Source organism: Nocardia aurantia (assembly GCF_009604425.1).
Classification (GTDB): Bacteria; Actinomycetota; Actinomycetes; order Mycobacteriales; family Mycobacteriaceae; genus Nocardia; species Nocardia aurantia.
In genome coordinates this window covers 115343-173013 of sequence record NZ_WEGI01000010.1, presented here as the reverse complement: position 1 = coordinate 173013, position 57671 = coordinate 115343, and the positions used below count along the sequence as shown (strand labels likewise).

The 57671-nt window shown below is 70.5% G+C and carries 48 protein-coding genes (2 of these 48 running past the window's edge); 13 read left to right on the top strand and 35 right to left on the bottom strand.

The window, feature by feature from the left end:
- The 4 genes in view from NRB56_RS22980 to NRB56_RS22965 are tightly spaced (at most 49 nt apart) and all read right to left on the bottom strand, a layout consistent with a single transcriptional unit that may run on beyond the window.
- A protein-coding gene (locus NRB56_RS22980; protein WP_153345535.1) for an endolytic transglycosylase MltG crosses the window boundary here: on the bottom strand, window positions 1-797 show its 5' portion. Its footprint begins 1441 nt before the window's first position; only the first 797 of its 2238 coding nucleotides appear in the window; the start codon lies at window positions 795-797; its stop codon lies beyond the left edge, outside the window.
- Complete coding sequence (gene ruvX / locus NRB56_RS22975; protein ID WP_153345534.1) at window positions 794-1384, bottom strand: Holliday junction resolvase RuvX; 591 nt, start codon at window positions 1382-1384, stop codon at window positions 794-796. Before ruvX ends, NRB56_RS22980 begins: the two co-directional genes overlap by 4 nt.
- Window positions 1384-4047, bottom strand: a complete 2664-nt coding sequence (gene alaS, locus NRB56_RS22970) for an alanine--tRNA ligase (RefSeq protein WP_319943387.1) — start codon at window positions 4045-4047, stop codon at window positions 1384-1386. The genes ruvX and alaS overlap by 1 nt, the downstream gene beginning before the upstream one ends.
- A 49-nt stretch (window positions 4048-4096) precedes the next feature.
- Window positions 4097-5455, bottom strand: a complete 1359-nt coding sequence (locus NRB56_RS22965; protein ID WP_406603518.1) for a replication-associated recombination protein A — start codon at window positions 5453-5455, stop codon at window positions 4097-4099.
- 106 nt (window positions 5456-5561) lie between these two features.
- On the opposite strand from NRB56_RS22965, the gene NRB56_RS22960 reads away from it, so the two are divergent.
- Window positions 5562-7223: a CocE/NonD family hydrolase gene (locus NRB56_RS22960; protein ID WP_153345532.1), complete on the top strand. Its 1662-nt coding sequence runs from the start codon at window positions 5562-5564 to the stop codon at window positions 7221-7223.
- Window positions 7224-7307: 84 nt separating this feature from the next.
- Here NRB56_RS22960 and NRB56_RS22955 read toward each other — a convergent pair whose 3' ends face one another.
- Window positions 7308-8477 carry a phosphotransferase family protein gene (locus NRB56_RS22955; RefSeq protein ID WP_153345531.1) on the bottom strand — a complete coding sequence of 390 codons (1170 nt, stop codon included), beginning with the start codon at window positions 8475-8477 and terminating at the stop codon, window positions 7308-7310.
- Window positions 8478-8841: 364 nt separating this feature from the next.
- On the opposite strand from NRB56_RS22955, the gene NRB56_RS22950 reads away from it, so the two are divergent.
- Window positions 8842-10005 (top strand): DUF2189 domain-containing protein, encoded by a 1164-nt coding sequence (locus NRB56_RS22950; protein WP_153345530.1) that lies wholly within the window; start codon window positions 8842-8844, stop codon window positions 10003-10005.
- 54 nt (window positions 10006-10059) lie between these two features.
- Here NRB56_RS22950 and aspS read toward each other — a convergent pair whose 3' ends face one another.
- Entirely contained in the window at window positions 10060-11886 is a 1827-nt protein-coding gene (aspS, locus tag NRB56_RS22945) for an aspartate--tRNA ligase (RefSeq protein ID WP_319943386.1), read from the bottom strand.
- 187 nt (window positions 11887-12073) lie between these two features.
- On the opposite strand from aspS, the gene ypfJ reads away from it, so the two are divergent.
- Entirely contained in the window at window positions 12074-12994 is a 921-nt protein-coding gene (gene ypfJ, locus NRB56_RS22940; protein ID WP_153345529.1) for a KPN_02809 family neutral zinc metallopeptidase, read from the top strand.
- Window positions 12995-13074: 80 nt separating this feature from the next.
- On the opposite strand, the gene NRB56_RS22935 is transcribed toward ypfJ, so the two are convergent.
- The 4 genes from NRB56_RS22935 to NRB56_RS22920 form a co-directional block, all read right to left on the bottom strand.
- Window positions 13075-14154, bottom strand: coding sequence for a 2-oxoacid:ferredoxin oxidoreductase subunit beta (locus NRB56_RS22935; protein ID WP_153345528.1), 1080 nt, complete (start codon window positions 14152-14154; stop codon window positions 13075-13077).
- Complete coding sequence (locus NRB56_RS22930; RefSeq protein ID WP_153345527.1) at window positions 14154-16076, bottom strand: 2-oxoacid:acceptor oxidoreductase subunit alpha; 1923 nt, start codon at window positions 16074-16076, stop codon at window positions 14154-14156. The genes NRB56_RS22935 and NRB56_RS22930 overlap by 1 nt, the downstream gene beginning before the upstream one ends.
- A gap of 110 nt (window positions 16077-16186) precedes the next feature.
- Window positions 16187-17206, bottom strand: a complete 1020-nt coding sequence (locus tag NRB56_RS22925; RefSeq protein WP_153345525.1) for an Rv2578c family radical SAM protein — start codon at window positions 17204-17206, stop codon at window positions 16187-16189.
- Between the two features lie 31 nt (window positions 17207-17237).
- Window positions 17238-18227: an NAD-dependent epimerase/dehydratase family protein gene (locus NRB56_RS22920; protein ID WP_153345524.1), complete on the bottom strand. Its 990-nt coding sequence runs from the start codon at window positions 18225-18227 to the stop codon at window positions 17238-17240.
- 230 nt (window positions 18228-18457) lie between these two features.
- On the opposite strand from NRB56_RS22920, the gene NRB56_RS22915 reads away from it, so the two are divergent.
- From NRB56_RS22915 to NRB56_RS22905, 3 genes are all read left to right on the top strand, one after another.
- On the top strand, window positions 18458-18781 hold the full coding sequence (locus NRB56_RS22915; protein WP_153345522.1) for a type VII secretion target: 324 nt from the start codon (window positions 18458-18460) through the stop codon (window positions 18779-18781).
- A gap of 3 nt (window positions 18782-18784) precedes the next feature.
- Window positions 18785-20734: a hypothetical protein gene (locus NRB56_RS22910; protein WP_153345519.1), complete on the top strand. Its 1950-nt coding sequence runs from the start codon at window positions 18785-18787 to the stop codon at window positions 20732-20734.
- A gap of 382 nt (window positions 20735-21116) precedes the next feature.
- Window positions 21117-21986 (top strand): TIGR03619 family F420-dependent LLM class oxidoreductase, encoded by an 870-nt coding sequence (locus NRB56_RS22905; protein ID WP_153345517.1) that lies wholly within the window; start codon window positions 21117-21119, stop codon window positions 21984-21986.
- A 727-nt stretch (window positions 21987-22713) separates the two neighbouring features.
- Here the strand turns inward: NRB56_RS22905 and NRB56_RS22900 are convergent.
- The 3 genes from NRB56_RS22900 to hisS form a co-directional block, all read right to left on the bottom strand.
- Entirely contained in the window at window positions 22714-23721 is a 1008-nt protein-coding gene (locus tag NRB56_RS22900) for a malate dehydrogenase (protein WP_319943385.1), read from the bottom strand.
- A 251-nt stretch (window positions 23722-23972) separates the two neighbouring features.
- Window positions 23973-24617 (bottom strand): hypothetical protein, encoded by a 645-nt coding sequence (locus tag NRB56_RS22895; RefSeq protein ID WP_319943384.1) that lies wholly within the window; start codon window positions 24615-24617, stop codon window positions 23973-23975.
- A gap of 98 nt (window positions 24618-24715) precedes the next feature.
- Window positions 24716-25993, bottom strand: coding sequence for a histidine--tRNA ligase (gene hisS, locus NRB56_RS22890; RefSeq protein WP_319943383.1), 1278 nt, complete (start codon window positions 25991-25993; stop codon window positions 24716-24718).
- Between the two features lie 172 nt (window positions 25994-26165).
- On the opposite strand from hisS, the gene NRB56_RS22885 reads away from it, so the two are divergent.
- Window positions 26166-27029 (top strand): peptidylprolyl isomerase, encoded by an 864-nt coding sequence (locus NRB56_RS22885; protein WP_319943382.1) that lies wholly within the window; start codon window positions 26166-26168, stop codon window positions 27027-27029.
- Window positions 27030-27329: 300 nt separating this feature from the next.
- Complete coding sequence (locus NRB56_RS22880) at window positions 27330-27893, top strand: hypothetical protein (RefSeq protein ID WP_153345511.1); 564 nt, start codon at window positions 27330-27332, stop codon at window positions 27891-27893.
- Between the two features lie 145 nt (window positions 27894-28038).
- Here the strand turns inward: NRB56_RS22880 and NRB56_RS39195 are convergent, their stop codons facing one another.
- The 14 genes from NRB56_RS39195 to NRB56_RS22810 all read right to left on the bottom strand — a co-directional run bounded on the left by NRB56_RS39195 (window position 28039) and on the right by NRB56_RS22810 (window position 43924).
- Window positions 28039-28839: a DUF4913 domain-containing protein gene (locus tag NRB56_RS39195; protein WP_319943381.1), complete on the bottom strand. Its 801-nt coding sequence runs from the start codon at window positions 28837-28839 to the stop codon at window positions 28039-28041.
- Complete coding sequence (locus NRB56_RS22870) at window positions 28836-30734, bottom strand: TraM recognition domain-containing protein (RefSeq protein ID WP_153345509.1); 1899 nt, start codon at window positions 30732-30734, stop codon at window positions 28836-28838. The genes NRB56_RS39195 and NRB56_RS22870 overlap by 4 nt, the downstream gene beginning before the upstream one ends.
- Window positions 30735-30776: 42 nt before the next feature.
- Window positions 30777-31319, bottom strand: coding sequence for a hypothetical protein (locus NRB56_RS22865; protein WP_319943380.1), 543 nt, complete (start codon window positions 31317-31319; stop codon window positions 30777-30779).
- Between the two features lie 29 nt (window positions 31320-31348).
- Window positions 31349-33028 (bottom strand): peptidoglycan DD-metalloendopeptidase family protein, encoded by a 1680-nt coding sequence (locus NRB56_RS22860; protein ID WP_319943379.1) that lies wholly within the window; start codon window positions 33026-33028, stop codon window positions 31349-31351.
- 208 nt (window positions 33029-33236) lie between these two features.
- The gene (locus NRB56_RS22855) at window positions 33237-33545 is read right to left on the bottom strand and encodes a transposase (RefSeq protein WP_153345507.1); all 309 of its coding nucleotides are present in this window, start codon (window positions 33543-33545) and stop codon (window positions 33237-33239) included.
- Window positions 33542-36973, bottom strand: a complete 3432-nt coding sequence (locus NRB56_RS39190; protein WP_227838219.1) for a hypothetical protein — start codon at window positions 36971-36973, stop codon at window positions 33542-33544. The genes NRB56_RS22855 and NRB56_RS39190 overlap by 4 nt, the downstream gene beginning before the upstream one ends.
- Before the next feature lie 6 nt (window positions 36974-36979).
- Window positions 36980-38470, bottom strand: a complete 1491-nt coding sequence (locus tag NRB56_RS22845) for an SCO6880 family protein (protein ID WP_153345505.1) — start codon at window positions 38468-38470, stop codon at window positions 36980-36982.
- A complete protein-coding gene (locus NRB56_RS22840) occupies window positions 38467-39948 on the bottom strand; it encodes a hypothetical protein (RefSeq protein ID WP_194290951.1) in 1482 nt (493 codons plus the stop codon). Before NRB56_RS22840 ends, NRB56_RS22845 begins: the two co-directional genes overlap by 4 nt.
- Before the next feature lie 11 nt (window positions 39949-39959).
- The gene (locus NRB56_RS22835) at window positions 39960-40796 is read right to left on the bottom strand and encodes a hypothetical protein (RefSeq protein ID WP_153345503.1); all 837 of its coding nucleotides are present in this window, start codon (window positions 40794-40796) and stop codon (window positions 39960-39962) included.
- A 19-nt stretch (window positions 40797-40815) separates the two neighbouring features.
- The gene (locus tag NRB56_RS22830) at window positions 40816-41064 is read right to left on the bottom strand and encodes a hypothetical protein (RefSeq protein WP_153345501.1); all 249 of its coding nucleotides are present in this window, start codon (window positions 41062-41064) and stop codon (window positions 40816-40818) included.
- Window positions 41065-41075: 11 nt separating this feature from the next.
- The gene (locus NRB56_RS22825; RefSeq protein WP_153345499.1) at window positions 41076-41372 is read right to left on the bottom strand and encodes a hypothetical protein; all 297 of its coding nucleotides are present in this window, start codon (window positions 41370-41372) and stop codon (window positions 41076-41078) included.
- Complete coding sequence (locus tag NRB56_RS22820) at window positions 41369-42019, bottom strand: P-loop NTPase family protein (RefSeq protein ID WP_406603517.1); 651 nt, start codon at window positions 42017-42019, stop codon at window positions 41369-41371. Before NRB56_RS22820 ends, NRB56_RS22825 begins: the two co-directional genes overlap by 4 nt.
- The gene (locus tag NRB56_RS22815) at window positions 42016-42876 is read right to left on the bottom strand and encodes a MinD/ParA family ATP-binding protein (RefSeq protein WP_153345497.1); all 861 of its coding nucleotides are present in this window, start codon (window positions 42874-42876) and stop codon (window positions 42016-42018) included. The genes NRB56_RS22820 and NRB56_RS22815 overlap by 4 nt, the downstream gene beginning before the upstream one ends.
- A 16-nt stretch (window positions 42877-42892) precedes the next feature.
- Complete coding sequence (locus tag NRB56_RS22810) at window positions 42893-43924, bottom strand: hypothetical protein (RefSeq protein ID WP_153345495.1); 1032 nt, start codon at window positions 43922-43924, stop codon at window positions 42893-42895.
- 723 nt (window positions 43925-44647) lie between these two features.
- Between NRB56_RS22810 and NRB56_RS22805 the strand changes: the two genes are divergently transcribed.
- On the top strand, window positions 44648-45526 hold the full coding sequence (locus NRB56_RS22805; protein ID WP_319943378.1) for a DMT family transporter: 879 nt from the start codon (window positions 44648-44650) through the stop codon (window positions 45524-45526).
- 3 nt (window positions 45527-45529) lie between these two features.
- Here the strand turns inward: NRB56_RS22805 and NRB56_RS22800 are convergent, their stop codons facing one another.
- Window positions 45530-47821: a RelA/SpoT family protein gene (locus tag NRB56_RS22800; RefSeq protein ID WP_406603524.1), complete on the bottom strand. Its 2292-nt coding sequence runs from the start codon at window positions 47819-47821 to the stop codon at window positions 45530-45532.
- A gap of 367 nt (window positions 47822-48188) precedes the next feature.
- On the opposite strand from NRB56_RS22800, the gene NRB56_RS22795 reads away from it, so the two are divergent.
- Window positions 48189-49973 carry a serine/threonine protein kinase PknE gene (locus tag NRB56_RS22795; RefSeq protein ID WP_194290950.1) on the top strand — a complete coding sequence of 595 codons (1785 nt, stop codon included), beginning with the start codon at window positions 48189-48191 and terminating at the stop codon, window positions 49971-49973.
- A gap of 8 nt (window positions 49974-49981) precedes the next feature.
- Here the strand turns inward: NRB56_RS22795 and NRB56_RS22790 are convergent, their stop codons facing one another.
- Window positions 49982-50749: an alpha/beta fold hydrolase gene (locus tag NRB56_RS22790; RefSeq protein WP_319943377.1), complete on the bottom strand. Its 768-nt coding sequence runs from the start codon at window positions 50747-50749 to the stop codon at window positions 49982-49984.
- Window positions 50750-50798: 49 nt separating this feature from the next.
- Window positions 50799-51659, bottom strand: a complete 861-nt coding sequence (locus tag NRB56_RS22785) for an SDR family NAD(P)-dependent oxidoreductase (protein WP_319943376.1) — start codon at window positions 51657-51659, stop codon at window positions 50799-50801.
- A gap of 141 nt (window positions 51660-51800) precedes the next feature.
- Here NRB56_RS22785 and NRB56_RS22780 point away from each other — a divergent pair, with 141 nt between their 5' ends.
- Together NRB56_RS22780 and NRB56_RS22775 are read left to right on the top strand one after the other, a co-directional pair.
- Window positions 51801-52454: a helix-turn-helix domain-containing protein gene (locus tag NRB56_RS22780; RefSeq protein ID WP_319943375.1), complete on the top strand. Its 654-nt coding sequence runs from the start codon at window positions 51801-51803 to the stop codon at window positions 52452-52454.
- 31 nt (window positions 52455-52485) lie between these two features.
- The gene (locus tag NRB56_RS22775) at window positions 52486-52809 is read left to right on the top strand and encodes a hypothetical protein (protein WP_153345485.1); all 324 of its coding nucleotides are present in this window, start codon (window positions 52486-52488) and stop codon (window positions 52807-52809) included.
- A gap of 3 nt (window positions 52810-52812) precedes the next feature.
- On the opposite strand, the gene NRB56_RS22770 is transcribed toward NRB56_RS22775, so the two are convergent.
- The gene (locus tag NRB56_RS22770; RefSeq protein ID WP_319943374.1) at window positions 52813-53844 is read right to left on the bottom strand and encodes a Gfo/Idh/MocA family protein; all 1032 of its coding nucleotides are present in this window, start codon (window positions 53842-53844) and stop codon (window positions 52813-52815) included.
- A 777-nt stretch (window positions 53845-54621) separates the two neighbouring features.
- On the bottom strand, window positions 54622-56040 hold the full coding sequence (locus tag NRB56_RS22765; RefSeq protein WP_319943373.1) for an FAD-dependent oxidoreductase: 1419 nt from the start codon (window positions 56038-56040) through the stop codon (window positions 54622-54624).
- Between the two features lie 76 nt (window positions 56041-56116).
- Between NRB56_RS22765 and NRB56_RS22760 the strand changes: the two genes are divergently transcribed.
- Window positions 56117-56449 carry a YnfA family protein gene (locus NRB56_RS22760; protein ID WP_153345479.1) on the top strand — a complete coding sequence of 111 codons (333 nt, stop codon included), beginning with the start codon at window positions 56117-56119 and terminating at the stop codon, window positions 56447-56449.
- A 15-nt stretch (window positions 56450-56464) separates the two neighbouring features.
- Here the strand turns inward: NRB56_RS22760 and NRB56_RS22755 are convergent, their stop codons facing one another.
- The 3 genes from NRB56_RS22755 to NRB56_RS22745 all read right to left on the bottom strand — a co-directional run.
- Window positions 56465-56953 (bottom strand): GNAT family N-acetyltransferase, encoded by a 489-nt coding sequence (locus tag NRB56_RS22755; RefSeq protein ID WP_153345477.1) that lies wholly within the window; start codon window positions 56951-56953, stop codon window positions 56465-56467.
- 52 nt (window positions 56954-57005) lie between these two features.
- Entirely contained in the window at window positions 57006-57455 is a 450-nt protein-coding gene (locus NRB56_RS22750; protein WP_153345475.1) for a nitroreductase/quinone reductase family protein, read from the bottom strand.
- A gap of 103 nt (window positions 57456-57558) precedes the next feature.
- Window positions 57559-57671, bottom strand: partial view of a TetR/AcrR family transcriptional regulator gene (locus NRB56_RS22745; RefSeq protein WP_153345473.1) — the final stretch only. It continues 457 nt past the right edge of the window; the window shows 113 of its 570 coding nt (coding positions 458-570); its start codon lies beyond the right edge, outside the window — the gene reads right to left on this strand; it ends in the stop codon at window positions 57559-57561.

The following is a 57671-nucleotide window of genomic DNA, read 5'->3' as shown; positions in this document are numbered from 1 at the left end:
GGCGACTCGCCGGTGCCCGGCGGCGGCGCGGCGGCCCGGCGCCCGCGCGACACCGGCGTCGTCGCGCGATGGGTCAGCGGGACGTCACGACCGGGAACCTCGTGGCCCGGCGCCTCGTAGTCGCCGTAATCGTTCTCGTAGTCGTCGTATTCGTCGTCCGGATCCGCATAGCCGGGCGCGGCGTGGCCCCCGTCGGGCCGGGCGGGCACGGCATACGCCGGATTCGCAACGGGATACGCCGGATCCGGGTGGCCCGGCGCGGTGTATCCGGGATCGGCGTGCGCCGGTGCGGCATGGCTCGGGTCCGCCGCTGCCGGGTACCCCGGACCCGCGGGTGTCGCATAGCCGGGATCCGAGTGGCGGACCGCCGGACGGTCGGCCTCGGCGTGGCGCGGTGCGGCGTAGTCGGCACGACGCGGCGCGGCATGGTCGGCACCGGAGCGACGCGGCGCGACGTAGCCGACATCGGCGCCACTCGGCGCTGAATAGCCGGGCTCCGGGTAGCCGGATGCGGCGGCACCCGGGTCCGGGTAGCCGGATGCGACGGCACCCGGGTCCGCGTAGCCGGATACCGCGGCACCAGGGTCCGCGTAGCCGAGGTCCGGATAGTCGCGGCTCGGGTAGCCGGACTCGTCGTAGAGGTAATCGTCGTCGTCGGACACCGCCGCGTGCCGCGCTCGGCGGCGGGTCGGCACCGGCGGGGCCTCGTCTCCCCAGTCCTGGTCCTCGCGCCGGTATCGGCGCGCCTCGGTCTCCTGGTGGATACGCTCTTCGGCCCGGCTCCAGCGGTCGCTCATTCGAGCACCTCGCCGCGTCCGTCACCGGCCGACCTCAACACCGCACTCCGTTCGTCCAACCAGCCCTGCAGGATCGCGACAGCGGCCGCCTGGTCGATCATCCGCCGCTGGCCACGTGTGCGAACGCCGCTCTCCCGCAACGCACGTGCAGCTGACACGGTAGTCAAACGTTCGTCGGAAAGTCGTATGGGCAGCTGGGGTAAAAGCTCTCGCAAACGCTTGGCGAAATCGACGGCGAACCGCGCTGACGTGCCGTTCTCACCCCGAAGCGTCCGAGGAAGGCCGACGACCACCTCGACGGCCTCATATTCCAGCACAATTTCAGCTATCCGCGCGAGATCGGGTGCGCTCGCGCCTTTTCCGCCGCCGGCCCGCCCGGCCCCGCCCTTACCGCCTCCCGGCCGCACCACGGTCTCCACCGGGGTCGCCAGGATCCCGTCCGGGTCACTGGCGGCGACACCGATGCGGACGGTGCCCACATCGATGCCGATCCGCCTGCCACGGCCGGGATCGGTTGCGGCACTGGGTCGGTCGCTACCCACTCGGGCAGGGTCGGACGACGACTCCGAGTGCTCGGAACTGTCCATCAGGCGGCGAGCTCGGCCACCCGTGCGCGCACCGCGGCCAGTCCGGCCGGTATCCCCGCGGGATCCGCACCCGCGCCCTGGGCCATCTCCGGTTTGCCGCCACCCCGTCCGGCGATACTGGGCCCGAAGCTGCCGACCAGATCGCCGGCCTTCAGCCCCAGCTCCTGCGCGGACTTGTTGACGGTGACGACGAACGGCACCTTGCCGTCGGCGTTGCCGAGCAACACCACCACGGCCGGCTCACTGCCGAACCGGCCCCGGATGTCGGTGGCCAGCGTCCGCAGATCGCCGGCGCCGACGCCCTCCGGCGCGGCCGCGGCGACCAGCAGCACCCGGCCGACCCGCTCCGCGTCGTCGACGTACTTCGCGGCCCGCGCGAGCACGGCCGCCACCTTGGTGCGCTCGAGTTCCTTCTCGGCGACCTTCAGCCGCTCCACGAGCTGCTCGACGCGGCCGGGCACCTCCTCCGAGGGCACCTTCAGCGCGGACGCGACACCGGCGAGCAGCGCGCGTTCCTTGGCCAGGTACTGGTACGAGTCCAGCCCGACGAACGCCTCGACGCGGCGCACACCCGAACCGACCGACGACTCGCCCAGCACCGTGATCGGGCCGATCTGCGAGGAGTGCCCGACGTGGGTGCCGCCGCACAGCTCCATCGAGAACGGGCCGCCGATCTCCACGACGCGGACCTCGTCGCCGTAGTTCTCGCCGAAGAGGGCCATCGCGCCCATCTTCTTGGCCTTGTCCAGATCGGTGACGAAGGTGTTGACCGGGAAGTCGGCGCCGACGGCGTCGTTGGACACCGCCTCGATGTCGGCCTTCTGCGCCTCCGACAGCTGGCCCTGCCAGTTGAAGTCGAAGCGCAGGTAGCCGGGCTTGTTCATGGAGCCGGCCTGCACCGCGTTCGGCCCGAGCACCTGCCGCAGCGCGGCGTGCACCATGTGGGTGCCGGAGTGGCCCTGGGTGGCGCCGCGCCGCCAGGCCGGATCCACCTGGGCGAGCACCGCGTCGCCCTCGGTGATCTGCCCCTGTTCGACGGTCGACTTGTGCACCCACAGCTGTTTGGCGATCTTCTGCACGTCGTTGACGCGCAGCTTCAGCCCACCGGCGGTGATGCTGCCGCGGTCGGCGATCTGGCCGCCGGCCTCGGCGTACAGCGGGCTGCGGTCGAGGATCACCTCGACGTCCTGGCCCGCCTGCGCGACGGGGACCCGCACGCCGTCGGCGATCAGGGCGAGCACCGTGGCCTCGGAGGTCAGCTCGTCGAAACCGGTGAACTCGGTCGGCCCGCGATCGACGAACTCCTTGTAGATGGTCAGGTCGGCGTGCGCGTGCTTGCGCGACTGCGCGTCCTCCTTGGCGCGCTGCCGCTGCTCGGCCATGAGTTCCCGGAAACCGGCCTCGTCGACCTCGAGACCGGCCTCGGCGGCCATCTCCAGGGTGAGGTCGATCGGGAAGCCGTAGGTGTCGTGCAGGGTGAACGCGTCGGTGCCGGAGATGCGCTTGCCGCCGGTGGTCCGGACCTCGTCGACGGTCTCGTCGAACAGCTTGGTACCGGTGGACAGCGTCTTCAGGAAGGCGGTCTCCTCGCCCACGGACACGTTCTCGATGCGCCGGAAGTCGGTGCCCAGCTCCGGGTACGACGGCGCCATCAAGTCGCTGACGATCTTCACGAACTCCGCCATGACCGGCCGTTCGGCGCCGAGCAGCCGGGCCGAGCGCACGATCCGGCGCAGCAGTCGGCGCAACACGTAGCCACGGCCGTCGTTGCCGGGGTTGACGCCGTCGGCGATCAGCATGGCCGCGCTGCGGGCGTGGTCGGCGATGACCCGGAAGCGCACGTCGTCGGCATGGTTCACGCCGTACGACTTACCGGTCAGCTCCTCGGCCTTGGTGATGATCGGGCGTAGCAGATCGGTCTCGTAGACGTTGTCGACGCCCTGCAGCAGGAAGGCGACGCGCTCGACGCCCATGCCGGTGTCGATGTTCTTCTTCGGCAGCGGGCCGAGGATCTCGAAATTGTCCTTGCCGCGGCCCTCGCCCCGCTCGTTCTGCATGAAGACGAGGTTCCAGATCTCCAGGTACCGATCCTCGTCGGCCTCCGGGCCACCGTCGCGGCCGTATTCGGGCCCGCGGTCGAAGTAGATCTCCGAACAGGGACCGCACGGTCCGGGAATGCCCATGGACCAGTAGTTGTCGGCCATGCCCCGGCGCTGGATGCGCTCGGACGGCACGCCGAGCGCCAGCCAGATCTGCTCGGCCTCGTCGTCGTCGAGATACACAGTGACCCACAGCTTTTCGGGATCGAACCCGTAACCGCCGTCCGCCACCGGCTTGGTCAGCAGCGACCAGGCCAGTTCGATGGCCCCGCGCTTGAAGTAGTCGCCGAAGCTGAAATTGCCGGCCATCTGGAAGAACGTGTTGTGCCGGGTGGTGATGCCGACGTTCTCGATGTCGAGGGTGCGCACGCACTTCTGGACGCTGGTCGCCGTGCTGAACGGCGGTGTCTGCTGACCGAGGAAGTACGGGACGAACTGGACCATGCCCGCGTTGACGAACAGCAGGTTCGGGTCGGCCAGGATCAGCGAAGCACTCGGTACCTCGGTGTGTCCGGCACGGACGAAATGGTCCAGGAAGCGCCGTCGAATCTCGTGGGTCTGCACGAACATCAAGCCTACCGGGCGCGGTCCACCCGGTTTTACGCGGCAGGAACTACTTTCCCCGTACGATGCGGCGCAGCTTGGTCACCCGCGGACCGACCTCCCTTTCGTAGCCGTGGTCGGTCGGACGGTAGTAATCGGTGCCCACCAACTCGTCGGGCGGGTACTGCTGGGGCAGCACGCCGTCGGGGTGATCGTGCGGGTATCGGTAGCCCTGGGCGTTGCCGAGCGCGGCCGCGCCGGCGTAATGCCCGTCACGGAGATGCGGCGGCACGGCCCCGGCCTTCCCCGCGCGGATGTCGGCGAGGGCCGCGCCGATGGCGGCCGGTACCGCACCCGATTTCGGGGCTGTGGCGATGTGGATGGTGGCGTGGGTGAGCGCGAGCTGCGCCTCGGGCATGCCGACGAGCTGGACCACCTGCGCGGCGGCCACAGCCGTCTGCAGCGCGGTGGGATCGGCCATGCCGACCTCCTCGCTGGCCTGGATCATCAACCGCCGGGCGATGAACCGGGGATCCTCGCCGGCGCTGATCATCCGGGCCAGGTAGTGCAGCGCGGCATCGACATCGGAGCCGCGCAGCGATTTGATGAACGCGCTGATCACGTCGTAGTGCTGGTCGCCCGCGCGGTCGTAGCGCACCGCCGCCTTGTCGACGCTGGCCTCCACCAGATCGACGTCGACCGTGCCGTCCAGGGACGATTCCGCGGACGCCTCCAGCGCCGTCAGCGAACGCCGGGCATCTCCCCCGGCGATGCGGACGATGTGGTCCAGCGCGGCCTCGGTGATCGTGTAAGCGCCGCCCAGACCCCGCGGGTCGGCGGTCGCGCGCCGCAGCACCTCGCGAATGTCGTTGTCGGACAACGATTGCAGTTGCAGCACCAGGGACCGGGACAGCAGCGGGGACACCACCGAGAAGGACGGGTTCTCGGTGGTCGCGCCGACCAGCAGCACCACCCGGTTCTCCACCGCGGCCAGCAGCGCGTCCTGCTGGGTCTTGGAGAACCGGTGCACCTCGTCGATGAACAGCACGGTCTGCTCCCCGGCGAGCAGGCGGCGGCGGGCCACGTCGATGACCGCGCGCACCTCCTTCACCCCGGCGGACAACGCCGACAACGCCTCGAACCGGCGGCCGGTGGCCTGCGAGATCAGCGAGGCCAGGGTGGTCTTGCCGGTGCCCGGCGGCCCGTACAGCAGCACCGACGCCGCGCCCGAACCGTCGATCAGCCGCCGCAGCGGCGAGCCCGGGCCGAGCAGGTGCCGCTGCCCGACCACCTCGTCGAGGCTGCGCGGCCGCATCCGCACCGCCAGCGGGGCGAGCCGGTCGGCGGATTCGCCCATCCGGAAATCGGCGCCACCGCCCTCGGTTCCCCCGGACGATTCGCCCGGAGTGTCGAAAAGACCCTCGCTCACGCGGTCGACGGTACCGCCGTTGTCCGACAACTCCGCCACGCACCGGCTATCTTTCCTTCGGAAACCGGGTCGCCACCGGGCGATCCTCAGGACGAAATCGCGGAGTATGACGGTCATCGACGACAGCATTCCCACCGGACGCGGCCTTCTCGACCGACTGGTCGACGATGCCGGTCGCAGGCTTCTGAAACTCCCCCAGGGCACCAACGACTACACGATCACCCGGGACCTGCGGATTCCCACCCGCGACGGGGTGGAACTGGCCGCCGATCTGTACCGGCCGCTGGACGATCCGATCGGGACGGTGCTGATGCGCGGACCCTACGGCCGCGGTCTCGCGATGACACTCGCCTCCGCCCGGCCGTACGCGGCGCACGGATATCAGGTGCTGTTCGTGTCCAGCCGCGGCACCTTCGGTTCGGGCGGCACCTTCCAGCCGGCCCGCACCGAGGCCGAGGACGGGCAGGACGTGCTGTTCTGGATGTACAAGCAGGACTGGTACACGGGCTCGTTCGCCACCGTCGGCGCGTCGTATCTGGGCTTCACGCAGTGGGCGCTGCTGTCGGACACGCCGGTGCAGCCGGCCGCCGCGGTGATCGTGATGGCGCCGCACGACTTCAGCCGGTACCACTGGGGTACCGGGGCGTTCAATCTGGACATGCTCACCTGGAGCGAGGTGATCGCGCATCAGGAGGAATCGGGCGCGCGCAATCCGCTGCGCCGGCTCCGCGCCCTCCGCGCGCTGCGCAAGGTGCAGAACGGGCTGCCGCTGGCCGACGTCGCGGAGCGGCACTTCCAGGGTGCGGCGCCGTGGTATCGCGACATCGTCACCCATCCCGACCTGTCGGATCCGTACTGGGCGCCCATCCAGCGTCGCGACGCGCTGGACAAGGTCACCGCGCCGGTGCTGCTGATCGGCGGCTGGCAGGACATCTTCCTGGAGCAGACGATCCGGCAGTACACCCGGCTGCAGGAACGCGACGTCGACGTGGCGCTGACCGTCGGGCCGTGGACCCACCTGGACATGGCGACCAAGGCCGCCGGCCTGATCGCCACCCAGACCCTGGAGTGGCTGGACGAACATCTCGCCGGCCGCGAGGAGCCGAACCGGAAGGCGCCGATCCAGGTGTACGCCACCGGCGTGGACGAGTGGCGCGAGGACCTGGAGGTCTGGCCGCCGGCCACCGAGGAGTTCGAGCTGTACCTCGGCCCGGCCCGCACCCTGATCGAGGAGCCGTCCCGGAATCCGGCGACGCCCGCGACCTTCACCTTCGATCCGTCGGCGCCGACACCCACCGTCGGCGGGCCGCTGATGCGCGGCGGCGGCTATCGCGACGACGCCAGACTGGCCGGCCGCCACGACGTCCTCGCCTTCACCGGCGATCTGCTCACCGAGGACGTGCAGGTGTTCGGCACGCCGGTCGTCGACCTCGACCACAGCACCGACAATCCGCACGCCGACCTGTTCGTCCGGCTCAGCGATGTGGACCGTCAGGGCCGCTCCACGAGTATCACCGAGGGTTACGTGCGGCTCGATCCGGAACGCGAGGAGGGCCCGGTCGTGGTCCGGATGCGCCCGACGGCCCATCGGTTCGAGGCCGGGCACCGGATCCGGCTGATCGTGGCGGGCGGTTCCCATCCGCAGTTCGCGCGCAACCTGGGCACGGGCGAGAATCCGGGTACCGGCTCCGAACTGCGGCCCTCGACGCACACCATCCAGTACGACGCGCAGCACCCGTCCTGCCTGGTGTTGCCGATCGTGAGCTGAAACGGCCCGGTGCCGGCCGGACGACCGGCACCGGGCCGCGGTGCTCGAAATGGGACGCGTGCTACGCCGGATCCGGCGGCACGGTCATTCTTCCCAGTACTCCTCCAGCGTCGCCGAGACGTGTTCGGCGAAGTCGCCCAGCGGGTCGTCGCCGGTGCAGCGGGCGTCCTCGGCGAGCGCGGCCCAGCGGTTGATCAGCGCGGCCGACCGCGGGATCGACAGCCCGTGCTCGCGGGCGGCGGCGATCCGGGCGTGATCGGCCGGCAGGAACCAGTAGGTGGTCAGCCAGACCCAGATCAGCCGGGCCTCGAGGATCCGCTCGGCCAGCATGTCGTCGTCCATGAGGGCGGGCCAGACGCCGACCACCTCGGAACGCCACGCCTCGATGATCTGGCGGCTGCGTTCGCGGGACAGCTCGAAATCGCACAGGCAGCCTGGGAACGACACCAGCGCGTACGCGATGTCCAGGGTGGCGTCGCGGAAACCGCCCCACTCGTAGTCGAGGAACCGCGCGCCCTCGTCGTTGAGGATCACATTGTCCGGGCACAGGTCGGACGGGCTGAAGGCCCGGAACCGACCGGCCGAGAAGAGCCGGTTGCCACGGACGATGCGCTCGGCGATCTCGCCGGGCACCTCGATGCCGAGTTCACGCTGCAACAACCGCGGCACCTCGGTGACGGCGGATTCCGCCTGCTCGGCGATGCCGTCGAGGCGCTGCACCACGGCGGCGCGGCGCAGCAGCGCGACGAAGTCCTCCTCGCGGCCCATCGTCGCCGCGTGCATGCGGCCCAGCGCCTGCGCGAACGCCATCAGGGCGTTGCGGCGGGTCGGATCCGAACCGGTCTGCAACACCTGGGTCAGGGACGTGTTCTCGCCCAGGTCGCTGAGGATGAGCAGGCGGTCGGGGCGGCTGTGTGCCAGCAGGTAGGCGCCGGGGCGATGTTCGCTCGACAGCGCGGTGGTGAACTGGTACGACACCGCCTCGCGTAGGAACGCCGAATCGAGGCTCGCCACGCCGGGAGCCAGGCCGCCGATTCGACGGTCGTCACCTGCCCCGCGGGCCTGCTTCACGATCAAGGTCCGGGGAAGTGAAAAGGAGTTCTCCGCTACACGCACGCGAAGTACGGTCGTTCTGCCACTGCCACTGAGCTCGATCGGATCACTCAGTTTTACCGGAGCACCCATTCGCTTTGTGAGCAACTGTTGTGCCGCGGACACGACTTCGGCGGCGCGTTCGGCCAATAGTGCGGTCATCGAGTCCCAAGGTACTCGCATGTGGTCACTTTCAGCGAGCGGTTACGCAACCTTTCGCGCGTCGCCCGGCGTGTCATTGTCACCGTCAGGCTACCGCCGCGGCAGGCTGATCGCAGCGGCTCCCGGGGTACGTCGACACCCGCGCGGCTTGCTTGACACAATCGGAAGGGTCCGGTTGTGTCGACCGCAACTGCTGTGCGCCACACCATAACCCGGGTGATCCGAAAGGCTCGCGACGATGACCGACAGCCCGCACTCCGCATCCGGCGATCAGCCCGCGGAGGGTGGTGAACACAGACACCCCGCACCGGCGGGAGGGCATCAGCAAACCGGTCCGTCGGAAAGCGGCCACACTCGGCCCGATTTGCCGGGTTCTGTCGAACATTCCCAGCTCAGCGGTACCGGAACCGGACAGTACGGCACCCTGCCCCCGGCCGGTGCCGCACCCGCGCATCCCGTGGGGCCGGCCGGGGGCGCGCCGATCCCGCCCGCTCCCGGCGGACGTGGGCAGATGCCGCCGGCCGGCGCCGGCGGCGCCCCGATCCCGGCCGCCGGGGCTCCGATCGGGAGTGCCGGTCCCGGTGGCGGCGCGCCGATACCCCCCGTCGGCGGCGCGCCGATCCACGGAACCGCCCAACCGGTGTACGGGCCGCCCGGTTCCGGCCCCGAACAGGGCGGATATCCGGGCGGGGAGTACCCGGGTTCCTATCCTCCGGCCGGTTCGTACCCGCCTGGTTCGTACCCGCCTGGTTCGTACCCGCCCGGGGGTCATCCGGCCGGGGGTTACCCGCAGGGCGGCTACCCGACCGGCGAGTATCCGCAGGGCGCGTACCCGGGCGACTACCAGCAGGGCGGCTGGGCCCCGGCGGGCGCGGGCGCCACCGCGCCGATGTACGGGCCGGCCTCGTACGGCACCGACTACGGCGCCGGCCGGGCACTCGGCTACGGCTGGGATCGCTTCCGCGCCAACGCGATTCCGTGGGTGGCGGTGACACTCGTCGGCTTCGCCACGTATCTGGCCGTGACACTGGTGATCCGGGTCGGCGACGTGCAGTCGCTGCCGGCGCTGTTGCTGCTCTTCCTGATCGCCGCCGTGGTGGTATGGCTGTTGCAGGCGGCCATGATTCGCGGTGCGCTACTCGAAACCGACGGCACACCACCGGATTTCCAGTCCTTCTTCGGATTCGTCAACGCGGGCAACGTCCTCCTGACGGCCCTGCTGGTCTTCGTGCTCGCGACCATCGCGGCGGCCCTGTGCATCCTGCCGGCGCTGATCGTCGGCTTCCTGTGCATGTTCTCGCTGCACTTCGTGATCGATCAGGATCTCGGCCCGTTCGACGCGATCAAGGCCAGCGCCCGCCTCGTGATCGCCCATGTCGGGCCACTGCTGCTGCTGGCGGTGTCGGTGGCGGCGCTCACGTTCCTCGCCTGCCTGCTCTGCGGCATCGGACTGCTGGTGGTCGGCCCGCTCACCGCCATCGGCGTCACCTACTCCTACCGGCTGCTCAGCGGCGGGCTGGTGGTGTAACGCGAACCGCCCGGATGCCGAGCGGCATCCGGGCGGTTCGCGAGGGTTGGACGGCTACTCGGCGTCCTTCGATCCGGGCGCCTTGCCGACCTTGTCGTCCTTGCGCAGCGGTTTCCCGTCCGGGCCGAGTACGACGTCCAGCCCGGCCTCCTTGCGCTGCTGCGCGGTGATCGGGGTGGGCGCATCGGTCAGCGGGTCGACGCCGCCACCGGACTTCGGGAAAGCGATCACCTCGCGGATCGAGTCCACCCCGGCCAGCAGCGCCACGATCCGGTCCCAGCCGAAGGCGATGCCGCCCATCGGCGGCGCGCCGTAGGAGAACGCGTCCAGCAGGAAGCCGAACTTGTCCTGCGCCTCGTCGTGGCCGATACCCATGACGGAGAACACACGTTCCTGCACGTCCCGGCGGTGGATACGGATCGAACCGCCGCCGATCTCGTTGCCGTTGCAGACGATGTCGTAGGCGTACGCGAGCGCCGAACCCGGATCGGTGTCGAAATTGTCCAGCGACTCCGGCTTCGGCGAGGTGAACGCGTGATGCACCGCCGTCCAGGCCGAATACCCAAGAGCCACATCGCCACTCGCGGTGGCGTCGGCGGCCGGCTCGAACATCGGGGCGTCCACGATCCACACGAACGCCCAGGCGTTCTCATCGATCAGGCCGCAGCGCCGGGCGATCTCGCCGCGCGCGGCGCCCAGCAACGCGCGACCGGTCTTGGCGTCGCCGGCGGCGAAGAAGACGCAGTCGCCCGGCTCGGCGCCGACGTACTTCGCCAGTCCCTCCCGCTCGGCGTCGCTGAGGTTCTTGGCGACCGGGCCGCCGAGCGTGCCGTCCTCGTTGATCAGGATGTACGCCAGGCCCTTGGCGCCGCGCTGCTTGGCCCACTCCTGCCAGGCGTCGAGCTGGCGCCGCGGCTGGCTCGCGCCGCCGGGCATCACGACCGCGCCCACGTACGGCGACTGGAACACCCGGAAGGGGGTGTCGGCGAAGTATTCCGCCATCTCGGTGATCTCGATGCCGAACCGCAGGTCCGGCTTGTCGGAGCCGTAGCGGCGCATCGCCTCCGCGTAGGTCATGTGCGGGATCGGCGCCGGGATCTCGTATCCGACCAGCTTCCACAGCCCGGCGAGGATGTCCTCGGCGAGCAGGATCACGTCCTCCTGCTCGACGAAGCTCATCTCGATGTCGAGCTGGGTGAACTCCGGCTGCCGGTCGGCGCGGAAGTCCTCGTCGCGGTAGCAGCGGGCGATCTGGTAGTACCGCTCGACGCCGCCGACCATCAGCAACTGCTTGAACAGCTGCGGCGACTGCGGCAGCGCGTAGAAGTTGCCCGGCTGCAGACGGGCGGGCACCAGGAAGTCGCGGGCGCCCTCGGGCGTGGACCTGGTCATGGTCGGGGTCTCGACCTCGACGAACGCGTGCCGGGCCAGCACCTCGCGAGCGGCGGCGTTGACCTTCGACCGCAGCCGGATCGCGTGCGCCGGGCCCTCCCGGCGCAGGTCCAGGTAGCGATACTTGAGGCGGGCCTCCTCGCCGGGCTGCTCGTCGAGCTGGAACGGCAGCGGGGCGCTCTCGTTGAGCACCTCCAGCGCGGTGACGTTCACCTCGATCGCACCGGTCGGCAGGTTCGGATTCTCGCTGCCCTCCGGCCGGGCCTCGACCACGCCGGTGACCTTCACGCAGTACTCGACCCGCAGCCGGTGCGCCTGCTCGGCGGGGGCGCCCTCCCGGAACACCGCCTGCGAGACCCCCGACGCATCGCGCAGATCGATGAAGATCACGCCACCGTGGTCTCGCCGCCGGGCCACCCAACCGGTGAGGGTGACGGTCGAACCGGCGTGCTCGCTGCGAAGCGAGCCGGCCAAGTGGGTGCGCAGCACGGGATTCCTTTCGACGGCTCGGTCGCGCCGGCGGACGGCGGCCGGCGCGCCTTCATCGTAGAGAGACACGTCCGGGGGATGGAAACCGATATCCGTCTCGCCGTGCCAAGCTGTAGAGGGCGAGGCCGGAGGCAGCGGTCCCGCCGGTACCTGATGGGCGACCGCCGGCCGTGGCGAGAGGGTAGCGATGACCTTCAACGAGGGAATGCAGATCGATCCGGATCGGGTCGGGAGCGGCGGTCCGGGCACCGGCGGCATGATCGCGCTCGGCGGTGGCGCCGGTGGCCTGATCCTGCTGGTCCTGGCGCTGTTGTTCGGTGGCGACCCCGGCTCGCTGCTGGGTCAGTTCACCGGCGCGCAGAACAAGCCGCCCGCCGCGATGAGCAACCTGCCATCGCACTGCAAGACGGGCGCGGACGCCAACAAGTACGTCGACTGCCGGGTGGCGCTCACCGCGCAGAGCCTGGACGCGGTCTGGGCCACCGAACTCCCGAAGCAGACCGGCCGCAACTACGTGAAGCCGGCCGTCACGCTGTTCAGCGGCTCGGTCGGCACCGGATGCGGTAACGCGTCGAGCGCGGTCGGGCCGTTCTACTGCCCGGCCGACCGCACCGCCTACTTCGACACCAGCTTCTTCCAGGAACTCGTCACCAAGTTCGGCGCCAGCGGCGGCCCGCTGGCGCAGGAGTATGTGGTGGCCCACGAGGTCGGCCACCACATCCAGAACCTGCTGGGCGACTCCGGCCGATCGCAGCGCGATCCGCGTGGGCCGCAATCGGGTTCGGTCCGCACCGAACTGCAGGCGGACTGCTATGCGGGCCTGTGGGCCTCCTACGCCGACAAGCTGCCCGCCCCGGGCAGCAACCAGCCGTTCCTGAAGCCGTTGACGGACAAGGACATTCAGGACGCGCTGTCGGCCGCCTCGGCCGTCGGCGACGACCGTATCCAGAAGGCGGCCACCGGCCGGGTCAATCCGGAGTCCTGGACGCACGGCGCTGCCAATCAGCGCCGGGCCTGGTTCCTGGCCGGATACCAGTCCGGTCAGGTCCGCGCCTGCGACACCTTCTCCGCGGCCGACCTGAACAATCCGCCGTCCGTGCGCAACTGAGCACGCCGACGCGGTACGTCGCCGAACTGCCGGCCCGGTGCGAAACCGGACAGTTCGGCCGCGCGCTGCGGCGGCCTCGTTCAGGCGACGGTCCAGGTCTCCTTGCCGGACAACAGGTTCTGCAGGGAGTTCGGACCGACCGGCTTGCGCTCCCGGGCGATTTCCGACTGCGCCCGCACCCCGTCGTCGTAGGTGGGTCGCGAGGCGCTGCGGAAGATGCCGACCGGCACGTGCGTCAGCTCCTGATCCGACAGCCGGGACAGCGCGTAGGCGTATTCCGGATCGTCGGTGTAGGCGTCGTGCACCACGATGTCGGCCTCGGCGACGGAGTCGGCGCGCACCACCTCGACCCCGAACCCGTTGCGCACCACCGCGAATTCACCGTCGGCGCCGAATCGGATCGGCCGGCCGTGGCTCAGGCGGATCAGATGCGATTCCGCGTTCTCGCGGCGCAGCACGTCGAACGAGCCGTCGTTGTAGATCGGGCAGTCCTGCAAAATTTCCACAAAGGCGGTGCCCCGGTGGGTCGCGGCGGCCTGGAGTACCTCCGTGAGTCCGGCGCGGTCGGAATCCAGGGCGCGGGCCGCGAAGGTGGCCTCGGCGCCCAGCGCCACCGAGAGCGTGTTGAACGGATGGTCGACCGAGCCCATCGGGGTCGACTTGGTGATCTTGCCGGGTTCCGACGTCGGCGAGTACTGCCCCTTGGTGAGTCCGTAGATCCGGTTGTTGAACAACAGGATCGTCATGTTCACGTTGCGGCGCAGGGCGTGGATCAGGTGGTTGCCGCCGATGGACAGCGCGTCGCCGTCACCGGTGACCACCCAGACCGACAGGTCGGGCCGGGTGACGGCGAGACCGGTCGCGATGGCCGGGGCGCGGCCGTGGATGGAGTGGACGCCGTACGCGTCGAGGTAGTACGGGAAGCGGCTGGAGCAGCCGATGCCCGAGACGAACATCAGATTCTCGCGGCGCAGACCGAGGTCCGCGAGGAAACTCCGCACGGTGGCGAGGATGACGTAATCGCCGCAGCCCGGGCACCACCGCACCTCCTGATCGGAGGTGTACTCCTTGACCTTCTGCGGACCCTCGGCGGCGGGTACCCCGGACAGCCCGGTGAGGCCGAGATCGGTTCCGACCAGCGAGGTTTCGATGATGGTCATCAGTTTCCCCCTGTCTGTGACACGGTGGTGCGATAGGTTGCCCGGGCCCGCGCGGCGAACGCCTTGTCCTGTTCCAGTTCCGCGATGGTGCCGTCGAGCGCGGCATCGATGACGCCGACGAGTTCCTGGGCCGAGAAGGCGGTGCCCGCGACCTTCGTCCAGGGCCGGACGTCGACCAGGTAGCGGGCCCGCAGCAGCATGGACAGCTGGCCGTTGTTCATCTCCGGCGCGACGACCACGCGATACCGCCGCAACACATCACCGGTGTTGGCGGGCAACGGATTCAGATGCCGCAGATGCGCCTGCGCGACCGGCACGCCCCGGCGGCGGGCCCGCCGGCAGGCCTCACCGATCGGCCCGTAGGAGCTGCCCCAGCCGATGATCAGCAGTTCGGCCGCGCCGGAGGGATCGTCGACCTCGAGGTCGGGCACGGTGATCCCGTCGATCTTGGCCTGCCGCAACCGGACCATGAGTTCGTGATTGGCCGGATCGTAGGAGATGTTGCCGCTGCCGTCGGCCTTCTCCAGCCCGCCGATGCGGTGCGCGAGCCCCTTGGTGCCGGGTACCGCCAGCGGGCGGGCCAGCGTCTCGGGATCGCGGGCGTAGGGCTGGAAGTCGACGGCCTCCCCCGGTTCGCCCTCGAAGGCCGGGTCGATGCGCGGCAGGTCGCCGACGACCGGAATCGCCCACGGCTCCGAACCGTTCGCGATCGCGCCGTCGGACAGCAGCAGCACCGGAGTGCGGTAGGTCAGCGCGATCCGGGCCGCCTCGACCGCCGCCGCGAAACAGTCCGCCGGCGAGCGTGGCGCCACCACGGCGACCGGCGACTCACCGTTGCGGCCGTAGAGCGCCTGCAGCAGATCGGCCTGCTCGGTCTTGGTCGGCAGGCCGGTGGACGGGCCGCCGCGCTGCACATCCACGACGATCAGCGGCAGTTCGGTCATCACCGCCAGGCCGATGGTCTCGCTCTTGAGCGCCAGGCCGGGGCCGGAGGTGCTGGTGACCCCGAGCGACCCGCCGAGCGAGGCACCCAGCGCCGCACCGATTCCGGCGATCTCGTCCTCCGCCTGGAAGGTCGTGACGCCGAAGTTCTTGTGCTTGCTCAGCTCGTGCAGGATGTCGGAGGCCGGGGTGATCGGGTACGTGCCCAGGAACACCGGCAGACCGGACAGCTGCCCCGCGGCGACCAGGCCGTAGGCCAGCGCGGTATTGCCGGTGATCTGCCGGTAGGTGCCGGGCGGCAGCGCGGCGGGCGCGATCTCGTAGGTGGTGGCGAACGCCTCGGTGGTCTCGCCGTAGTTCCAGCCGGCCCGGAAGGCCAGGATGTTCGCCTCCGCGATGGCCGGTGTGGCCGCGAACTTCTCGCGCATGAACTGCTCGGTGCCGCCGATCGGCCGCCCGTACATCCAGGACAGCAGCCCGAGTGCGAACATGTTCTTGGCGCGCTGGCCGTCCTTCTTGCCGACCCCGGTCGACTCGGTCGCGCCCAGCGTCAGCGAGGTCATCGGCACCTGGTGCACCACGAAATCCGCCAATGTGCCGTCGGCCAGCGGATCGGCGCCGTAACCGACCTTGGCGAGGGTGCGCTTGGTGAACTCGTCGGTGTTGACGATGATCGTCGCGCCGCGGGCCAGATCGGCCATATTGGCCTTCAGCGCAGCGGGATTCATCGCGACCAGCACATCCGGCTGGTCGCCCGCGGTGAGGATGTCGTAGTCCGCGATCTGGATCTGGAAGGACGACACGCCCGGCAGTGTGCCCTGTGGCGCGCGGATCTCGGCCGGGAAGTTGGGCTGCGTGGCGAGGTCGTTGCCGAATGCGGCCGCCTCGTGGGTGAACCGGTCACCGGTCAGCTGCATACCGTCACCGGAATCGCCGGCGAACCGGATGACGACCTTCTCCAGCTTCTCGATACTGCCCATGCGCCCGCATCACTTCCTCTGAGTCGGCCACTCGCCTGGTCTGCGATACCACACGCCAAGTTACTCCGCTCGCACCGGGACACACCCGAGTTGCCACGCTACGACGCGATTCAGACTGTGAATAACGACAATTGCGATTCGCCTTGCGCGACCGGTACCGGGCGTGCATCGGATTCCGTTGGACGCGTGGACCGTAGCGCGTACCGGTCCAGCAGCGGGTCGATGCGATCCCGCAGCCACCCGGAATACTCCGGTGTGACATACGCCCCACGACCGTACAACTGCCGATAACGCCGCAGCAGCGCCGGGTGCGCGGCGGTGAGCCACTCCAGGAACCAGCCGCGTGTACTGCCGCGCAGGTGCATCGGGATCGCGACGGCACTCGCCGCGCCGGCCGCCGCGATGGACCCGAACAATTCCTCCAGGTGCGCGGTGCCGTCGGTGAGATACGGAACGATCGGGGCCGCCATCACATTCACGGCGAATCCGGCGTCGGCCAGGGCCCGCACCAGCTCCAGCCGGGCCCGGGGGCTCGGCGTACCCGCCTCTAGGCCGCGGTGCAGGTCGAGGTCGAGGATCGCGATCGAGACCGCGAGCCGCACCGGCACCGCGGCGGCGGCCGCCCGCAACAACGGCAGATCGCGGCGCAACAGCGTGCCCTTGGTCAGGATGGAGAACGGCGTGCCGGAATCGGCCAGCGCCCGGATGATTCCGGGCATCAGCCGATAACGGCCCTCGGCCCGCTGATACGGATCGGTGTTCGTGCCCAGCGCGACCGGTTCCCGGCGCCAGGACCGCCGGGCCAGTTCGCGCCGCAGCACCGCGCCGACATTGGTCTTCACCACGATCTGGGAATCGAAATCGCGACCGGCGTCGAGATCCAGATATTCGTGGGTACTGCGGGCGAAACAGTATGTGCAGGCGTGCGAACAGCCGCGCATGGTGTTGACGGTCCAGTCGAACGGCACGCCGGAACTCGCCGGCACCTTGTTCAGCGCGCTCTTGCACAACACCTCGTGGAAGGTGACGCCCTCGAATTCCGGTGTGCGCACGGTGCGCACGAACCCGGCCCGCTCCAGGCCGGGTAGAGCGCCGTCGTCGGCGTTCAGGCTCTGCCGCTGCCACCGCATCCGACCATTCGAACAGGTGTTCTAAGCCCTGTCAAGCACTCGCACCCGCGCGGTCGGCGAGATCCCCGTTGTAGAAGGCGATCAGATCGCGCACGGTGTCGGCGGTCGGCCGGGGCCGGTAGCCCAGTTCGGCGCGGGCCTTGGCGCCGTCGACCACGGGCGCGGCCAGCAGCGCGCCCATCGCCGCGCGCGACACCCGATCGCTGCCGAACAGCTTGCCGATCGGCTCCAGCACCGGGATCGCGGCCGAGATCACCTTCGCCGGAATCGCGAACGCCGGGCCGCGCTTGCCGTTGCCGGCGGCCGCCAGCCTGGTCAGCTCCAGCATCGAGACCATCTCGCCGGTGAGCAGGTAGTTCTCGCCGGTGCGGCCGTGTTCGGCGGCCAGCAGCAGGCCGTCGGCGACATCCCGCACATCGACCAGGTCGAATCCGCCGCCGATCATCACCGGGATGAGCCCGCGGGCCGCGTCGCGCAGGGTGGTGTTGATCCGCGAGCCGGTGTGGTCGATCGGCCCGTACACGCCGGTCGGATTGCAGATCACCGCGTCGAGTCCGGCGTCGATCACGGTGCGCAGTTCGACCTCGCCCTGCCACTTCGAGCGGTCGTAGACCGGCAGATTCGCGGCTGTCGACCGCGCCGAGCTCTCATCGATCCGGCCGCCGCAGCTGTACTGGTCGAACGAGTGGATCGAGCTGGTGTGCACGAAGCGGCGCACGCCGACCTCGCGCGCGGCCTCCGCGACCACCCGCACCCCCTCGGTGTTCACCCGCCAGGCCAGATCGTGCCGATGGGCGAGAGTGATCACCGCGACCAGGTGATAGACCACCTCCGCACCCGCGAGCGCCGCGCGCATCGACACCGGATCCAGTACGTCAGCGGAGATCCAGTCGATGTTGGGGTCCACGGCGCCGGTGGGACGGACCCGGTCGATAGCGGTCACCTCGTGACCACGCTCCACCAATCGGTGGAGCAGGTTCGTACCCAGGAACCCGGCTGCGCCGGTGACTGCGACCTTCATGCAAACGAGAATATAGAACTTGTTCTAATTTGCAACAAGTTCTAATTTTGTTCTCAGGTGGGCGATTCGAAGGGTCGAAACCTGTCGGGCCCGTCGGTTATATTGAGGCCCAGCCACACCCGAGTGCCCCGGAGCAACACTGCCCGGTCCGGGTTGCTCGAGGTTATCGTTCGCGAATCCCGGCAGCCGGGCGGACAATGTCAGGACCGAGCACAGATGGGGGAACACCGATGGCCGATCTCTCGGTGGAAACCACGGCGGTGCGCGAATTCGCCGCCACCAACCAGGGTGTCGCCGCGGACATCGCGGGCACCGCGAATTACGACGCCACCCAGCACATCGTCGCCATGACTCCGGTCTTCGGCCTCATCGGCGCCGACTATCTCGCGATGTTCGCCGCCGCGCAGGTCCTGCACGCGCACGATGTCAACGATCTGTCCGCCAAGGTCGACCACATCGGCAAGGCGGCATTCGGCACCGCGGCGACCTTCGACGACGCGGACGGCTCGCTGGCCGGCGCACTCGGCGCCATCGGCGAGCAGATCGGGGGCTGAGCAATGGATTCCGGATACGACACCGGTGTGATCGGCGCGCAGGCCGAGCCCCTCCCGGTTCAGCAACTGATCACCGCGGGCGGCACCCTCGGCCCGATGCTCGAGCTGGAACTGCCGCAGTGGCCCGACGACATGCTCCCGCCTGATCCACCCGCATTCGCGGTGGCGCACAAGGAGTTCGAGGAGGCCGATACCTCGGCGCTCCTCGGCACGCACCCCGCCGGTCCCGGCGGATCCACACCGGCCGACATCGACGAATTCGACGATCCCCTGCTCGGCGCCACGCACCCGACCGGCCTCGGCGGGCCCACGCCGACGGACACCGTCGGACCCGGCGACCCGCACATCGCGCGCGGCGACACACCGGAGTTACTCGCCGATGCCCACGACACGATATTCCCCGCACTGAATCCACTTGCGGGAGCGACACATTCGACCGAACAACGCCGAACCGTGCCACACCCCCCCGGCGCGGCGCATGCGGCCGCCGCGGCCCTCGGTTCGGCCCAGCCGTTCGGTATGCCCGCCGCTCCCGGTGCGGCTGCGCCGTCGTTCGGATCCGTCCCGGGCGGCTCTGCCCAGCCGTTCGACATCACCTCGGCGACGATCGGCGCGGCGCAACAGTTCGGCACCATCCCGGCCTCCGTCGGCACGGCGGCGTACAACACCACCCCCGCCGGCCTCGATGCGGCACACGCGGCGACCACCTCCGCCGTCGGCGCGACCTCGTCTGCGGCTCCTGCGGTCGCCGCCTCACACAGCGCGGCCGGCGGCGCCTCGGCGGCCGCCGCGACCCCGGCGGTCGCTCCGGCGCTCCCGCCGGATCCGGTCGGCGCCCTGCTGCACGGGCTGGCGCTGCCCGCCGTGCCCGGCGCCGACGCCCTGCTCAAACCGTTCCTCGATCTGCTGAGCGGCTTCGGGACCGGCGTCCTCGGCGCGGTCAACCCGGCCTCGATCATCGGCCAGGGCTCCCAGGTCATCCAGGCCGCGATGCAGGTCGGCGCGGGCGCGTTCAAGACCGTCGACCAGGTGTGGCAGGGCAAGTCCGCACGCAGCGCCCAGGAGGCCGGTCAGCGGGCCCAGGCGCAGGGGCAGGACACGAGCCAGCGCGGCCTGGACATCTCGCAGCTGACCGAACAGGCCGCCGGCGTGATCCAGCGCGGCAACGTCCAGCTGACCGCGATCGCCCAGGCCTTCGCGGCCGAGGCCACCGCGCTCGCGCCCGTCGTGTTCACCCCGCCGGGGCAGGCCACGCTCATCACCACCGCCACCGAGTCGCTCGGCCAAGCGGTATCGATCGTCAATGCCACCCGCGCCGAATTGTCCGGCTACACAGCCCAATTGGCGGGCGTCGTGCAACAGCTGACCGGCGCCGACGCCGCCACTCTCAACGATGCGGCCCAGGCGGCCGCCCAGAACATCGGCCAGCCGATGCTGGACGAGGCGCAGCAGATCCTCTCCGGCGACAACGCCCGCACGGTCGGCCTCGGCAGCGACTCGCTCGGTTCCCGCCTCGGCACCGGAGACGCCACCGTCGCCGCGGGCTACGGCGGCTACAACGGAGCTCACCCCGGCTCTTACGGCGGCCTCGGATCCTACGGCGGCGGCGGATATTCCGGCGGCGTGGGCGGCGGCGGAGGCGGCGCTCACCCCGGCGGCCCCGGCGGCTCGGTCCCCGGCCTGCGTCCCGCCGCCGGTGTCTCCGCCGTCCCGTTCGGTCCGGGCATGCCCGGGGCACCGGGCCAGGGCGCGGGCGGCGGCGGTTTCCTCGGCGCGCCCGGCGCGGCCGCCCAGCGCGACAACGAGGACCAGAAGTCCCGCACGGTGCAGCCGTATCACAGCGCCACCGGCAACAGCGACCTCACCGGCTCCCTCGGCGAGACCACCCCCGAGGTGATCGGCCAGACCCACCAGGACGAGATCATCTACGAATACGAGAACGACCGGCTCTGACCACGAGCCGAATCGCTCGCCGAGTCGGCCGGGGGGTATCGTCCGCCGGTTTCCAGTTTCCGGTCGGCAGCCGGTTTCCGGTCGGCAGCCGCGGTCGGCCCGCGGCCTCCTCGGACGAGCCACCGCCCTTCAGGTTCGTCGCGATCTCGACTTCGCCCGGACGCGGTCGCCGCGGCCGTTGCAGATGTCGTACCGAGGCCGATGGCGTCGTCCTCGAGCGCTGCCCGACATCCTCCCTCAGAACCCCGTTCCGCGCGGACCCGCGGCAGATCCACGTGTCTCGGTCGGGGGAAACTGTGCCGGGGTGGTGGGGTGGCCGCTAGCATCGCGGAGAGAACTAGAATCTGTTCTAGTTTTTCGCGATTTCGAGAGGACTGCACCGATGCGCTTCACCTACGCAGAGGCGATGACTGATCCCGCGCACTACATTCCGCTGGCGCAGGCCGCCGAGGCGGCCGGGTTCCACAGCATGTCGATCGCCGACAGCATCGCCTATCCGGCCGAGTCGGATTCCACGTATCCGTACACGCCGGACGGGTCGCGGGAGTTCCTCGACGGCAAGCCGTTCATCGAGGCGTTCGTGCTGTCCGCGGCGCTGGCCGCCGCGACGACCCGGTTGCGGTTCACGCCGTTCGTGATCAAGCTGCCGATCCGGCCGCCGGTGCTGGTGGCGAAGCAGACCGCGTCGCTGGCGTATCTGAGCGGCAACCGGTTCGGGCTCGGGGTGGGGATCAGCCCGTGGCCGGAGGATTTCGACATCATGGGCGTGCCGTTCGCCAAGCGCGGCAAGCGGATGGACGAGTGCATCGAGGTGGTGCGCGGGCTGTGCGGCGGCGAGTATTTCGAGTACCACGGCGAGTTCTACGACTTCCCGAAGATCAAGATCACGCCGGCGCCCACGCAGCCGGTGCCGATCCTGATCGGCGGGCACAGCGAGGCGGCGCTGCGGCGCGCGGCCCGGCTCGGCGACGGCTGGATGCACGCCGGCGGCGATCCCGCCGACCTCGATCGGATGCTCGCCCGGCTCACGGAACTGCTGCCCGAGCGGGAGAGCACCCTCCCGTTCGAGATCCACGTCGCCTCCGTGGACGCCTACACCACCGACGGCATCAAGCGGCTGGAGGACAAGGGCGTCACCGACGTGATCGTCGGCTTCCGCTACCCGTACGTAGCGGGCGAGGACACCGAGCCGCTGGCCAAGAAGATCGCGCACCTCGAACGCTACGGGAATTCCGTCATCGCGAAGTGCTGACGGTTGCTCGCCGCACGGGAGAGCCGCGCCGTTCGGCCGACCACGCTGTCGATGATCGGACGAACGGCGCGATGATCGGGCGGAACCGGTACCCCGCCCCTTGGCCACCTGACACTCCGGCCATGTTGGCACCCCGGCACCCGGGCACCCCGGCCACGTTGGCACCCCGGCCACGTTGGCACCCCGGCCACTTGGCATCCCGGCACGCCGACACCCCGGCCACCTTGGCACCCGGGCACCCCGGCCACCTTGGCATCCCGGCACCCCGGCCACCTTGGCATCCCGGCACCCCGGCCACCCCGGCACCCCGGCCACGTCGGCATCCCGGCACCCCGGCCACGTCGGCATCCCGGCACCCCGGCCACGTCGGCATCCCGGCACCCCGGCCACGTCGGCATCCCGGCACCCCGGCCACGTCGGCACCCCGGCCACCCCGGCCACCTTGGCACCCCGGCACCCCGACCACCTTGGCACCCCGGCACCCCGGCCACCTTGGCACCCGAGCACCCGGGTACCCCCGGCCCCTTGGCCACCTGACACTCCGGCCCACCTTGGCACCCGGGCACCCAGGCCACCCCCGGCACTCCGGCACCCGGCCAACTTGGCACCCGGCCATCCCCGGCACCCCGGGCCATCCCGGCCATCCCTGGCACCCCGGGCCATCCCGGCCATCCCTGGCACCCCGGCTGCCGCCGGAGGCCGTGTCCCGGTCCGCTCGGGCCGCCCCTCAGGGATGCTTGGCGAAGCCCAGGCCGATGACCGCCTCGCGCTCGGATTCCAGTTCCGCGACGCTGGCGTCGATGCGCTCGCGGGAGAATTCGTCGATCTCCAGGCCGGGCACGATGGTGTACTCCCCCGCCGCGCAGGTGACCGGGAACGAGCTGATCAGGCCCTCCGGCACGCCGTAGGAGCCGTCGGACGGCACGGCCATCGACACCCAGTCGCCGGGAGCGGTGCCCAGGGTCCAGTCGCGGATGTGATCGATCGCGGCCGCCGCGGCGCTCGCCGCCGACGACGCGCCGCGCGCCTCGATGATCGCGGTACCGCGGCGCTGGACGGTGGGGATGAACTCGTCACGCACCCAGGCCGGATCGCCGACCGCCCCGGCGGCCGGACGGCCCGCGACGGTGGCGTGTCCCAGATCGGGATACTGGGTGGCGGAGTGGTTGCCCCACACCGTGATTCGCGCGATGTCCGCGGCCGCGGCGCCGGTGCGGCGGGCCAGCTGTGCGATGGCGCGGTTGTGGTCGAGGCGGGTCAGCGCGGTGAAGCGTTCCGCCGGCACCTCGGGCGCGTTGCTCATCGCGATGAAGGCGTTCGTGTTGGCCGGGTTGCCGACGACCAGGACCCGCACGTCGTCGGCGGCGCTGGCGCTGATCGCGGCGCCCTGATCGGTGAAGATCGGGCCGTTGGCGGCCAGCAGGTCGGCGCGCTCCATCCGGGCGGTGCGGGGGCGGGCGCCCACCAGCACCGCGACGTTCGCGCCGGAGAAGCCGTCCCACGGATCGTCGCTGATGTCGACCGACTCCAGCAGCGGGAAGGCGCAGTCCTCCAGTTCCATCGCCACACCCTCCAGCGCCTGGACCGCGGCCGGAATCTCCAATAGCCGCAATCGAACCGGGGTGTCGGGTCCGAGCATGTCTCCGGCGGCGATCCGGAAGAGCAGCCCGTAGGCGATCTGGCCGGCACCACCGGTCACGGTGACGGTGACGGGAGTCCGGGCGACAACACTCACGAAAACTCCTAGCGATCCGAGTACGTTGCGGGCTCGCGCCGGCCGGACCACGGTCGCGCCGCGGCGGCCCGGGCTCGTCCCGAGGGCCTGTCGACCTCACCCTAATCCTGTTCACCGCCGTGGACGCCGGCCAGTGAGGAAGACGACACCCGGCCCGCGCGACAATGCCGCAAATCGGGCGAAATTCGACGAAAACTGTTGACCCGTACCGGTTTTCGCGTTACCGAAGCGTTATCCGGGACCGCCCCGGGTCAGCCCAGCGCGGCGATGTCGCGATCGCTGAGCACCACCGGCTGCACGCTGTCGCGGGAGCGGACCGACCGCACCGCCCGGTACAGCGGGCGTTCCTCGAGCACCGCGTCGCGGGCCTCGGCCCGCAACTGGCCGACCAGCACGTCCGACACCGCCAGCGCGGCGGCCAGCGGACTAGCGGCCAGCGCGTCCGCCAGCCGGCGCAGGCCGAGGATATGCAGTTCGCGGCCGCTGCCGGCATCGGTGTACATCGCCAGCGGCACCACCTGCCGGGCACCGCCCGCGGTGACGCGCAACACGATCCGCGACAACCGGCCGGGGAAGATCAGGATCTCGACCCCGGTGGCCTCGGCGACGTCCAGCCGCCGGCTGCCGAAGATCGTACGGGCCCGGATGACGGTGCCCGCCAGCCAGATTCGGCGCCGCTGCACCGCCAGCGCGTACAGGGCGGTGGGTGCGCCGAGCACCACACCGGCGACGACCGCGATCGGCCACGGCACCGCGAGCGCCAGCAACAGGCCCATCACGATGCCGATCCCGATCGCGGCCAGCGACAATCGCCGCAGCATCGGCGTGTACATCTCGGGCGCGATGAGATCCAGGCCGATCGGTTGCGGCGGTTCGGGTTTCGGTTCGTCGGTCACGCGTCCCACTCGTCCGTTCCGGGTCGACAGCCGGGCAACCGCCGGGCCGCACTCGAATTGCGCAGTGCGACACGACAGTTGGTGGCCCAGTGACCGTACTACCGATCCGCCGCGAGCGCGGCCGAGACCGTGGTCACGGCCTCGTCGATCGGGATCTGCCGTTGCTCGCCGGTGGCCAGATCCTTCAGGCCGATCTCACCCTCGGTGAGGTCGCGGTCGCCGAGGACCAGCGCGTACGTGGCGCCCGAACGGTCGGCGGCCTTCATCGCGCCCTTCACGCCACGGCCGCCGTAGGCGAGGTCGACCCGGACACCCGCCGAGCGCAACTGCGCGGCCAGCACCACCAGGCGCTGTTTCGCCGCGTCGCCGAGCGGGACGCCGAAGACGTCCACCCGGGCCGGACCGGCCGCGGCCTTGCCCTCCGCGGCGAGGGCCAGGATCGTGCGGTCGACGCCGAGCCCGAAGCCGATCCCGGACAGCGGCTGCCCGCCGAGCTCGGCCATCAGCCCGTCGTAGCGCCCGCCGCCGCCGATCCCGGACTGCGCCCCCAGGCCGTCGTGCACGAATTCGAACGTGGTCTTGGTGTAGTAGTCCAGCCCGCGGACCATCCGCGGGTTGACCACGTACGGCACACCCAGCGCGTCCAGATATCCGAGCACCTGCTCGAAGTGCGTCTTCGCCGACTCGGACAGGTGGTCGATCATCAGCGGCGCGTCCGCGGTCATCTCCTTGACCTCGGGCCGCTTGTCGTCGAGTACCCGCAGCGGGTTGATCTCGGCGCGGCGCCGGGTCTCCTCGTCCAGCGGCAGGCGGAACAGGAACTCCTGCAACAGTTCCCGATACTGCGGCCGGCAGGTGTCGTCGCCCAGGGAGGTGACCTCGAGCCGGAACCCGGCCAGGCCCAGCGACCGGAACCCGGCATCGGCCACGGCGATGACCTCGGCGTCCAGCGCCGGATCGTCGACCCCGATGGCCTCGACGCCCACCTGCTGCAACTGCCGGTAGCGGCCCGCCTGCGGCCGCTCGTAGCGGAAGAACGGGCCCGCGTAGCAGAGCTTCACCGGCAGCTGGCCGCGATCGAGGCCGTGCTCGATGACCGCGCGCATGACGCCGGCCGTGCCCTCCGGCCGCAATGTGACGCTGCGTTCACCGCGATCGGCGAACGTGTACATCTCCTTGCTGACCACATCGGTGGACTCGCCGACGCCGCGGGCGAACAGCGCCGTGTCCTCGAAGATCGGCAGCTCCACATGTCCGTATCCGGCCAGTCGCGCGGTGCGCACCAGCCCGTCGCGCACGGCGACGAACTCGGCGGAGGCGGGCGGCAGATAGTCCGGGACACCCTTCGGGGCGGTGAAGCTGCTGGTCTTGGTCACGATCGTCCAGTCTCCCCTACCGCCGTACCTCGAGTCCAACCGGTTGTGAGCGCGCCGTCTCGGGCTCTCCTCAGGAAGTGATGGCAGACTCTTACGCCGGAGCTCGCGACCGCGATGCCGCAAGTGGTGCCACGACGGAGGGCGGCGCCACGACACAGAAAGGGATCTGGTAGTGCCGAGCAACGAGCAACGACGGGCGGCAGCGAAACGGAAGCTGGAACGGCGATTGGAGCGGCAGGCCGAACGGGCCCGCAAGCGCAAACAGCTCACCATCGCCGGATCGGTCGTCGGCGTCGTGGTCGTGATCGCGGCAGGTGTCGGGATCTATTTTCTGACCAAGGGCGACAGCGACAAGACCACCGCGGCGCCCGACGCGTCGCTGTCGAGCACGCCACAGGTCGCGCCCCCGGCGGCACCGAAGCCGAAGGCCGCGACGGTCGCCTGCACCTACACCGACGCCGGCCCGGCCGCCAAGCCGGCCACCAAGCCGGAGAAGACCGAGGTGTCCACCCAGGACTCGCCCAAGGTGAGCATCGACACCAGCCAGGGCCCCATCGGCATCACCCTGAACGCCGCCGCGTCGCCCTGCACGGCGAACAGCTTCGCGAGCCTCGTGCAGCAGGGCTTCTACAACGGCGCGCCCTGCCACCGGCTGAGCACGCAGGGCCTGAAGATGTTGCAGTGCGGCGATCCCTCGGGCACCGGAAAGGGCGGTCCCGGTTACCAGTTCGCCAACGAGTACCCGACCGACCAGTTCGCCCAAGGTGATCCGGCGCTGCAGAATCCGGTCAGCTATCAGCGCGGCGTCGTCGCGATGGCCAACGCGGGACCCGACACCAACGGCAGCCAGTTCTTCCTGATGTTCGGCGATTCCCAACTCCCGCCGCAGTACACGATTTTCGGCACCGTCGACGAGCCCGGCCTGGCCACCCTCGACAAGATCGCCGCGGGCGGCGACGACGAATCGATGGCAACCACCGCCGGCGGCGGCAAACCGAACCTGCCGGTCACCTTCGAATCGGCCCGAATCGGCTGACCCGGTACATCTTTCACGCGACCGGCCCGGTGCATCGCACCGGGCCGGTCGCGGCTTCCCGCCGTGTTCGCCCGACATGCCCGGTGGCACTGGCACAGGACGTCCGGTTGCGGCATCCTGTTTCCGGAGAAGATCCGGCGCTCCGCCCGGGACGCCGGAAATGTGAGTTATATGTATTCGTTGCACGGTTCGAGTAAGGATCGCCTCCGTTCCCGCTGTAACCTCGTAGAACGAGGTACAACGTCGCTCGGCGACCGGCACGATCATTCATAGCGTTCACTGCGACTCGGGGAGCAGGCAATGGCCGAGGAACTCGACGACATCGGCCGCGAAACCGCGGCGTTGATGAAGCAAATGTTGCAGCTCGCGACCTTGGTCGCGCTGCGTACCCGCGAGCGGGGCCAGAAGGAAGCCGAGGCCCGCGTCAAGGTCACCGAGCAGCGCATCAAGGACGCCAAGGAACTCGCCCTGCGCGAGGCGCGCGAGTCCAAGGCCAAGGATCCGCGCAACGTGGAGCTCACCCGGATGCTGGACCGTCCGCCGCTCGAGCGGCCGGGCGTGTCGCTGGAACGGGACCGGTTCGCCGCCGAGGCCAGCGCGGCCCGCGGTGAGGCACAGGCGGCAGCAGCCGCCGCACCGGCCGTCCGGTACGACTCTGCGGAGCGCCGTACGGCTCTCGCCGCCCACCTCACCAAGATCGGTGTCGCACCGGAACTCCGCCAGATCCGGATGCTGATGGAGGTCGGTCAGGCCCAGCCCGCCTCCGAGGCCGTGCGTTCCGTGCCCGACGACAACGAGCGACTGGCCAAGCGCCTGCGCGAACAGGAACTGGCCCGTCAGCGCGGGCTCGAGCGCAGCCGCTGAGAAACGGTGTCCCGGAGTGGGTTTCGCGGCGGAAACCCACTCGGCGCCACCCGCACCGAGCCGCCCACGGCCACCCGGTCCGAGTCACTCGCGGCTGTTGGCCCGAGCCGCCCAGGGCTATTCGATCCGAGCCGGCCGCGGCTGTTCAGTCCGAGCCGCCCGCGACTGTCCGGTCCGGACCGCCCCGCCGCTGTGAGGCGTCCCGGTCGACGACGTACTTGTCCCGATCGTCCAGATCCGCGAACATCTCCGGTTGCGCGATAGTGGTCGGCAGCGGCCCCAGCAGCGACTTGTGCCCTTGCCGCACACTGCAATACCGGAACGGCCCACGCGGATCCAGGAGGACGGCCATGTGCGGATCGGCGTGCTCGTTGAACCATTCGCTCAAACCGGTCTCCGCCACCTGGCGGTAGCGCTCCCAGGCCCGCCAGGTGGCGTCGAGTCGCGCGACCGCCTCGGTGTGCTCCCACCACGACGGGCACCACACACTGTCCGTGGTGTCGCTGACCTGCCGCTGATACAGCAGGCTGAGGTAGTTCTCGACGAACTCGACCGCGGACTTGTATGCCGTGCCGGCGCCCTCGATGTCCTGGAACATCCCTTTCGGTGGCTGCGTCAGGATGAGCGGCGACAACAGCTCCTGATGCCCCTTGCGCACACCGCAGTACTTGAACGGCCCGTTCGCGTCGAACAGCTTGGCCATGTGCCGATCGGCGTGGTCCAGGAACCAGATACTCAGCCCCGTACGCGGATTGCGGCGGTAGTGTTCCCACGCCCGCCACAGGGCCTCCATCCGGATGACCGCCTCGGTGTGTTTCCACCACTCCGGGCACCAGACCGCATCGGTCGTGTCGGTGACCTGGCGCTGATAGATCTGGACCAGATACCCCTCGACGAACGCGGCGACATTCGGGTAGTACGTGGGCAATTGCTCCGGCTCGGTCACAGGGGCCGGACCTCCTCGGGCTGTCCGTGCTGCTGGGGCTGACCATAGTAGGGCTCGGCCGGAGCGGCGGGCTCCTCCGGGGTGTTCGCCGTGATCAGTTCACGCTGGGCGATCAGATCGTTCATGTCCGTCCGGTGCGGGCGAGCCGGGTTGTGGCGTTCGATCGAGCGGCGTACGGCGTCAGCGTACTCCCCCTCCCACCACGGCACGGTGCGTACCAGCACCGCGGGCGCACCGGAGGTGAACACGATGACCCGGCCGCGTGGCAGCGTCACCAGCGCGTTCACGTTGAAGGTGCGCGAGGAGCTCAGCGACCGCGAATAACTCTTGCCGCCCTTCGACTCCGACATCGACTGCGAGATGACCTCGTAGTCGCCGATGGCCTCGGACCGATCGGTGAGGAAGTGAGTGTCGTCGATACCGCTGCCGATGACCTTGATGTTGGCCGCCGACCACAACGCCTCCATCCCGGCCGCGCCCCAGCACCGCACGCCCTGCGCCCACGACTGCAACACCGTCATCACCACGATGCCGCGAGAACCGAAGTGGCTGTACTGCTTCGGCAGATCCTTCCAGCGCACCACGTTCGCGGCCTCGTCCAGCACCGCCAGCAACGGGACCGGCAACCGGCCGCCGTAGGAGCGCGACGCGCGGCGCATCGCCACGTCGATGATGGCCTCGGTCAGCGCGCTGACCAGCGGGCCCGCCGAACCGCGGCCCTCCAGCGACAGGCTGTAGAGCGTGCCGTTGTCCTCGATGAAATTCAGTTCGTCGAACGGGATCCGGGTGACGGTGCCGCCGTCGCGCAGCGCGGTGGTGCCCGGGATCACCCAGTCGTGCACGTTGGACAGCTTCAGGCAGCGCACCATCTTCTTGGCGGTGCCGAAAATGCCACTGCGGGTACGCGGATCGACGTTGTACTGCGCGGACAGACCGGAGGCACTGAGGGTGAAGTGCTCACCCGCGGCACGCAACACCTCGACCGGTTCCGGGTCGAGCGGATTGGTGACCCACTCCCACACCTGTGTGATCGGCTTGCCGTAGACGGCGGCGGCCAGGAACAGGCCGGCCAGCAGATCCTCGGCCTCGGGATCGAAGAAGGAGTCGCCGCCGGCGTCGGAGCCGCTGTCGGCGTCGGCGAAGTGGCCCGCGAGCCGGGCGGCGCGCATCTCGGCGCCCTCGTGCCGGGGGTCGACCCAGGTCAGCGGATCCCAGTACCACCGGGGCTCCTCCCCCGCGACACCGGTCGGGTCGAACACGAACACCGGAGAACCCTTGGCCTCCCGCACATCCCGGGTCGCGTCGACCACGTCGCGCTTGTTGGAGGTGACGAGCACCGGCCCGATCGCCGACAGGATCGCCGGGATCACCCGCGAGGTCGACTTACCCTGCCGCGGTCCCCAGATGTCGATGTGCAGATCCTCGTAGGATCCGTAGAGCATGGTGCCGTCGGCCACCGAGATGCCGATCGGCACACCGGGTTCGTCGTCCTCGCCGAGGTTCTGGCCGAGTTGCGTGGCCTTCTCCCGCGCACCCGCCGCGGTGAGCGCCGCGATGGCGCTGCCGCTGCCCATGTGCTCGGCCTTGGCGTCGACGGGCAGCTTGCCCTTGCCGGCCCGCTTCTTCTTCTCCTTGCGCCAGACCCGGTACGCCACATAGGCCGCGATGACCAGCAGCACGATCGCGGTGGACGCCAGCGGCCAATGGATCTGCCCCTTGACCAACTGGATCACGGTGGCGATCGGGTTGATGGGGATGTTCTGCTTGGTCACCGACAGCGCGTTGCCGAGGTGCAGGGCCACCCACAGGGTGCCGAACGTGGCGAAACCGATGTACACCAAGATGAGCTGGTGATCCGGACCCGGAACGGCCGGGTCCTGCAGCTTTTTCGCCATCTGGAACCTCCTGTGGTGGTTCGAACTGTGTTCTGTTGCCGCTCAGCGGAATCCGTCGAGCCGCCAGCCGTCCGTGGTGCGGACGACGGTGGCGATGACCGTCGCCGGCGGCAACGGCTCGCGCCGCCCGTCGGGATGGACGACGGTCTGCTCTATTCCGATCTTGTACTGCTGATGGTCCGGATCGCCGACGGGCGCCTTCTCTCCGGACGCGAAGGTGAAGGCCTCGACGTGCGCGCCCTCCCGGCCCCAATCCGCCCACTGCAGCGAGGGTTTCGGGGTGTCGACACCGGTCGGCGGGGTGTCCAGGGTGCGGATCAGGCTCGGCCCCAGCCACTTCCGGGCCCGGGCCAGCGACGCACCCGGGGCCTCCGTCGCCGGATTCCAGGTGTAGACCTGCTGCAACGCCGCCACCGCGACCCCGTCCGGCGTGCTCGGATCCGGCGCGGGCACCGCCGCCAACTGGCGGGTGGTGGAGGCGGGTGGCTCGGCCGGCGATCCGGATTCGCCCGAGCCGCACGCGGCAGCCGACAGCGTGACACTCGCCATCAGCATCACCCCCAGGATCGTGCGTTGTGCCGTCACCTTCCAGGCTATCCGGCCGGACCGACACCTCACAGCATCCTCCGCAATCGCGCGTCGCCGGGCACCGGAACCTCGCTCACGCCGGAGGGGTCCGCGGACCGGATCATCATGCCCTCACCGACGTACACGCCGACCTCCGCCGGGCCGCGTCTCCCGAACCGCGAGAACACCAGATCGCCCGGCTGCGCACGGCTCATCGGCACCTCTCCGCCTGCCTCCCACTGCTGTTCGGCGGTCCGCGGCAGCGTGACCGTGCCGGCCGAGGCGGCGAAGACCGCCGCCGAGGTGAGGCCCGGCCCGTCCAGCCCGCCGCCGGTCGGTCCCTCCGGGCCGCCGCCGCCCCAGACGTACGGGGTGCCCAGATACTGTTGCGCGGCCGCCAGGATCTCCTGGCCGCCGGACCGGCCGTCCGGCTCGAACCGGCCCATCGATCCCGGCGCCCGGTACTGCGGCTCCATCGCGAGGATGTTCGCCACGTAGGGCTGGGTCTCGGAGAGGTGCGCGGGCACCTGGTTCGGCATTCCGCCGGAGGCCAGCACCGCCCCCTCGCCCGCGTTGTAGGCCGCCAGCGCCAGCGGCACCACGTCGCCGTGCACCTTGCCCTCACCGATCCAGTGCTCGATGCGGTGCGCCAGCGAGCACATGTACCGGCCCTGCGCGATGATCGCGTCGCCGTCGTCCCAGAGGCTCGCGGTGCCGTTGCCCTCGACGTCGAGCAGATACGGCTTGCCGTCGTCGGGATCGATGGACATCGCGGTGCCGGGCAGGAACTGGGCCAGACCCTGCGCACCGGCCGGGGAGGTCAGCCCGCGCCGGAAGCCGGACTCCTGCCGGCCCTGGGCGGCCAGGATCGAGGGCGTGATCTCGGGGCACAGCGATCCGGCCCGCCGATACCACAGCTCCAGTTCCGGGGGCACCTTGCCCGCGGCGAGCGCGCCACCGGCGGTGCCGAAACCACGGGCGCACAACGGGTTCGCCGAGAACGGCCAGGCGCCCGACGACTCCGGCGTGGGTGCGCCGTCCAGCCACGGCAGCGGATCGATCTGGTGCCCGCCGGCGAACCGGCCACCCGGCACGATCTCGAAATGCAAATGGGCGCCGGTGGATTCACCCGCCGAGCCGACCGTGCCGATCAGTTCGCCGGCGTGCACCTGCTGCCCGGCGCGCACCCGGACCCCGCTGTCCCACTCGTGCCCGTACACCGCGGAGAACGGCCGGCCGTTGACGTCCACCGAGTCGATCACGATCCAGTTGCCGAAGCCGGTCGCGGCGCCCGCCGCCACCACGGTGCCGTCGGCGACCGAATAGATCGGGGTGCCGTCCGGGGCGGCCAGGTCGACCCCGAGATGGGTTCCGCCGCGCGCGCCGAACGGATCGGAGATGAAGAACGAGCCCTGCGGCAGCGGCCAGCTGCGCCGGATCGGGCCCAGGCCGGAGGCCGCCGCGGCGGTCCGGGTGATCGCCGAATTCGTCGCCGCCGCAGGCACATTCGCGACGCCGGGCGCGGGGGCGCTCGGGGCGGTGGCGGTCCCGGAGCCCTCGGCGCGCACGGACGACGGCGTGCCCCCCGACGGCTGCGCGGTGGTGGGGGTGACCGTCGGCTGGTCGGCGCACTGGTCCTCGACCGCGGGCAGCACGATCACCACGACGAGGACGATGAGCGCGACCACGGTGCCCATGCCGATCCACAGCAGCGATTTCGCGCTCACCGCGCCCCCGGCGAGTCGGCACGGCGGATCACCGCGCGAGAGGCGACCGGATCGGCCCCGCTGCGGAACGCACGGATTGTCGCGGTAGGGGTCGCACAGATTGTCGCGGTCCGGGTTGCAGCGTGGGTTGCACGGATTGCCCCTGTGCGGGCCGCACGGATCGTCCCTGTCCGGGTCGCACGAATAGTCACGGTGCGGGTCGCACGGATCATGTGTGGTGTTCGGCTTCGTTCAGGGATTCGACGAGGGTGCGGTTCATCTCGGCGGCGGCCGCCAGTTGCTGCTGCAACAACGCCACCTTGCGCCGTAACGCCGCGGCGTCCATCCGGTCCAGGCCCGGCTCCTCCGCGGCCCGGACCCAGTTGCGCACGGAATTGGTGTGCACGCCGATCTGTTCGGCCACCACGCGGCACGCCTCCGATTCGCTGCGCAGCGTTCCGGTCAGCGCGAGCACCTGTTCGACCGCCGCCTCCCGGACCCGCGGCGACACTCTTCGATAGGATCTGTGCGGCATCATGCGACGTTCCCCTCGTCTCCGCCGGGGCCTGCCGTGCCGTCGTCCCCGCCGGTGGGTTCACCGTCCACCCCGTAATCGACGAGACTCTCACCGGTTCCGCCGAACTCGCTGAACCGCTGATTGGTCTCGTGGATTCCGCTCTCCTGCTCGGAGGGGGTGAACTCCATGTGGAACGGGATCCCCGGCCGCCGATCCTCGCCGACCTTCAACAGGAATTTGCCGGTGCCGGGCGCCGGCGGCCGGGCCTGGCCCGGTTTGAGGGCCTCACCCGTCAACGCCTGCGGCGCGGACCATCCGGTGACCATCTCCTCCTCCGCGGAGGTGAACGGCACCGTCGAGTCGAGGCGCTTGATCTCCTCGGGCGGCAGCGCGCCGAAGATCTTGGCGCGCGCGCGTTCCAGGAAGCCGAGCGCCTTCGCGATCGCGGCCTCCGAGCCGAGCGACTGCAGATCCTTGATGGTGTGGCTGATCATGATCAGCGAAGTGGCGATCGCGCGCTGCAGACGGGTCAGCTCGTCGACGCGGTCGACCATGAAGTCGCCCAGCCCGAGCACCTGCCACAGCTCGTCCATCACGACCTGGAAGTAGCGCTGCGGGCCCATATCGGCGTCGGCGAGCACGTGCGCGGCCTCCACCGAGGCGAAACCGTCGGCCCAGCAGGCCAGCATCACGGCGGCTTTCAGCTTCTTGTCGCCGCTGGGGATGTGCGAGACGTCGATGCACACCGCGACCGCCGACGTATCGATCGGCGTCGTGGTCTGCCCGTTGAACACCGCCCCGAACGGACCCTGGGTGAGCGCGCGCAGCGACCGCCGCAGGTTCTTGATGGCTTCCTGGTACTCGTCCGGATTGTCGGCGCCCGCGTCGAGCATCAACTCGTCGCCGCCGTCGATGATCACCTCGAGCAGGTGTTCCATGATCGGCGGCCGGTCCGGGGTGTAGCCGCTGCCCTCACGGTAGAGGATGCGCAGGGCGGTGGAGATCAGGGTCTCCTCGAAATCGGCGACCCGGGCACCGCGCACCAGTTCCACCAGGCCCGCGACCAGGGTGACCTGGCGGGCGCGCAATTCCTGAATCACCTGGACCTGCAACGCGGGAAGGTCGTCCAGCATCGGCACGATGGAGCCGAGTACGCCCGCGGCCAGCGGATTGACCTTGCCGTGCCCGTAACCGAGGTCGATGACCTGGCCGCCGACCATCTCCACCAGGCGCCGGTAGTCGGGTTTGACGTCGGCAAGGATCAGCGGCGTGATGCCCTGCGCGACACCGCCGAGCACGATCCGGCGCACCAGCGACGATTTGCCGAAACCGTTGAGTCCCAGCACGAACAGGCTCGGCGCGGTGATGAAACTGCCGCGCATGAACCAGTTCATCGGATCGAAGCAGACCGGCGCGCCGGTGTGCAGATGGGAGCCGAGCGGGGTGCCGATCAGCGGCGCGCCGGCGCCGACCGACCACGGCCACAGGCCCGCGACCTGCGCGGTGGTAGCGCGATACTCGACCGGGCGGCCGACCACGTTCATCCGGCCGCCGCCCTCGCCGGTGTAACCGCGATCGGTGAGTTGCAGTGTCTCCCGGTCGAAGTCGTCCTCGACCACGGCCTCGGTGCGGGCCAGCGCGTTGACCCGGCGCAGATCGTCGGTGCGGAGCCGGAACGCCGCCCAGCCCGCCCGCAGACCGCTGCGCTCGCGGGCCACGGCCTCCAGCTGGGCACGGGTGATGTCATCGAGCAGGGGCGGCCCCTGCTTCTTCTGCTTGGCGGGCTTGCGTTTCGGCCGGTCGCCCGGCGCCGGGGCGCCCGAGTCGCGGCCGGCGCGGCCCTCCGCGCGGCCGGCCTGGCCGGCGGAAAGTCCGATGCGGCCCTGTTTCTTCCGGCCGGGATCGGCGTCGAGCTGACCGTAGGGCTTGTGCTCCACGCGTGGGACGTTCGGTGGCAGGCTGCGATTGCCGGTGTCCCGGCCCTCCCCGCCCGTGCCGCCGCGCCCGGTACGCCGCTCACCGGCGCGCCCGCCCGCGGAACCTGTTGCACGGCGCGAACTTTCGCCGGCTGCGGCGCGGCGGCCCTGGCGTTGGTCGGCCGTCTCCTCTGCACCCTTGCGGCGCTGGGTGTTTCGCGGGCCGTCAGCGCTCGCCGCCGCCCGCTCGCCATCGTCGTCGCGGCGCGCGGGCAACCGGCGATGCGCCGGGGCATCGGGGTCCGCGGAGCCGCGGCGACCCACGGCGGTGCCGCCCGAACGCGACCCGGCCCGGGTGTCCCCACCGCCCGAGCCACCACGTACGGCCGGCTCGTCGCCGGATCGCGAACCACCGCGCACAGCATTCGCACCGGTGCCGAAAGCACCACGCACCGCCGGGTTCTCACCGGTATCGAAAGCACCACGCGCAGCCCGCCCGGCGCCGGTGTCGAGAGCGCCACGCTCAGCAGGACTCACACCGCCGTCACGAGCACCGCGCTCGGCCCGGCCGGCATCCGTCTCGAAAGCACCGCGCGCAGCATGACCCTCGCCGCCGTCACGGGCACTGCGCTCCACACGGCCGGCACCCGTCTCGAAAGCACCCCGCGCAGCATGACCCTCGCCACTGTCGCGGGCACTGCGCTCCGCACGGCCGGTGCCCGTGTCGAAAGCATCACGCGCGGCGGGACTCGCACCGCCGTCACGGGCACTGCGATCCGCACGGTCGGCGCCCGTCTCGAAAGCATCACGCGCGGCATGACTCGCGCCGCGGTCACGGGCACTGCGCTCCACACGGCCGGTACCAGTGTCGAAAGCACCACGCGCGGCATGACTCTCGCCGCCGTCACGGGCACTGCGCTCGGTAGCCGTCTCGAAAGCACCACGCGCGGCGGGACTCTCGCCGCCGTCGCGGGCACTGCGCTCCACACGGCCGGTACCAGTGTCGAAAGCACCACGCGCGGCATGACTCTCGCCGCCGTCACGGGCACTGCGCTCGGTAGCCGTCTCGAAAGCACCACGTGCAGTGAGACTCTCACCGGTGTCGCGGGCGGTGCCGGTGGTGCGGTGATGCTCGCCGTCGATGGTGGCATGTCCGGTAGGCGGGGGCGTGCCGGCGTCCCGGCGCGGGCGGGCCGAGGCGGCGGGTGGCTCGTGTGCTGCGGGCTTGCGCCGCGCTCGGTCTCCGGCGGCCGCCTCGCTGCTGACGGCGAAACCCGTTGCGGGATCTACGGGTTCGACGGCGGCTGCGGTCGCCGGGCGCCGGGCGGGGCGGATCGGGGCGTCGTCCCAGTCGGCGGGTTGTCCAGCGCGCGGCTCACCCGGCGTGTAGGACTCGATCGCCCAGCTCTCCTCGCCGTCGCGCTGCGGTGCGCGCCGCGGCGGCGACGGGTTCTCCGGATCGACGACCCGTTCGCTGTAGCGTGGGGGTTCGCCGCGGTACCGGACCGGCGGCTCGCCGAACTCACTCGCCATGATCGATCACCCCGCCAAGGCCTTGGGAATTGTCGCGTGTTCCGGGAGGATCACCCCGCACCCGAGCGACGCCGCGAACGCGGCGGCCTGGTAGCGGTAGCAACGCCGGATCCTCAAGCGCGCCTGGGTCGACAGGTCGCGCGTGATCGCCTCCACGCGCGGCAGGTCGCCGCGCAGGGGTTCGGTGATGGTCACCAGCACGCCGAACCGGGTCACGCCGTGGCCGCGGGCCTGCTCCTCGCGGGCCTGCTGGGTGGCGCCGACCCGCAGCGTGGCCGCGGCGGAGACGACGCCGCGTTCGCTCTGCTGGGCCACCAGCGCGTTCTTGTAGTCGTCGTCGACGATCTCGGCGGCGTCGGCGGCCGAGTGCGGGCGGTACACGATGGCGATCCGCTTGCGCGGCACCTCCGGATTCGGGGCCAGCAGCCGCTGCAGCACCCGCTCGTCGACCGCGCCCTCGGGGGCCATGTCCATCTCCCAGGTGACCGAGCGGCCACCGTCGTGCAGGAAGTGGTCCCAGCGCTCCTCGTGCGAGATCGGACCGGCGTCCGCCCAGTCGAGGCCGTGGCCGCCGGGCTCGCCGACGGCGACCTCCAGATCCGCCTGTGCGGCCGGATCGTAACTGCGGCGGATGAAGGCGATCACCTCGTCGGCCGACATCGGCTGCGAGCGGACGCCCGCCTCGGCCAGCGCCGCGCAGATGCCGGGCAGCCGGCGGCCGATCTCGACGGCCTCCTCGGCCGGATTCTTGCGGCGCTCGGCGGTGGTGGCCTTGAACGTGATCGCCACCCGCGGCAGCAATTGCACTCGCTCCTGCGGCAATTCGGTCGCCAGTTCGTACATCACCTGCTGCGCCAGCGGGGGCGCGTCCGGGTGGGTGATCGTGGCGACCTCGGTCAGCAGCCGGTTGCCGGTCTCCGGCACGGTGTCGATCACCGGCACCACCGCGATGATGTCGGAGGTCTGCCCGAGCGAGGCCAGGAAGGTACCCCAGGCGGACACCCAGCGATCGATGACCGGCTGGTCCACCGCCTCGTGCCCCTGCGGCCAGGCCCGCAGAACCACGGTGTACTGGGCGAATTGGGGCAGGTGGATCATGCCGAAGCTGTAGCCGCCCGCGTCGATGCCCTCGTAGAGCTTGGACGGCGCCATCAGGCCCGGCAGCCGGGCCACGCCACCGGGAATGCGCGAGAACCGGCCGCCCCGATAGACGTGCTCGCCGTTGCTGCGTCCCCGCAACCAATGGAACATCATCAATCCCGTCTCGTAGCCGGAGCGGCCCCCCGTCCGCCACACCAGTGGAACCATCACGACCGTGCCGACACCCGCGACGAAGAACGCCGGTTTGGGACCGGCCACCAGCGCGGTCAGCAGGGCGGTGATCACCACGACGAAGCCGAGGACGGTCTCCCCCCACCGCAGGCCGAAAAGGCCTGCGCTGCGGGGCTTCTGCCACAAACCGTACGAGCGGTGCTCGTACCCGTCGGTCGTCGTCATCGCGGAATGGTGCTCCTACCGAGGTCGGGTGCGCGGTTCGCCCAGCGGTCGCCGGCGACGTCGCCCGCCGAGGAGTCGGCCCGGTTCATGCCGGCTCCGGCGGCGCGGGCGGTACTGGTGATCCGGGTCATCGCCCGGGACGCGCCGGATGCTACTGCGCTGGTGGCCGCCGCACCGGCAGGACGCGCGGCCGCGCCGGCCCCGCCACCCGCGGGACCACGCGGCGGAACGCCCGGTCCGGGACCGCCACCGCCACGCGGGCCGGCCGCGCCGCCCGGCGGCCGGGGGCCGCCACCGCGGCCGCCGACGTAACCGGGCTGGCCGGCCGCGGCCGCGGCGCGCACGCCGACGGCCTTGGTGCCGACCGCGCCCAGCGCCGCCGCGCCCAGCAGCAGGCCGCCGGTGGCGTTGAGGCCGGAGCCGCCGCTGCCGACGATCGCCACCGCCGGGGTCACCAGGCGCATCAGCGCCGGCAGCACGAAGGCCACAGTGCCCAGCAGGACCAGCGCCACCAGCATCCGCTGCGCCTGATCGGCGTCGGGGATACCCGAGGTCGGGTTGCTCTGGTCGGTGTAGCCGACGGTCACGAAGGCGATCATGTACACGATCGCCGCCACCGGTTTCCACAGCATGAAGGCGATGATCCAGCTGAGCAGCTTGGGATACGCCGATCTACCCGTGCTGGTGCCGCCCGCGGCCGCCACCAGCGGCAGCACCCCGGCGGCGACCACCAGCATGCCCTGCCGGACGATCGCCAGGACGATCTGCGCCAGCGCGCCGAGCAGGCCGACGATCGCGATGATCAACACCAGGCCCGGCGAGAACGCCTGCAGCTTGGACGTTTTCACCATCATCTCGGCGATGTCCTTGGCGTTGCCGTTGGTGGCGTCCTGGATCACCCAGGAGGAGAAGCGATCCGAGGCCTGCGTCCCGGCGACGATCACGGCGCCGAGCATCCACGAACTGAACACCACCCGGGCGAACATCCGGAACGATTCCGCCGCCTCGCTCAGGGCGGCGCCGCGTCTGGCCTCGGCGAGTCTGCCGCCGGTGAGGATCACCGAGACGATCAACAGGAGTATCTGGGCCTGGTACGTGTAGTCGTTGATCTTGCGGAACAGATTGCCCGCGTCGCTTATTCGCTCGTTGGGCACCTTCATCCAGAAGGTGAGCCCGAGGATCAGCGCCTGGCCGAGGCCGCTCATGAGCGAATCGACCACCTTGCCGAAGGTGGAGTCCCAGGCCTTGTCCCGCACGGCCGTCGCGGCCTCACCCGGATGGGTGGCGGCGTTGCCCGCCTTGCAGGCGGCGGAGGCGGCGTCGCCGAGCGTGATGCCCGGTACCCCGATACCGTCCAGGTCGTCGTGTAATTCGTTGCACGCCTGGTCGAAACCGTAGGTTTGTCCGTAAGCCACCGTCGGCGTCGCGACCATGACGGTGAATACCACCGCCAGGATCGTCATGATGCGCCTCAACATGGTCGCCCCTCTCACCATTTGGTCCACCCAGCCAGGGAATCCACGTATTCCGTCTGGGCACTGCGGGATTCGGTCGGCTTGAGCCGCCAGTCCCCGCCGTCCCAGACCATGACCAGCCGGATGGCCGCCCACAACTGCTTGCCGTCGTTGATCGGCCCACGCGCGGCCAGCCGCACGATCGCCATGTCGTCGGCGTAGTTCTCGATCTGGAACGCGTCCGGCGCCACCAGATATCGCGTCACCCGCTCCGGCTGCTGATCGGGCAGCTTGCCGTCGGTGCGGGCCTTGTCGTACGCGGCGATCTGCGGCGCGGACGCCCGCACCTGCCGCACGTACAGGTCCCGGTCGGCCGGGCGGGCGTTGAAGCGGTAGGTGATCTGCGCGGCGGCCAGCACGGCCCCCTGCGGGGTGTGCGAATACCCGACCGCCAGACCGTTGTCGATGCGGGCGGGACCGTCGCTGGTGGAGAACGGCACCGACGCGCCGTACACCCGTTGCCAGCCGCGCGGATCCGTCGTGCCCGCCGGCGCCGCGGTCAGCCAGTCGCCGTCGGTCGGCTTGTGCTGGGTGGCCGAATCCTGCAGCAGCGGTTGGCCGTCCGGATTGTTCGGGACGTCCACCCGGCGGCCGAACAGGTCGACCTGCGGATCGGCGAATCCGGTCGCGCCGCTGCCGGCCACCGGCGCCGGCGCGGGCTCAGCGTGCTTCGGGCCCGAACCGCCGTGGCCGATCCACACGTACACGCCCGCGACCACGATCAGCGCGAGGATCGCGCCGGAGGCGATCATCCCGAACGAGATGCCGCGCTCCTCGTCGACTTTCGCGCGGCCCGTGCCTTTCTCGCTCATGTCGTGTCTCCGATCCCGGTCACTGGGGCAGGAAGGCCAGTGCGATGGCGCTCGCCGAGCTCGCCACGATCGCGCCGAGCAGGCTCATGAGGATGCCGTGCGTGGCGTTGTTGATCGCCATGTCGTCCCGGAACGCCGACCACAACTTGCCCGCCGAGATGATCAGCCAGGCCAGGCACAACAGCAGCACGCACCACAGCAGCCAGTCGATGAGCTGCATGATCGGCGCGATGACCTCGGCCGGCATCGGCTTGTAGGCAAACACCATCGCCGTGGCCCTCAGGATCCGATCACCGCGTTCATGATCGTGCCGGCACTCGTCGCGACGATGCCCCCGATCATCGCGCCCGCCACCATCTTCGGCGATTCCAGGCCGCCACCGGTCCACTTCTCCCACGCGAACCTGCCTCCGGCGTAGGTGATTCCGAGCACGCCGGACAGGAGTACGAACCAGGTGAAGTAGCGCACCAGTTTGAGCAGTTTGTCCGACGCGGGCGGCGCCTCCGGGGTCGGATTCCCGACTTGGGCGAGCACAACGCCGTACGTCTCGTGCACAGCGGCCAGGATGGTACTCATGGGGTGTCCTCTTCATCGAAATGCGAACTCGCGTTTACTTTTTCCCGGATAAGGGCAACGATTTCGGCGCCGAGGGTGTCCACGTCGTGCGGAACGTCCTCCAGCGGATCCAGCTTGCGCTTCTTCTGTTGCGGCGGAGGATCACTGGGCGACCAGACCGGCAGCTGCTCCGGCTCGACCAGGGTCCATTCCTCGTACCAGGGCACCTGCCAGACATGGCCGGCCAGCGAGGACACCACGTCTCGGTAACGGCGGATCTCGACGGGCAAGCGGCCCGGACGCGCGGCGACGGTGATCAGTCCCAGCACCTCGCTCGGTCCGGCCAGCCCGGCGTGGTGCTGGCGCAACAGGTCGTGAGCACGGGTGAGCCCGACGATGGTCTCGCGGGCCACCAGCACCACGAAGGGGGATTCGCGGTCGAACACTCCCGGCCAGCGACGGTGCGAATCCGCCGCGGGCGCGAGCACATGTGCGAGAGTACTTGTTCCGGCGCCGCCGTGGACACCCAGCAACCAGACCAGCGGCGCGCGACCGGCCCCCGGGACCGGACGCTCCCACATCGGGGCGCGGCGGTGCTCGGGCGGGGCGACAACTCCTGCCGCAGGCGGGGTTTCGGGAGAGCGACGGTCATTCATGATCGCGGTCATGATGCCACCCCGGCCAGCAACATGCGATATGCCCTGCGCGTGCCCGCCGCGAGTGCGTTGTGCCGCACCAGTTCCCCGCGGGCCAGATGCGGATCCCACGGTATCTCACGGATATCCCGCACCCAGCCGGTGAGATGTTCCCGCAAATGTTCCGCGACCGGCGATTCCGGGCCCGGCGCCTGGTGCGAGACCACGATCGTGGTGTCTCCCACGATGCCGCCGCCCTGCCCCTCGGCGTGCCCGCCGAACTCGTCGTCGAGCCATTCCAGCGTGACCCGCAGCCGGTTCGCCGCGTCGGCGCGCGCCGGAATCGCCAGTACCAGAGCGATATCCGCGTCCTCGAGCAGTGGCCGTAACTGGCGCGCGGTGATCGGGCTGCCGCCGTCGTACACCGCGGTGCAGCCGGCGTCGGCGATCGCGCGCGCGACGGTCAGGTAGGTCGCGCGGCGGCGCAGCGGGGCCGAATCGCGCCACAGCAGGCCGATTCCGGAGGTGGCCCGGGACAGGCATTCCTTCAGCGGGGCCGGTTCGTCGTCGCCGCGGCCGTAGAGCCAGGCCTGCAGGCTGATCGGGTTCAGCTGTTCGTCGGCGCCGCGCAGGGCCAGATCACTGCCCGCGCCGGTGGCGTCGACGGCGACCGTCTGCTCCCCGGTGGCGCCCAGTTCGCCGGCGATGCCGAGCGCGGTCGTCGTCGTGCCGGCGCCGCCGCACCCGCCGACGACGAGGATCGGCCGGGGCCGGGCGGCGGCGTCGGAATCGTCGTCGCGGCCGCGCAACCGCACCACGGGGGCCTTCGCGCTGTCCCGCTCACCCGATCCGGGCGCCTCGTCGAGCCATTGGCTCCAGTCCTCTGCCATCGTCCCAGCTCTCCTCTTACCCGGCCGTGATTCCCGTGATCAGGGTGCGGCCGTCGACGACCGTGGTGGTGACGGTCTGCTTGTCGTAGGTGGTCGGGGCGGCGCCGGGCCGGCGCTCGGTCACCTGCACCGAGTACTTCGCGGCATCGAGCGTGACCACCCACACGCAGTAACCGGTACCGGCCGGGACGGAGTCGATGCCGCGCTGGATCACCGCCGCCGGCGACACCGCGGCACCGGGGGCCACCACCCGCCAGGCCCGCTCGGCGGAACGTTCGACGTAGTAGGAGTGCTGGAACCACATGATCGCGTCGGGCCCGGTGTCGGTACCGCCGGGCTCGGTGCCCCGCATCACCGTCGGGCGCTGCTCGGTCGGGCAATCACCGGCGGTCTCCGCACCCGCGGGCGACCCGGCGGCCGGTGCGGCCGGCCCGGACGACCGGGCGAGCACCCGGCCGGACTGCACCACGTAGACGGCGGCCCCGCCGAGGGCACCGAGCAACACCACGGCAACCGCGCCGGTGAGAAGGCGGCGCGACCGTTTCGGCCGGACGTGGTCGCGCAGCGTGCGGGGCGCGGTCGCCGCGCCCGGGCCCTCGCGGCGACCCCGCGCGCCCCGGCGGCGCCGCGCGTTCGATGTGCGCCGGACGGCCGCCGCGTCGGCCCGGGCCGAGGCCTCGGCGCGCGCCGCCGCGTCGTCCCCGTCGGCAGTGTCTTCCTCGTCGTCCTGGTCGTCCTCGTCGTCGCGCCACAGCGGCACCAGATCCGCGCCGGGGCGATCGTCGTCGTCCTCGTCGCGTTCGACCACCCAATCGGCCCAGCCGCCGACGAATTCGCTGCGCCTGCCGACCGGCTGGTCCGGGAACGGGACGTCGAACGGCTCCGGTTCGGTGTCGCGGATGTAGTGCGGGAACCGTGGCGCGCCGTCGTCGGCGACGACCGGGACGGGCGGCGCGGTCCGCTCGGACCGGCCCGCCGCCCGCGCCGCGCCGGTGGGCGGCTCCATCGCCGGATACCAGCGCCGCAGATCTTTGTACGACTTCAACATTCCCCCACTCCCGCGGAACCGGGCACGTCGTCAGACATCGTCGGACCCTCTCGGCGATCAGTTCGTGGAGATCGGGTAGTAGCAGTCGACCGAACCGGCGGGTCGCGGCCCCGGCGCGCCGGCGATGGCGGCGGCGCGGAGACCTCTCCCGAATGGAAATTGTCCCGGACCCGAGGGGTTCGGCGAACACGACGCGCCGGGCGATAGAACGGAGTTTCCGAAAACCGGGTACGCACCATGGCGACACACGGCAACATGTACCGACACCGTCGGCGTGTCACCCCCCACGCGCATGGCCGGCATGCCGGACCCCCTTCACCAGTTGTGGTCAACAGTTCGGAGGGCCGGAAACCGCGGCGACCCGTTGCAGCGATCGGTCGGTGGATTCGAGTTGTCGCAGTCGTCACGCAAGCCCCGAAACGCCATAGACCGTAACAGAATAGACGCCCGATCGCAGGCGTACGACGGGGTGTCACCCCGGCTGGATCGGGAAATCCGGTTCGACACAGCACATTTCGGGAGAGTAGCTAACTGTCGGCGAATATCGGTCGTAATCCGTTCGGAGTGAAGAGAACTCGTGTAGCGGTTACCCGATCCCCGAACCCGGTGCCCCCGCGGCGTTTCCGGACCCCGCGCACCGCAACCACGGGATCGCCGCCGATCCGGGCCGGCGGCGACGGGGGCGCCGCGAGGGGCGGACCGGCGCCCCGGCAGACTGGCCGGGTGAACGATCGACCGATCATCGCCGTCGCCTGCGCGTTCGCCGGAGCGCTGCTGTTCGCCGTCGCCGCGGTGGCGCAACAGCGGGCGGCGGCCGACGTCCCCGCGGGCGAGGCGCTGCTGGCCCGGCTGATCCGCAACCCGCGGTGGTGGGCCGGTCTGATCGGCGACGCCGGCGGATTCGGCTTCCAGGTCGCGGCGCTCGCGTTCGGCTCGGTGCTGGTGGTGCAGCCGATCCTGGTGACCGCGCTGGTGTTCGCGCTGCCGCTGGCCGCGCATTACAGCGGCCGGCGGGTGACCCCGATGATGTGGGCGCAGGCCGCCGCCCTCTCGGTGGCGCTCGCGGTGTTCCTGGTCGTCGGCGACCCCACCGAGGGCGTCTCCGACGTGGCCGGGCGGCACTGGGTGCTGCCGATGGGGCTGATGCTGGCGGCGATCGGGATCGCCGTCACGGTGGCGTCCACGTTCCGCGTTCCGGCGGTCCAGGCCCTGCTGCTCGGCGCCTCGGCGGGCCTGTTGTTCGGACTTTCGTCGGCGCTCACCGAGTACGTCATGCAGCAGTTCGATCGCGGCCTGCCGGCCGTACTGACGGGCTGGCAGTTGTACGCCGTGATCGCGACGGGCCTGCTCGGCCTGTATCTGCAGCAGCGCGGCTACCAGGTCGGGCCGCTGGCGGCCTCGTTCCCCGCGTTCACCGTCGCCGAGCCGCTGGGCGCGGCGATCATCGGCATGACCGTGCTACAGGAACGGCTGCGCAGCGGGCCGCTCGGCACCGTCTTCGTCGTGCTCGCGGTGCTGGTGATGTGTGTGGAGGCGGTCCGGCTCTCCCGAGAGCAGGCCGGCGCGCACGCCACGGACGAATCCCCGGCCGAGGTGCCGTGACGCTCAGGCGGCCGAGGTGACGCGGTAGACGTCGTAGACGCCCTCCACGTTGCGCACCACGTTCAGCAGGTGGCCCAGATGTTTCGGGTCGCCCATCTCGAAGGTGAACTTGCTGATCGCCACCCGGTCGCCGGAGGTCATGACCGAGGCCGACAGGATGTTCACCCGCTCGTCGGCCAGCACCTTGGTGACGTCGGACAGCAACCGGGTGCGGTCCAGCGCCTCGATCTGGATCGCCACCAGGAACACCGACGACGGCGACGGCGCCCACCTGACCTCGATGATCCGCTCGGCCTGCGACTGCAGCGAGTCGGCGTTGGTGCAGTCGGTGCGGTGCACGCTGACCGAACCGCCGCGGGTGACGAAACCCATGATCTCGTCGCCGGGCACCGGGGTGCAGCACTTCGCGAGCTTGGCGACCGTGCCCGGAGCGCCCGGGATCTCCACGCCGGCGTCGCCGAGGGTGCGCTGCCGCGACGGCAGCGTGGACGGGGTGCTGCGCTCGGCGAGTTCGTTCTCCACGTCGCCGACGCCGCCGAGTTGGGTGACCAGCCGCTGCACCACGTGGTGCGCGGACACCTGGCTCTCGCCGACAGCCGTATACAGCGCCGAGATGTCGGCGTAGTGCAGCTCGTGCGCCAGCGCGGTCATCGCGTCGACACCCATCAGGCGATGCAGCGGCAGACCGGTACGCCGGACCTCCTTGCTGATCGCGTCCTTGCCCGCCTCCAGCGCCTCCTCACGGCGCTCCTTGGCGAACCACTGCCGGATCTTGGCCTTCGCCCGCGGGGAGACCACGAAGTTCTGCCAGTCGCGGCTGGGACCGGCGTTCTGGGCCTTCGAGGTGAAGATCTCGACGACCTCGCCGTTCTCCAGCTGGCGTTCCAGCGCGACCAGGCGGCCGTTGACCCGGGCGCCGATGCACTTGTGCCCGACCTCGGTGTGCACCGCGTACGCGAAATCGACCGGGGTCGACTTCTGCGGCAGCGTGATGACATCGCCCTTCGGGGTGAACACGAAGATCTCCGGCGACTTCAGGTCGAAACGCAGCGACTCCAGGAACTCGGCCGGGTCCGCGGCCTCCCGCTGCCAGTCCAGCAGCTGCCGCATCCAGGCCATGTCGTCGACCTCGGCGATATCGCCGGAGTGCTTACCCCTGGTCTCCTTGTAGCGCCAGTGCGCCGCGATGCCGAACTCGGCCGTCCGGTGCATCTCCTGGGTGCGGATCTGCACCTCCAGCGGCTTGCCGTCCGGGCCGACCACGGTGGTGTGCAGCGACTGGTAGACCCCGTAGCGCGGCTGCGCGATGTAGTCCTTGAACCGGCCCGCCATCGGCTGCCACAGCGAGTGCACCACGCCGACCGCGGCGTAACAGTCGCGCACCTCGTCGCAGAGGATGCGGATACCCACCAGGTCGTGGATGTCGTCGAAGTCCTTACCCTTGACGATCATCTTCTGGTAGATCGACCAGTAGTGCTTCGGGCGGCCCTCGACCACCGCGGTGATGCGGCTCGATTGCAGCGTGTTGACGATCTCCGCGCGCACCCGGGCCAGATAGGTGTCGCGCGAGGGCGCGCGGTCGGCCACCAGGCGGACGATCTCGTCGTACTTCTTGGGATGCAGGATGGCGAAGGCCAGATCCTCGAGCTCCCACTTGACCGTGGCCATACCGAGCCGATGTGCCAGCGGCGCAATGACTTCCAGGGTTTCGCGGGCCTTCTTGGCCTGCTTCTCCGGCGGCAGGAAGCGCATCGTGCGCATGTTGTGCAGGCGGTCGGCGACCTTGATGACCAGCACCCGCGGATCGCGGGCCATGGCGATGATCATCTTGCGGATGGTCTCGGCCTCGGCCGCGGAGCCCAGGTTGACCTTTTGCAGCTTGGTGACGCCGTCGACCAGGTGCGCGACCTCCTGACCGAACTCGTCGGTCAGCTCCTCCAGCGTGTAGCCGGTGTCCTCGACCGTGTCGTGCAACAGGGCCGCGGTCAGGGTGGTGGTGTCCATGCCCAGCTCGGCGAGGATGTTGGCGACCGCCAGCGGATGGGTGATGTACGGATCGCCGGACTTGCGGAACTGATGGGCGTGCCGCTCGTCGGCCACGTCGAAGGCGCGTTGCAGCAATTGCAGATTGGCCTTCGGGTACAGCTCACGATGCACGGTGGCCAGCGGCTCCAGCACCGGCTTGACCGCCGCGATACCGCGCTGACCGGTCATCCGGCGGGCCAGCCGGGCCCGCACCCGCCGCGACGCCGAGGTGGGGACGGCGGCGGGACTGCCGGGCTGGCGCATGGGCATGTTGCGTGGTGTGGGCGCGCTCGCGTCGGGGGTACCGGCAGCCGCATCGGAGGCGTCACTACCGGTCGATTGCCCGGCATTCGCCTGCTCCAGATGCTGTGTCATGCCACCACCTCTCCCGACGCGATCGGACCACCCTATCCGACCGGTCCAACTGCTCAGACCACAACTTTAGTCCCGCCGGGCGACAACCGCGGAGCCGCGCCACCACCTGAGGTTTGCCGCGTCGTCACCGGGCGTTCGGCGGTATGCCGGCGGCAGGCGTCCGGCGATCGGCCGCGCGTGCGCCGGTGCGGCGCCGATCTCCTGACGCCTCCGGACCGCCGACAGTATGCTGGGGTCGCGAGCACGGCGAGGGGTCACGCGGATGCCATTGGAATCAGGATCGGTCTTCGCCGGTCACACCATCGAACGTGTGCTCGGCGTCGGCGGGATGGGGGTGGTGTACCTGGCGCGGCATCCGCGCCTGGAACGGTCGATCGCCCTGAAAGTGTTGAGCACCAACGTCAGTGAGGACGGCCGGGTACGCGCCCGGTTCGAGCGCGAGGCCCTGCTGGCGGCCCGGCTGGACCATCCCGACATCGTGCCGGTCTACGACCGCAGCGGCCCGGAATCCGACACGCTGTGGATCTCCATGAAACACGTGCCGGGCGGTGACGTCGCGCAGTTGCTGGCCCGCTCCGGCGGACCGCTGCCGCCGCCGCGCGCGGTGCGGCTGATCACCGGCGCCGCATACGGTTTGGACTACGCGCATCAGCACGGGGTACTGCACCGCGACGTGAAACCCGCGAACATCCTGGTCGAGCAGGACGAGCGCGGCCAGGAACGCGCGGTACTCACCGATTTCGGCATCGCCCGCGCCTTCGACGAGGCCGAGACGACGACCGGCACCACCGCCTCCTTCGCCTACGTCGCACCGGAACGGCTGCGCGGCGAGCCGGTGGAGACCCGTGCCGACGTCTACTCGCTCGGCTGCACCCTGTACGAGATGCTCACCGGCAGTACGCCTTTCCCGCGCGCGAGTCCGGGCGCCATGATCGCGGCCCATCTGAACGAGCAACCGCCGCGGCCCTCGCTCGTCCGTCCCGGCCTGCCGCCCGGATTCGACGCCGTGATCGCGACCGCGCTGGCCAAGCGGCCCGCCGACCGGTTTCCCACCTGCGTCGCCCTCGCCGAAGCCGCGGCGCGGGTGATGGACGAGGCGCAACGCCGGACCACGGTGAATCCCCGTCCGGGGCCGCCCTTTCCGTCCCAGCCGCAGCCGCAGCCGCAGCCGATCGTGCCCCCGCCGGGGCCGCACACCGGTCCCCCACCCGGCCGGCACACCGGCCCTCCGCCCGGGCCGCACACGGGTATCCCGCCGGGGCCGTACCCCGGCCCCCAGCCGGGTCCGCATACCGGACCTCCGCCCTATCCGCCTGTGCCGCAACCCTATCCGCCGCAGCGCTCCGGCCGGGGTCGCATCGTCGCGGTCGCGATGCTGATGGTGGTCCTCGCCGTCGGCGGTGTCCTCACCGGCGTATATCTCAGTCGCCGTCACCACATCGATCCGATCGCCGTCACCACGACCACGCCACCGGCCGCCACCCCCGGTATCCAGTTGCTCGACGACGGGGTCCGCATCGGAGTCGCCAACGCGCCCACCACGATCGACATGTTCAACGAGCCGATCTGCCCGCCGTGCGGCAAACTCCTGACGAACTACTCCCCCGACATCCAGAGCGGTATCGACTCGGGCCGGCTCGCGGTCCGATTCCATCTGCTGCATTTCCTGGACGACAGTTCGGCCAGCCGCAACTATTCCACCCGCGCCGTCGCCGCCACCCGCTGTGTGGCCCAATCCGGTGACGCCATGGTGTATCTGAAGACCTATCAGGGGCTGTTCACCCCGGCCTTCCAACCGGCGGAGAACGGCCGGACCGATCACACCGATCTCGAACTGGCCCAACTGGCCCGCAGTGTCGGCGCCTCGTCCGCCACGACCGACTGCATCACCTCCGGCCGGCTGATGGATCTCGCGCGCGCCACCGCCGACCAGGGCGAGGACAAACTCGATCAGCTCGAACCGGCCGGCTTCTCCACCCCCGCGGTCTTCCAGGGCACCGTGAAGGTCGACACCGGCCGATCCGACTGGGTCACCCGGCTGAACTGAGTTGCGGCTCAGCCGATCCGGTTCAGAAACGGCACCAGGTGGGCGAGATATCCGGTGCGGTCGCGGCTCCACAGGTCGTGCCCGGCGCCGGTGACGGTCGCGATCTCGACCGACGGCAGGGCGGCCCGCCAGCGGTCCGCGAGGTCGTCGGTCACGATCGTGCTCGGCCGGTCACCGCGCAGAACCAGGACGGGACAACGGAGTTCGGTCAGCCGATCCCACAGCGGCACCTCCACGCTCTCGGCCGCGACCGCCCGGACCACGTGCTCCGGCATGCGGTCGGCGACCGTCCGGCCCCGGATCCGCATGCGCAGTTGGTGTTCCACGACCGATTCGGGCAAACCGACGTGGCGGGCCTGATAGTCGCCGACGACCAGGCCCGCCACGGCGTCCGGGCGTTCCAGCGCGTAACCGAGGGCATAGGACGAACCGCGGGAGAACGCCACCAGGACCGGCCGGCGCAGCCCGAGCGTGTCGGCCACCGCGCGGAGATCGCCGATGTGGTCCGCCCACGCGTATCCGGTGGCCGGCGCGTCGCTGCGGCCCCGGCCGCGCACATCCACGACGACAACCCGGCGGCCGCGCAGCCGTCCCGACAACCAGCCGTATTCCGTTGCGTGTTCACCCATTCCGGGAATCACGAGGACCGGCGGCCGGGCCGATTCCCGGTGGTTGTCCAGCACGTGCAGTGCGATGTCGCCGCTGCCGACGAAAACCGATGCCATGTCGCCGGATTCGAGTTCGCCCCAATCGGCCACGGCCACCTCCTCGTCCACCGGATCCGAACCATACCGCCCGCCGGTCCCTCGCATCGCCGGTCCCGGATCAGGCGGAGACGGTCGGCGCGTCGTCCGGCTCGAGCGCCAGATCCTCGAGTTCGCGCTGCGCCCAGAACAACCGGCCGGAGTATTCCATCGGATTCGCGCACGCGGCGAAGTACGTCAGCACCCGGGCGGGAACCGACATCGGTACCGCCACACTGGTGTCGAGACCCGATTCGCGGGCGCGCCACTCGACGATCTCGGTGGCCACCAGGCCCGGCATCAGGCCGATGACGGCGATGTTCCATTGCGCGAGTTCGGGAGCCAGGACGTTGCCGAGCCGGTCCAGGGCCCGCTTGCTGGCGTAGTAACCCGGCACGGCGAGGCTGAAGTCGCCGACCTTCTCGAGTTTCGGCGGCTCCTCCGGCAGCCGGAACACCTCGCCGCTGCCGGTGGTGACGTTGAGGATGCGGCCACCACCGCGGGCCCGCATGATCGGGGTCACCAACTGCATGAGCGTGAACGGCGCGTGCACGTTCACATCGAACTGGTAGAGCCAGTCCGCGCGCGACAGCTCCAGGAACGGGGTCGACCAGAACTCGCCGGCGGTGGCCGCGGCGTTGTTGACCAGGATGTCCACCCCACCGAACCGGTCGACCGCGGCCGCCACCAGCCCACCCAGGGCCGCCTCGTCGGCCAGATCGGTCGGCACCGCGATTCCCTCGGCGCCCAATTCCTCGATCTGCGTAAGGGTTTCGTGCACGGTGCCGGGGAGGGTGCCCCCGGTTTCGGTGGTACGCGCGGCCAGCACCAGCCGCGCACCCCGGCGCGCGAAGTCGAGGGCGGCCTGGCGGCCGATACCCCGGCTCGCCCCGGTGACGAGCACGACCTTCCCGGCCAGATCCAGTTCCTGTTGTCGCTCCACGGCGCACCGACCTTTCCCATGTTTTTGAACTGAGTTCAAAAACTACTGTAGCGACGGCGCCGCTCCCCCGGAAGACTTCGGACCGATTCGCCCGCGGCCGGTGGCGCCGCCGGCCGCGCGGGACTGCGTATCATTGCGCTGGTGCCGCCCGCCCGACCTGCCGCCCAGCCGCGCCAGCGCGCCACGCTGGGCAACACCCGCTCGCGGGAGACCCGGCAGGCCCTCGTCCGCGCCGCCCTGCGGCTGTGGGCCGAGGGAGATTTCGATCAGGCGTACGAGGCCAGTTCGGCGGCGGACATCGCGCGCGCCGCGGGAGTCAGCAAGGGCACCTTCTACTTCCATTTCGCGGGCAAGGAGGACATCCTCCGGGAGATGGCCGGTGCGACGGCCCACGCCATGCTCGACCGCATCGAGGCCGGGATCCGCGAGGGCGTCCCGCTGCACACACTGACCGAACAGGTCATGGCCGCCACGGCCGACCGGATCGCCCGCGGTCCCCGGGCCGCCGCGGTCAAGGCGGGCCTGCTCGGCTACGAATCCCGAAGCGGCGACGTCACTCTGGCCGGGCCCCGGCTCGGCGCCGCCTTCCGGGCCCTGGTCGACTACGGCAAAGGGACCGGCGATCTGGCCGCCGCGATCGACGCGGAGGAAACGGCCGCGATGCTCACCGCCGTGACGATGGAGGCGATCATCCGCTGGGGCGCGAGCGACCGCCCCCGGACGTGGTTGCACCGCACCCTCCGCGACCGCACGCGGGTGGTCCTGACCGGCGTGACGCACACCGCCGCGGACTGACATCGCGCCGCCGGCGCGGCACACTGGCAGGATGTCGCACCCGGCGCTGCGCGCGCGTCCCCGGTGGCAGCGGACCCGGGATCCGAACTTCCCGAGCGTCGCGCTGGTCGACGGCCACTGGTGGGTGCTGCGGATCAACTGCTTTCCCGATCACCCGCTCTGGACGCTGTTCATCGACGGCGAGCGGGCCTTCGACATCGATGACGCGCCGCCGGAATGGGGTGAGCCCGCCGCCCGCTCCGCCGGGGTTCTCGACATCGTCACGGTCGGCCGGATTCTCGGGCCGATCCGGACCTTCGTCGCCTACGGCAGCGAGATCGGCGACCCCTGCGACAATCCGTTCTGCTGCGGGTGATCCTCACCGGGCTCGCTCGCGCGCCGTCTCCAGCACCGTCAGGGTCTCGAGCGCGTCCCGGGGATCGACCGGGACGGGAGCGCCGTCACACAGCGCGTCCGCCATCGCCCGATAGAAGGCGGGATAGTCACCGGGTTCGGTGCGGAGCGGCTCGACGTGATCCTCGGTACCGAGCCGTCCCCACTGTGCGGATTCGACTGTGCCCCAAGGCTTTCCGTCCCCGGGGCGGCGTCCCGCCCGCAGGTCGGCCTCCTGCGGATCGAGACCTTCGACGACATAGGCGTTCTCGGACCCCAGCACCCGGAATCGCGGACCGGCTTGTCCGGCAACAGCACTCATCCACAGCTGGGATCGGACCCCGCCGGCGTGGGTGAGCGCGAGGAAGGCGTCGTCGTCGGCCGCCACACCGGGCCGCCGGCGGTCGAGTTCGCAGTAGACGTCGGTGACCGGCCCGAACAGCGTGAGCGCCTGATCCACCAGATGACTGCCGAGATCGTAGAGGTAACCCGCGCCCTCGGCGGCGCCACCCACCTCGCGCCACCCGCCCTTCACCACCGGCCGCCAGCGCTCCATCCGGGATTCGAACCGCCGCACCTCGCCCAGGCGACCGTCCTCGACCAGCCGGCGCACGGTACGGAAGTCGCTGTCCCAGCGGCGATTCTGGAACACCGACAGGGCGACGCCCGCCGCGTCGGCGGCAGCGATCAGCGCACGCGCCTCGGCGGTGGTGACCGTGAACGGCTTGTCCACCACCACCGGCAGGCCGGCCTCGATCGCCTGCCGGGCGATCGGCGCGTGCGTCGTGTTGGGGGTGGCGACCACTACCAGATCGATCCGGCCCGGATCGGCGAGCAACTCCTCCGCCGACGCCGCGACCCACACGTCCGGATGTTCGCGCCGCGCCGCGGCCGCGCGCTCGGCCGAGGAGGTCACCACCGCGGCCACCCGCATCCGCGGTTCGGCGGCGATCAGCGGGGCGTGGAACACCGCGCCGGCCAGACCGTATCCGATCACACCCACCCGAATGTGCGTCACGCGCAAGCCCTTTCACCGATGGTCAGCTCATCCTCGGGCACGCCGCACCGAGATCGCGACCACCCGGTTCCGGCGCCCGCCGTAACCGGCGGCGGCCACGAATTCGCACTATAGAGCAGCCGTCCCCGCCGGCCGCGCAGCAATCGGACCCCCGGCCTCCAACACTCCAGTTCCTCCCCCGCAGCGCAGCGCCCCGCCCCGCAACATCTCCGCGCCCCGGAGTGCAGCGGCGCCTTACAGCGCAACATCTCCGCGCCCCGCAGCACAGCGGCGCCCTACAGCGCAACATCTCCGCGCCCCGCAACGCAGCGGCGCCCTACAGCGCAACATCTCCGCGCCCCGCAACGCAGCGGCGCCCTACAGCGCAACATCTCCGCGCCCCGCAACGCAGCGTCACCCTACAGCGCAACATCTCCGCGCCCCGCAACGCAGCGGCGCCCTACAGCGCAACATCTCCGCGCCCCGCAACGCAGCGTCACCCTACAGCGCAACATCTCCGCGCCCGCAGCGCAGGCTCCCGCCCCGCGCGCAATATCGCCGGGCCCGGAGCGCAGCATCACAGCCCACAGCGTCTTACTTCCGAACCGCAGCGCCGCACGACCGCCCGCGCAGCACTCCAGCGCTCAGCGCCGCACTACCGCCCAGCAGTGTCCGCAATCCCCTTCTGTGGCAAAGCAATCAGCCTTCCGCGCGGTGCTCCCGCCGCGACGGCGCTGTGCTCCGAGCTCTCAGCGCCGCACGGCCGCCCGGCAACTCAGCGGAATCGGCCGCGGTCGATCACTCCCCCGGTCCGCCGGTCACCGCGCGGCCGACGATCCGGCCGAAGGCCAGGGCCGGGGTGAGGCACATGCCGGAGCAGAACGCGTTGCCGTTGACGGCGGCCGAGCCGATGACCTCACCGATCGCGTACAGGCCCGGGATCACCGAACCGTCGGCGCGGCGGACCCGAAGCTGTTCGTCCACATCGACTCCCGCGAAGGTGATCAGGGTGACGGGGTGATTCTCGATCGCGTAGAACGGGGGCTCGGCGATCGGGGCCGGCAGCTGCCGGCGGCCGAACGCGGGGTCGTGACCGGCGGCGACACCCGCGTTGTAGGCGGCCACCTCCTCGGTCAGGCCGGTCGGTGAGATTCCGGCGCGGCGCGCCAGGTCCACGAGATCGGCGGCGCGGTGCAGGCCGCGCCGCCGACCGCAGGCGGCGTGCAGTTCCGCGGGAGTCCAGCCGTGCACCATCGGATGCGATTCGCGCAGCGCGCGGGCATCGAACACCATCCAGAAGGTCATGTCCGCGATGCCGGTGAGCGCGCGTTCCTTGCGGTCGATGCTCGGTTCGTCCTCGGCGATCCAGCGGCGACCGGCGCTGTCGACGTAGATCTCCCACGGTGGCCGTTCCGGGGCGACCAGGTGCGGGCGATGGGTCCAGTCCACCCGGGGGTCGTCGCCCGCCGGGGGCAGCCCGCCGAAAGTGGGCAGGTACCGGCCGAGACCTTGCAATCCGGCGCCGGCCCGGCGGGCCAGCAGCAGCCCCTCGCCGGTCGAGGTCGGGGCGGCGGAGGTGGTCAGCGGCGCGCCTTCCAGTTCGGCGAAAAGCTCCGGCGCGAAACCGAATCCGCCGGTCGCCAGGACCACCGCCGGTGCGCGATGGGACGATTCGGCGGTGCGGACCCCGATCACCGTGCGGTCGTTGACGATCAGGTCCGTGACGGCGGTGGCGCAGCGCACCGTCACCCGTCCGTTCGCGACCTGTGGGTCCAGCGACCGCCGCAGCGCGGCGAGCACGGCCGGGCCGCCCGGCGTCGCCTCCGCGTGCACGGTGCGCGGGATCGTGTACGGCTCGTGCCCGTACACGATCCGGGGGGTATTCGGATCCGGCGAGAAACCTTCTGCCAGCAACCATTCCAGCACGGCCGGTTGCTCGGCCAGTGACAGCCGGGTGAGGTCGGCGCGGCCGGTGCCGCCGCTGATCCGCACGATGTCCGCGAAGTGCAGCTCCGGATCGTCCTCGATACCGCGCGCCCGTTGCAGCGAGAACCCGCCCGCCGACAGGTGACCGCCGGAATACGGTAGCGCGCCGCCGATCTCGTCCGCCGCTTCGAGCAGCAGCACGCGCCCGCCCGCCGCACCGGCCGTGACCGCGCACGCGATTCCGGCGGGGCCGGCCCCCACCACGATCGCATCCCAGGCCGTCGCGTCCACGGATACATTGTTTCCCTCGGCGTAACACCCCGCAAGCCGAGCGGGCGCCGCGACAGGTCCGCTACCCTGCTGCGGCATGACCGTCCTCCGCTCGCTGTTGCTGTTCGCGCTCGCGGCGCTGGCCGAGATCGGCGGTGCGTGGCTGGTGTGGCAGGGCTGGCGCGAGCATCGCGGCGTGCTGTGGATCGCGGCCGGGATTGTCGCGCTCGGCGCCTACGGGTTCGTGGCGACCTTCCAGCCCGATGCCCATTTCGGGCGGATCCTCGCCGCGTACGGCGGCATCTTCGTGGCCGGATCGCTGGTCTGGGGCATGGTCGCGGACAAATTCCGCCCGGACCGCTTCGACCTGATCGGCGCGGCCCTCTGCCTGGCCGGCGTGGCGGTGATCATGTACGCCCCGCGCGGGTGATCGGACGCGCCGTGCTCACGCGTGCGGGCCGGTGAGTTCCCGGTAGTAGAAGTACATCGGTTCGGCGGCATCGGGTTCGATGTTCCGGAAGCCGTGGGCCTCGTAGAAACGGCGGGTGTCGGCGTCCTCGCCGTCGACGTTGATCTGGAGTTCCTCGGCGCCGCGGGCGCGGGCCAGTTCGCAGGTGGCCACCAGGAGGGCGTGGCCGATCCGGCGGTTGCGCAGGGCGGGGCGGACGTACAGCTCCTCCAGCAGCGCCACCGGCCCGTCGGTCCACACCGCGGGGCGGAAGGAGACGACCGCGACGCCGGTCGCCGGGTCGCCGCTCAGCAGGGCGACCAGGTCACCCCCGGCAAGGGTGCGGCGCAGGCGAGCCGCGAGGGACTCGACTCCCGGTGTGGGCGAGTCGAATTCGCGATTGAAATCATCCAGCAGGGTGGCGACGAGAGCCGCGTCGGAGGCGTCGGCCGTACGGATCCGATGATCCCGCTCGTGTCCGGTCATCCGCACAGCCTCGCAGCCGGCCGGTCACGACGGCAACGCCGCCGGCCGCGGTTCAGGCGATCCGGAACACCGGGAAGCCGGGTGCGATACCCGCCAGCTCCGCGTCCGTGGCGTCCTTGGTGATCCCCTCGAAGAAGCGGCCCACCTCCCAGCCCCATTTCTTCAGGTACAGCCGCAGCACCGGCACCTTGTCCGCGTCGGCGACCTCGACGGCGGTGAAGGGCTCGGTCGAGCGGCCCAGGCGCAACTCGCCCGATCCGCTCGCGCGGAGGTTGCGCACCCACTGTGTATTGCCGCGAGGCGCCACCAGGTAGCGGTCGCCCTCGGCGTCGACCAGCAGGTTCACCATCGTGGTCCGCCACTCCCCGGACTTGCGCCCGCGGACGGCCAGCAGCCGCGAGCCCGCGACGCTGATGCCGAGGCGGGGCAGCCAGTTGGCGAGCCGGTTGAAGATCGGATCGAAACCGGCGGGGGCGATGTGGCGGTCGGCGATGGCGTTCATGACTACTCCTCACTTTTGAGAGCGGCGCTCTCTGTTCATGAACCAGTCTGCACCCCCGAGAGCCCTTCGGTCAAGAGCAGTGCTCACTTTTCGTCGGCGGAATTCAGAACGCGGCGCCGGCTTCCCGCACTTCGGCCAGCGTCCGCCGCGCGACGGCGCCGAACTCCTCCCCGCCGGGGGTATCGGTCCAGTGCTCGTAGGCGATCGTCATCGCCA

Bases quoted from the DNA above. Each gene is read 5' to 3' on its own strand.
- NRB56_RS22840 (WP_194290951.1), bottom strand. From the start codon at position 39,948: ATGTTGAGGCGCATCATGACGATCCTGGCGGTGGTATTCACCGTCATG.
- ruvX (WP_153345534.1), bottom strand. From the start codon at position 1,384: ATGGACAGTTCCGAGCACTCGGAGTCGTCGTCCGACCCTGCCCGAGTG.
- NRB56_RS22755 (WP_153345477.1), bottom strand. From the start codon at position 56,953: ATGACCGGACACGAGCGGGATCATCGGATCCGTACGGCCGACGCCTCC.
- NRB56_RS22810 (WP_153345495.1), bottom strand. From the start codon at position 43,924: ATGTTGAAGTCGTACAAAGATCTGCGGCGCTGGTATCCGGCGATGGAG.
- NRB56_RS22795 (WP_194290950.1), top strand. From the start codon at position 48,189: ATGCCATTGGAATCAGGATCGGTCTTCGCCGGTCACACCATCGAACGT.
- NRB56_RS22910 (WP_153345519.1), top strand. From the start codon at position 18,785: ATGGATTCCGGATACGACACCGGTGTGATCGGCGCGCAGGCCGAGCCC.
- NRB56_RS22820 (WP_406603517.1), bottom strand. From the start codon at position 42,019: ATGACCGCGATCATGAATGACCGTCGCTCTCCCGAAACCCCGCCTGCG.
- NRB56_RS22880 (WP_153345511.1), top strand. From the start codon at position 27,330: ATGGCCGAGGAACTCGACGACATCGGCCGCGAAACCGCGGCGTTGATG.
- NRB56_RS22825 (WP_153345499.1), bottom strand. From the start codon at position 41,372: ATGAGTACCATCCTGGCCGCTGTGCACGAGACGTACGGCGTTGTGCTC.
- ypfJ (WP_153345529.1), top strand. From the start codon at position 12,074: ATGACCTTCAACGAGGGAATGCAGATCGATCCGGATCGGGTCGGGAGC.
- NRB56_RS22955 (WP_153345531.1), bottom strand. From the start codon at position 8,477: ATGACCGCACTATTGGCCGAACGCGCCGCCGAAGTCGTGTCCGCGGCA.
- NRB56_RS22960 (WP_153345532.1), top strand. From the start codon at position 5,562: ATGACGGTCATCGACGACAGCATTCCCACCGGACGCGGCCTTCTCGAC.
- NRB56_RS22835 (WP_153345503.1), bottom strand. From the start codon at position 40,796: ATGAGCGAGAAAGGCACGGGCCGCGCGAAAGTCGACGAGGAGCGCGGC.
- NRB56_RS22750 (WP_153345475.1), bottom strand. From the start codon at position 57,455: ATGAACGCCATCGCCGACCGCCACATCGCCCCCGCCGGTTTCGATCCG.
- NRB56_RS22855 (WP_153345507.1), bottom strand. From the start codon at position 33,545: ATGATGCCGCACAGATCCTATCGAAGAGTGTCGCCGCGGGTCCGGGAG.
- NRB56_RS22760 (WP_153345479.1), top strand. From the start codon at position 56,117: ATGACCGTCCTCCGCTCGCTGTTGCTGTTCGCGCTCGCGGCGCTGGCC.
- NRB56_RS22920 (WP_153345524.1), bottom strand. From the start codon at position 18,227: ATGAAGGTCGCAGTCACCGGCGCAGCCGGGTTCCTGGGTACGAACCTG.
- NRB56_RS39190 (WP_227838219.1), bottom strand. From the start codon at position 36,973: ATGGCGAGTGAGTTCGGCGAGCCGCCGGTCCGGTACCGCGGCGAACCC.
- NRB56_RS22905 (WP_153345517.1), top strand. From the start codon at position 21,117: ATGCGCTTCACCTACGCAGAGGCGATGACTGATCCCGCGCACTACATT.
- NRB56_RS22830 (WP_153345501.1), bottom strand. From the start codon at position 41,064: ATGGTGTTTGCCTACAAGCCGATGCCGGCCGAGGTCATCGCGCCGATC.
- NRB56_RS22935 (WP_153345528.1), bottom strand. From the start codon at position 14,154: ATGACCATCATCGAAACCTCGCTGGTCGGAACCGATCTCGGCCTCACC.
- NRB56_RS22800 (WP_406603524.1), bottom strand. From the start codon at position 47,821: ATGCCCATGCGCCAGCCCGGCAGTCCCGCCGCCGTCCCCACCTCGGCG.
- NRB56_RS22870 (WP_153345509.1), bottom strand. From the start codon at position 30,734: ATGGCGAAAAAGCTGCAGGACCCGGCCGTTCCGGGTCCGGATCACCAG.
- NRB56_RS22775 (WP_153345485.1), top strand. From the start codon at position 52,486: ATGTCGCACCCGGCGCTGCGCGCGCGTCCCCGGTGGCAGCGGACCCGG.
- NRB56_RS22815 (WP_153345497.1), bottom strand. From the start codon at position 42,876: ATGGCAGAGGACTGGAGCCAATGGCTCGACGAGGCGCCCGGATCGGGT.
- NRB56_RS22925 (WP_153345525.1), bottom strand. From the start codon at position 17,206: ATGCGGTGGCAGCGGCAGAGCCTGAACGCCGACGACGGCGCTCTACCC.
- NRB56_RS22930 (WP_153345527.1), bottom strand. From the start codon at position 16,076: ATGGGCAGTATCGAGAAGCTGGAGAAGGTCGTCATCCGGTTCGCCGGC.
- NRB56_RS22915 (WP_153345522.1), top strand. From the start codon at position 18,458: ATGGCCGATCTCTCGGTGGAAACCACGGCGGTGCGCGAATTCGCCGCC.
- NRB56_RS22845 (WP_153345505.1), bottom strand. From the start codon at position 38,470: ATGACGACGACCGACGGGTACGAGCACCGCTCGTACGGTTTGTGGCAG.